Annotated in this window: 51 protein-coding genes and 1 tRNA gene (2 of these 52 cut by a window edge); 20 read left to right on the top strand and 32 right to left on the bottom strand. The window is 31.3% G+C overall.

What is annotated here, in order from left to right:
* Nucleotides 1–585, top strand: the 3' portion of a protein-coding gene (locus tag GQS57_RS08605) for a LacI family DNA-binding transcriptional regulator (protein ID WP_165732446.1). The gene continues 444 nt to the left of window position 1, outside the view; the window shows 585 of its 1,029 coding nt (coding positions 445–1,029); its start codon lies beyond the left edge, outside the window; it ends in the stop codon at nt 583–585.
* Nucleotides 554–1,414 carry an HAD family hydrolase gene (locus tag GQS57_RS08600; RefSeq protein WP_306771830.1) on the top strand — a complete coding sequence of 287 codons (861 nt, stop codon included), beginning with the start codon at nt 554–556 and terminating at the stop codon, nt 1,412–1,414. Before GQS57_RS08605 ends, GQS57_RS08600 begins: the two co-directional genes overlap by 32 nt.
* 11 nt (nt 1,415–1,425) lie before the next feature.
* On the opposite strand, the gene GQS57_RS08595 is transcribed toward GQS57_RS08600, so the two are convergent.
* Together GQS57_RS08595 and GQS57_RS08590 are read right to left on the bottom strand one after the other, a co-directional pair.
* A complete protein-coding gene (locus GQS57_RS08595; protein ID WP_165732443.1) occupies nt 1,426–2,268 on the bottom strand; it encodes a glucosaminidase domain-containing protein in 843 nt (280 codons plus the stop codon).
* Complete coding sequence (locus GQS57_RS08590; RefSeq protein ID WP_165732722.1) at nt 2,265–3,185, bottom strand: pyridoxal-phosphate dependent enzyme; 921 nt, start codon at nt 3,183–3,185, stop codon at nt 2,265–2,267. Before GQS57_RS08590 ends, GQS57_RS08595 begins: the two co-directional genes overlap by 4 nt.
* Before the next feature lie 618 nt (nt 3,186–3,803).
* Between GQS57_RS08590 and GQS57_RS08585 the strand changes: the two genes are divergently transcribed.
* The 6 genes from GQS57_RS08585 to GQS57_RS08560 all read left to right on the top strand — a co-directional run bounded on the left by GQS57_RS08585 (nt 3,804) and on the right by GQS57_RS08560 (nt 10,162).
* A complete protein-coding gene (locus GQS57_RS08585; protein WP_165732441.1) occupies nt 3,804–5,249 on the top strand; it encodes a RimK family protein in 1,446 nt (481 codons plus the stop codon).
* Nucleotide 5,250: 1 nt separating this feature from the next.
* A complete protein-coding gene (locus GQS57_RS08580; protein WP_165732439.1) occupies nt 5,251–6,483 on the top strand; it encodes a glutamate-cysteine ligase family protein in 1,233 nt (410 codons plus the stop codon).
* Between the two features lie 2 nt (nt 6,484–6,485).
* Nucleotides 6,486–7,166 carry an N-formylglutamate amidohydrolase gene (locus GQS57_RS08575; RefSeq protein ID WP_165732437.1) on the top strand — a complete coding sequence of 227 codons (681 nt, stop codon included), beginning with the start codon at nt 6,486–6,488 and terminating at the stop codon, nt 7,164–7,166.
* A gap of 538 nt (nt 7,167–7,704) precedes the next feature.
* On the top strand, nt 7,705–8,973 hold the full coding sequence (locus tag GQS57_RS08570; protein WP_165732435.1) for a DUF2254 domain-containing protein: 1,269 nt from the start codon (nt 7,705–7,707) through the stop codon (nt 8,971–8,973).
* A gap of 677 nt (nt 8,974–9,650) precedes the next feature.
* Nucleotides 9,651–9,878 carry a hypothetical protein gene (locus GQS57_RS08565; RefSeq protein ID WP_165732433.1) on the top strand — a complete coding sequence of 76 codons (228 nt, stop codon included), beginning with the start codon at nt 9,651–9,653 and terminating at the stop codon, nt 9,876–9,878.
* Nucleotides 9,869–10,162, top strand: coding sequence for a type II toxin-antitoxin system RelE/ParE family toxin (locus tag GQS57_RS08560; RefSeq protein WP_165732431.1), 294 nt, complete (start codon nt 9,869–9,871; stop codon nt 10,160–10,162). The genes GQS57_RS08565 and GQS57_RS08560 overlap by 10 nt, the downstream gene beginning before the upstream one ends.
* A gap of 161 nt (nt 10,163–10,323) precedes the next feature.
* Here the strand turns inward: GQS57_RS08560 and GQS57_RS08555 are convergent, their stop codons facing one another.
* Nucleotides 10,324–12,873 carry an adenosylcobalamin-dependent ribonucleoside-diphosphate reductase gene (locus GQS57_RS08555; RefSeq protein WP_165732429.1) on the bottom strand — a complete coding sequence of 850 codons (2,550 nt, stop codon included), beginning with the start codon at nt 12,871–12,873 and terminating at the stop codon, nt 10,324–10,326.
* Between the two features lie 501 nt (nt 12,874–13,374).
* Here GQS57_RS08555 and GQS57_RS08550 point away from each other — a divergent pair.
* From GQS57_RS08550 to GQS57_RS08530, 5 genes are all read left to right on the top strand, one after another.
* Entirely contained in the window at nt 13,375–13,938 is a 564-nt protein-coding gene (locus GQS57_RS08550; RefSeq protein WP_165732427.1) for a TetR/AcrR family transcriptional regulator, read from the top strand.
* 53 nt (nt 13,939–13,991) lie between these two features.
* A complete protein-coding gene (locus GQS57_RS08545; protein ID WP_165732425.1) occupies nt 13,992–14,435 on the top strand; it encodes a cupin domain-containing protein in 444 nt (147 codons plus the stop codon).
* A 23-nt stretch (nt 14,436–14,458) separates the two neighbouring features.
* Nucleotides 14,459–15,205 (top strand): SDR family NAD(P)-dependent oxidoreductase, encoded by a 747-nt coding sequence (locus GQS57_RS08540; RefSeq protein WP_165732423.1) that lies wholly within the window; start codon nt 14,459–14,461, stop codon nt 15,203–15,205.
* A gap of 85 nt (nt 15,206–15,290) precedes the next feature.
* Complete coding sequence (locus GQS57_RS08535) at nt 15,291–16,271, top strand: alpha/beta fold hydrolase (RefSeq protein ID WP_165732421.1); 981 nt, start codon at nt 15,291–15,293, stop codon at nt 16,269–16,271.
* A gap of 9 nt (nt 16,272–16,280) precedes the next feature.
* A complete protein-coding gene (locus GQS57_RS08530) occupies nt 16,281–17,249 on the top strand; it encodes an alpha/beta fold hydrolase (RefSeq protein ID WP_165732419.1) in 969 nt (322 codons plus the stop codon).
* Nucleotides 17,250–17,342: 93 nt separating this feature from the next.
* On the opposite strand, the gene GQS57_RS08525 is transcribed toward GQS57_RS08530, so the two are convergent.
* The 8 genes from GQS57_RS08525 to GQS57_RS08490 form a co-directional block, all read right to left on the bottom strand.
* A complete protein-coding gene (locus GQS57_RS08525; RefSeq protein WP_165732417.1) occupies nt 17,343–18,521 on the bottom strand; it encodes an AIR synthase related protein in 1,179 nt (392 codons plus the stop codon).
* Between the two features lie 110 nt (nt 18,522–18,631).
* A complete protein-coding gene (locus tag GQS57_RS08520) occupies nt 18,632–20,134 on the bottom strand; it encodes a carboxypeptidase regulatory-like domain-containing protein (RefSeq protein ID WP_165732415.1) in 1,503 nt (500 codons plus the stop codon).
* Nucleotides 20,135–20,147: 13 nt separating this feature from the next.
* The gene (locus GQS57_RS08515; RefSeq protein WP_165732413.1) at nt 20,148–21,494 is read right to left on the bottom strand and encodes a CsgG/HfaB family protein; all 1,347 of its coding nucleotides are present in this window, start codon (nt 21,492–21,494) and stop codon (nt 20,148–20,150) included.
* A gap of 9 nt (nt 21,495–21,503) precedes the next feature.
* Nucleotides 21,504–21,917, bottom strand: a complete 414-nt coding sequence (locus GQS57_RS08510) for a curli assembly protein CsgF (protein ID WP_165732412.1) — start codon at nt 21,915–21,917, stop codon at nt 21,504–21,506.
* Between the two features lie 11 nt (nt 21,918–21,928).
* Complete coding sequence (locus GQS57_RS08505; protein ID WP_165732411.1) at nt 21,929–22,651, bottom strand: CsgE family curli-type amyloid fiber assembly protein; 723 nt, start codon at nt 22,649–22,651, stop codon at nt 21,929–21,931.
* Nucleotides 22,652–23,134, bottom strand: coding sequence for a hypothetical protein (locus tag GQS57_RS08500; RefSeq protein ID WP_165732410.1), 483 nt, complete (start codon nt 23,132–23,134; stop codon nt 22,652–22,654). It lies immediately after the preceding gene.
* A 75-nt stretch (nt 23,135–23,209) separates the two neighbouring features.
* Nucleotides 23,210–24,151 (bottom strand): hypothetical protein, encoded by a 942-nt coding sequence (locus GQS57_RS08495; RefSeq protein ID WP_165732409.1) that lies wholly within the window; start codon nt 24,149–24,151, stop codon nt 23,210–23,212.
* A gap of 429 nt (nt 24,152–24,580) precedes the next feature.
* The gene (locus tag GQS57_RS08490; protein ID WP_165732408.1) at nt 24,581–26,764 is read right to left on the bottom strand and encodes a glutamine synthetase III; all 2,184 of its coding nucleotides are present in this window, start codon (nt 26,762–26,764) and stop codon (nt 24,581–24,583) included.
* A gap of 168 nt (nt 26,765–26,932) precedes the next feature.
* Here GQS57_RS08490 and GQS57_RS08485 point away from each other — a divergent pair, with 168 nt between their 5' ends.
* Together GQS57_RS08485 and GQS57_RS08480 are read left to right on the top strand one after the other, a co-directional pair.
* Nucleotides 26,933–27,949 carry a glutamine synthetase beta-grasp domain-containing protein gene (locus GQS57_RS08485; protein ID WP_165732406.1) on the top strand — a complete coding sequence of 339 codons (1,017 nt, stop codon included), beginning with the start codon at nt 26,933–26,935 and terminating at the stop codon, nt 27,947–27,949.
* 231 nt (nt 27,950–28,180) lie between these two features.
* Nucleotides 28,181–28,471, top strand: a complete 291-nt coding sequence (locus GQS57_RS08480) for a SelT/SelW/SelH family protein (RefSeq protein WP_165732404.1) — start codon at nt 28,181–28,183, stop codon at nt 28,469–28,471.
* A gap of 41 nt (nt 28,472–28,512) precedes the next feature.
* Here the strand turns inward: GQS57_RS08480 and GQS57_RS08475 are convergent, their stop codons facing one another.
* Nucleotides 28,513–29,451, bottom strand: a complete 939-nt coding sequence (locus GQS57_RS08475) for a calcium/sodium antiporter (RefSeq protein ID WP_165732402.1) — start codon at nt 29,449–29,451, stop codon at nt 28,513–28,515.
* Between the two features lie 540 nt (nt 29,452–29,991).
* Between GQS57_RS08475 and GQS57_RS08470 the strand changes: the two genes are divergently transcribed.
* From GQS57_RS08470 to GQS57_RS08460, 3 genes are all read left to right on the top strand, one after another.
* On the top strand, nt 29,992–30,144 hold the full coding sequence (locus GQS57_RS08470) for an SsrA-binding protein (RefSeq protein WP_165732401.1): 153 nt from the start codon (nt 29,992–29,994) through the stop codon (nt 30,142–30,144).
* Nucleotides 30,145–30,158: 14 nt separating this feature from the next.
* On the top strand, nt 30,159–30,389 hold the full coding sequence (locus tag GQS57_RS08465; RefSeq protein WP_165732399.1) for a DUF2007 domain-containing protein: 231 nt from the start codon (nt 30,159–30,161) through the stop codon (nt 30,387–30,389).
* Between the two features lie 59 nt (nt 30,390–30,448).
* Nucleotides 30,449–30,522: transfer RNA gene (locus GQS57_RS08460), tRNA-Arg, on the top strand.
* Nucleotides 30,523–31,122: 600 nt separating this feature from the next.
* On the opposite strand, the gene GQS57_RS08455 is transcribed toward GQS57_RS08460, so the two are convergent.
* The gene (locus GQS57_RS08455) at nt 31,123–31,533 is read right to left on the bottom strand and encodes a hypothetical protein (RefSeq protein WP_165732397.1); all 411 of its coding nucleotides are present in this window, start codon (nt 31,531–31,533) and stop codon (nt 31,123–31,125) included.
* A 1,066-nt stretch (nt 31,534–32,599) separates the two neighbouring features.
* On the opposite strand from GQS57_RS08455, the gene GQS57_RS19130 reads away from it, so the two are divergent.
* Entirely contained in the window at nt 32,600–32,731 is a 132-nt protein-coding gene (locus GQS57_RS19130) for a hypothetical protein (protein WP_262887621.1), read from the top strand.
* Nucleotides 32,732–32,933: 202 nt separating this feature from the next.
* Here GQS57_RS19130 and GQS57_RS08450 read toward each other — a convergent pair whose 3' ends face one another.
* The 16 genes from GQS57_RS08450 to GQS57_RS08375 all read right to left on the bottom strand — a co-directional run bounded on the left by GQS57_RS08450 (nt 32,934) and on the right by GQS57_RS08375 (nt 52,246).
* On the bottom strand, nt 32,934–34,961 hold the full coding sequence (locus GQS57_RS08450) for a BspA family leucine-rich repeat surface protein (RefSeq protein WP_205860240.1): 2,028 nt from the start codon (nt 34,959–34,961) through the stop codon (nt 32,934–32,936).
* Nucleotides 34,962–35,159: 198 nt separating this feature from the next.
* On the bottom strand, nt 35,160–38,612 hold the full coding sequence (locus GQS57_RS08445; protein ID WP_165732395.1) for a DEAD/DEAH box helicase family protein: 3,453 nt from the start codon (nt 38,610–38,612) through the stop codon (nt 35,160–35,162).
* A gap of 4 nt (nt 38,613–38,616) precedes the next feature.
* Nucleotides 38,617–39,108, bottom strand: coding sequence for a hypothetical protein (locus tag GQS57_RS08440; RefSeq protein ID WP_165732393.1), 492 nt, complete (start codon nt 39,106–39,108; stop codon nt 38,617–38,619).
* On the bottom strand, nt 39,105–40,295 hold the full coding sequence (locus GQS57_RS08435) for a restriction endonuclease subunit S (RefSeq protein WP_165732391.1): 1,191 nt from the start codon (nt 40,293–40,295) through the stop codon (nt 39,105–39,107). Before GQS57_RS08435 ends, GQS57_RS08440 begins: the two co-directional genes overlap by 4 nt.
* The gene (locus GQS57_RS08430; protein ID WP_165732389.1) at nt 40,292–41,767 is read right to left on the bottom strand and encodes a class I SAM-dependent DNA methyltransferase; all 1,476 of its coding nucleotides are present in this window, start codon (nt 41,765–41,767) and stop codon (nt 40,292–40,294) included. Before GQS57_RS08430 ends, GQS57_RS08435 begins: the two co-directional genes overlap by 4 nt.
* A 160-nt stretch (nt 41,768–41,927) precedes the next feature.
* Nucleotides 41,928–42,518, bottom strand: coding sequence for a DUF1643 domain-containing protein (locus tag GQS57_RS08425; protein ID WP_165732387.1), 591 nt, complete (start codon nt 42,516–42,518; stop codon nt 41,928–41,930).
* 16 nt (nt 42,519–42,534) lie between these two features.
* Nucleotides 42,535–43,758 (bottom strand): hypothetical protein, encoded by a 1,224-nt coding sequence (locus GQS57_RS08420; RefSeq protein WP_165732385.1) that lies wholly within the window; start codon nt 43,756–43,758, stop codon nt 42,535–42,537.
* 3 nt (nt 43,759–43,761) lie between these two features.
* Nucleotides 43,762–44,211, bottom strand: coding sequence for a hypothetical protein (locus tag GQS57_RS08415; protein ID WP_165732383.1), 450 nt, complete (start codon nt 44,209–44,211; stop codon nt 43,762–43,764).
* Nucleotides 44,212–44,216: 5 nt separating this feature from the next.
* Nucleotides 44,217–44,546, bottom strand: a complete 330-nt coding sequence (locus tag GQS57_RS08410) for a helix-turn-helix domain-containing protein (protein WP_165732381.1) — start codon at nt 44,544–44,546, stop codon at nt 44,217–44,219.
* 130 nt (nt 44,547–44,676) lie between these two features.
* Nucleotides 44,677–45,633, bottom strand: a complete 957-nt coding sequence (locus GQS57_RS08405) for a hypothetical protein (protein WP_165732379.1) — start codon at nt 45,631–45,633, stop codon at nt 44,677–44,679.
* Nucleotides 45,634–45,641: 8 nt separating this feature from the next.
* Nucleotides 45,642–46,925: a site-specific integrase gene (locus tag GQS57_RS08400; protein ID WP_165732377.1), complete on the bottom strand. Its 1,284-nt coding sequence runs from the start codon at nt 46,923–46,925 to the stop codon at nt 45,642–45,644.
* A gap of 280 nt (nt 46,926–47,205) precedes the next feature.
* Nucleotides 47,206–47,682, bottom strand: a complete 477-nt coding sequence (locus GQS57_RS08395) for a DUF4625 domain-containing protein (protein WP_165732375.1) — start codon at nt 47,680–47,682, stop codon at nt 47,206–47,208.
* A 58-nt stretch (nt 47,683–47,740) separates the two neighbouring features.
* The gene (locus GQS57_RS08390) at nt 47,741–48,511 is read right to left on the bottom strand and encodes a DUF4625 domain-containing protein (RefSeq protein WP_165732373.1); all 771 of its coding nucleotides are present in this window, start codon (nt 48,509–48,511) and stop codon (nt 47,741–47,743) included.
* 25 nt (nt 48,512–48,536) lie between these two features.
* Complete coding sequence (locus tag GQS57_RS08385) at nt 48,537–49,358, bottom strand: hypothetical protein (protein WP_165732371.1); 822 nt, start codon at nt 49,356–49,358, stop codon at nt 48,537–48,539.
* Between the two features lie 43 nt (nt 49,359–49,401).
* Complete coding sequence (locus GQS57_RS08380; RefSeq protein ID WP_165732368.1) at nt 49,402–51,759, bottom strand: TonB-dependent receptor; 2,358 nt, start codon at nt 51,757–51,759, stop codon at nt 49,402–49,404.
* A 244-nt stretch (nt 51,760–52,003) separates the two neighbouring features.
* Nucleotides 52,004–52,246, bottom strand: coding sequence for a hypothetical protein (locus tag GQS57_RS08375; RefSeq protein WP_165732366.1), 243 nt, complete (start codon nt 52,244–52,246; stop codon nt 52,004–52,006).
* Nucleotides 52,247–52,607: 361 nt separating this feature from the next.
* On the opposite strand from GQS57_RS08375, the gene GQS57_RS08370 reads away from it, so the two are divergent.
* Nucleotides 52,608–53,492, top strand: a complete 885-nt coding sequence (locus GQS57_RS08370) for a ChaN family lipoprotein (RefSeq protein ID WP_165732364.1) — start codon at nt 52,608–52,610, stop codon at nt 53,490–53,492.
* Between the two features lie 89 nt (nt 53,493–53,581).
* Here the strand turns inward: GQS57_RS08370 and GQS57_RS08365 are convergent, their stop codons facing one another.
* The 3 genes in view from GQS57_RS08365 to GQS57_RS08355 are tightly spaced (at most 60 nt apart) and all read right to left on the bottom strand, a layout consistent with a single transcriptional unit that may run on beyond the window.
* Nucleotides 53,582–55,027: a pitrilysin family protein gene (locus GQS57_RS08365; protein WP_165732362.1), complete on the bottom strand. Its 1,446-nt coding sequence runs from the start codon at nt 55,025–55,027 to the stop codon at nt 53,582–53,584.
* Between the two features lie 10 nt (nt 55,028–55,037).
* Nucleotides 55,038–56,354, bottom strand: coding sequence for a pitrilysin family protein (locus GQS57_RS08360; RefSeq protein ID WP_165732361.1), 1,317 nt, complete (start codon nt 56,352–56,354; stop codon nt 55,038–55,040).
* Nucleotides 56,355–56,414: 60 nt separating this feature from the next.
* On the bottom strand, nt 56,415–57,671 hold the 3' portion of the coding sequence (locus GQS57_RS08355) for a DUF6850 family outer membrane beta-barrel protein (RefSeq protein ID WP_165732359.1). The gene runs 327 nt beyond the window's last position; the window shows 1,257 of its 1,584 coding nt (coding positions 328–1,584); its start codon lies beyond the right edge, outside the window; it ends in the stop codon at nt 56,415–56,417.

Below are 57,671 nucleotides of genomic sequence, written 5' to 3'. Positions count from 1 at the left end.
GTTATGTTTGATAGAGTTGCAGAAAAATTAAAGTGCGACAAGGTAGTTACAGATAATTTTGACAGTGCAAGAAGTACCGTCTCTTATTTAGTAAAATCTGGTCATAAAAATATTGCCTTTATTTCTACAATGAATAATTTAGATATTGGAAGAAGAAGACAATTAGGTTATTTAAAAGGTTTGGAAGATTATAATCTTAAAGCCGAAAAAAACCTCATCATAAATATAGATGACAACTATAAAAACTACGAGAATATTTTAACTCCTATTTTTAAAGACAACACCATAGATAGTGTTATTGCTACAGATGAATCTTCTGCTATTGCAGCAATGAAAGTAGCTATAAAACAGGGACATAAAATTCCAGAAAACTTTTCCGTTATTTCCTTTTCTAACGGAATCTTAGCAAGACACTCTAGCCCAAGAATGACTACTGTTAGCCAACATGGAGAGATTATGGGAGCTACAGCTGCAGAAATGCTAATTAACAGATTAGAAGACAAATCTAAGGTTAAGAAAAAACATGAAACTGTTATTGTTAAAACAGATTTAGTTGAAAGAAATTCTACTAAAAACATATTATAATCTCACATCTATTTACAGCACAATGAATTTATCTAAAGTAAAATTAGTAGTTTCTGATATGGATGGAACATTACTAAACTCAAAAGGTGAAGTAAGTACCTTATTCTTTGACTTATTTAAACAACTGAAAGAAAAAAATATTACTTTTTGCGCTGCAAGCGGAAGACAATACAATAGCATTGTCTCTAAACTAGATGCCATTAAAAATAATATTTATGTAATTGCAGAAAATGGTGGAATTGCAAAAAAAAATGATGATTTATTAGTCTTAAATTTACTTTCTGCAGAGAAAATTAAAAAAATTCTTCCGATTTTAAAAAGTATAGAAAACTCTCATGTGGTTTTGTGTGGAAAAAATGGCGCATTTATAGATTCTAAAGATGAAGATTTTATTGATTTGTTTCAAGAATATTATACCAAATACCAAATTGTAGATGATTTATATAGCATTATAGACAACGAGGATTTCTTAAAAGTAGCAATTTATCATTTTACATCTTCAGAAGAATATGTATACCCACTTATAAAAGATTTTGATGAAGATTTATTAATTAAAATCTCAGGCAAAAACTGGCTAGATATTTCTGATAAAAAATCAAATAAAGGAAATGCTTTAAGAGAGGTTCAAAAAATCTTAAATATCACCAAAGAAGAAACGATGGTTTTTGGTGATTACCATAATGATATAGAAATGTTAAGAGAGGCCGATTTTAGTTTTTCTATGAAAAATGCTCATAAAGACATTACCAAAATTGCTAATTACGCTACCGAAAGTAATGATAACTATGGGGTAGAAAAGATATTAGCTCAATTAATAGAAGCTAAATAACAAACTTGCTTTTATCTAGTAAGCAAGTGTTGCCCAATAGATATTGTATTATCTTTTAAGCCGTTAATTTCTTTAAGAACCTCAACACTTATTTTAAATTTTCTAGAAATAGAATACAACGTATCTCCTTTTTTAACTTCATAGTATTTACTAATAGTTTTTTGGAGACCTTTATCCTCTATCACAACTTTTGTATTTTTACGATCAACATTAAAGCCATTGCTTTTTATTTTATCAAATTCATGCAACCTGTAGTCTTCAATAATTTTAATAAGCTTATTAGGGTATTGCCTATCTGTAGCATATCCTGCCCTTCTTAACCCTTTAGCCCAACCTTTATAATCATCACTATGATAATCAAACAAAAAAGCATACCTTCTTCTTTGTGTTAAAAAGGCAGAATGATCATCATAAGAAGATTCTACATACTGGTATTTTCTAAAGCATTCTCCTTTATGATCATCATCATGATAAACGCGTTGTCCTTGCCATTCACTATGACATTTTATACCAAAGTGATTGTTAGATTTTAAAGCCAATTCACTCCTTCCTCTGCCCGATTCTAAAATACCTTGGGCTAACGTAATACTGGCAGGAATTCTATGCAAGTGCATTTCTTTAACTGAAACTGCGGCATATTCTCTAATATAATCTAAAGTTTGTTTATTTAAGTTTGAGTTTTTAGTTATTAAATTTGTAGTTCGTTCTACTTCACTTGATGTAGGAATCTTTACAGGCTTTGGTTCATTTAAAACAACACCAGCATCCCTTTTAGTTCTACTAGCTTTTTTGCTAGACCCACAACTTGATAAAATTAATAAACTCACACAAAATAATACAACTCTTAACTTCATATACTTTTAATTATTGGCTCATTTTTCTTTTCTAACATCTGGTTAAATCCAGCTATCCCCTGAATTCCCCCAGTATGAATTGCTAAAATCTTAGTCCCTTCAGCAAAAAAATCTTTTTTAATTAAATCTATAATACCAAACACCATTTTACCCGTATAAATAGGATCTAATAGAACACCTGTTTTATCTGAAAAATCATTAATAAATGTAATTAATTCTTCACTATGTTTAGCATAACCTCCAAAATGATATCCTTTTTGTAATTTCCAATTATCATTTTTAATGGTATATTTTTTTATTTCTTCGGATAAAAAATTCCCTTTTAACGCTGGAAAACCTAGTACTTTCTGTTTCCTTTTTAATGTTTTTATCAAACCAGCTAACGTACCTCCAGTACCAACTGCTGCACACACATAATTAAATTGAGCGTCTTCTTTTGTTAAAATCTCTTCACAGCCATTCACTGCTAAAAAATTTGTTCCTCCTTCTGGAATTAAATAAAAATCACCCCATTTATTTTTCATTTTCTCTATAAAACCAAAAGACGTTTTTTGTCTGTATAATTCTCTAGAAACAAAATGAAATTTCATGCCATGTTCATGCGCAACCTTTAATGTTGGGTTTTCTTCTAAAGTTTGTTCTAAGTTCTTCCCCAATTCCTCACCTCTAATAATACCAAAGGTTTTTAAGCCTTCCATTTTACCAGCAACTGCAGTTGCAACAATATGATTAGAATACGCACCTCCAAAAGTAAGTACCGCCTTCTTTTTAAGCTTTTTAGCTTCTTCTAAATTGTATTTTAACTTTCTAAATTTATTACCCGAAACAAAAGGGTGAATTAAATCTTCTCTTTTTATAAAAAGTTCTATATTTTTTTCTTCTAAAATAGGAAGAAAAACTTGTTGGTTTTCAGCGATAAAATCACTCTCGAAAAAAGTTTGGTTTGTATTACTCAATGTTAAGAATTTGTTACCGCAAAAATAACAGATATTATTTTGATACCTACATAATCTTCACTTTTTAAAGTTAAAACTGCAACTTAACATACTTTTTAGAAGAAACAGACCCAAAACACCTTTAAATTAAACCCTTACCTAAAAACCTGCCATTAAAAAAGCTTACAAATAGTGGTTAAAGGAAGAAACAATTCTATTTAGATTTTAAAAATAGCTTATAATAACAGAAATAAGCACTTAAGTTTTTGAGAATCTCATATAAAACCGTCAAATATTTCTACATAAAAGGAATAAATCATTGCTTTTCCTACAAGGAAAAGTAAGCTTCTTTATACTTAGAAATAACTAATTATCACTCACAACAAAACCAAATAGTTGGTTCTTTTTAGCAATCATGAAATAAAACGAAATTTTAATCAGCATAAAATACTAAAATAGATAAATATTAAATCCTTTAACTACTGTTATAATGAAAGTTAACAACTAAAAAATAATTTATTATATTTTTTAACTCATGTATTTTCAATCAAAAAAAAGTATAATTTCACTTAAAATACATATCGCGATTATGCACCATAAATGAACAAATACATTGTTGCCAATCAACCAGAAAAATGGCTTTTTTCTATTGATAATATTACCGTAATTTCCTCACAAGAATATCTTACAAATCCCAAATATTCTACCATAAAAAAAGCGAGGATATTTAACCTTTGTAAAAACTACAGCTACCAATCTAAAGGCTACTATGTTTCTCTTTTAGCAGAAGCTAGAGGGCATTTAGCAATACCTACCGTAAAAAATATTGTAGATTTAAAAACATTAAAACTGGTAAAAATAGTTTCTGATGAGTTTGATGACGAAATTCAGCAAAGCTTAAAAAACATTAAATCGAGATCTTTTACTTTAAGTATTTACTTTGGTCAGAATGTTGCTCAAAAATACAAAGGATTAAGCAGCTTGTTTTACAAACATTTTCAAGTACCTTTTTTACGTGTAAATTTCAATTTCAACAATAAGTGGAACATACAAAGTATCAAAGCTATTTCTGAATCTGAAATACCAAATGAACACTTAGAAAGTGTCTATGAATTTGCCAACCAGTATTTTTCTAAAAAACGTTATGACACGCCTAAACTAACCACTTCAGATTTTGATTTGGCCATATTAGTAGACCCAAATGATCCTGCACCACCAAGCAATGCAAAAGCACTAAAAAAGTTTGTAGACATTGCCGAGAAAATGAATATTTATGCAGAAATTATTGAACCAAAAGATTTAAGCAGATTATCGTCTTTTGATGCTTTATTTATCCGCCAAAGTACCGAAGTTAATAATGAAGCCTATGCCTTTGCCCGTAAAGCACAGCAAGAAGGTATTGCAATTATAGATTACCCAGACGCTATTTTAAAATGCTGCAATAAGGTTTTTATGGCAGAAGCTTTAAACAATGCCAATATTGCGACTCCAAAAACAATTATAGTTCATAAAGACAATATGGACGCTGTTATTGATAATGTAGGTTTACCATGTGTGCTAAAGGCGCCAGATTCTACTTTTTCTTTTGGTGTAAAAAAAGCAAAAACAGAAAGTGAGTATTATGATTTAGTAAATGATATGCTTAAAGAATCTGAACTTATCATTGCGCAAGAGTTTTGCCCTTCTGATTACGATTGGAGAATTGGTATTATAGACGATAAACCCTTTTTTGCTTGTAAATATTACATGGCAAAAGGACATTGGCAGATTTACAATTGGAGTGCAAAAAAGAAAAATGAACAAGATGGAGATGCAGATTGTTTGCCAATAGAAAAAGTACCAAAAGTAGTTTTAGACATGGCTTTAAAGTCGGCCAGAATTATGGGAAAAGGACTTTATGGAATAGATATAAAAGTAGTGAATAACAAACCAATGGTCATCGAAATTAACGACAACCCAAATGTAGATTTTGGAGTTGAAGATGCTTTCTATGGTGATTTGGTGTACACCGAAATTTTATCAGCATTAAAAAAACGTTTAGAATAAAATGGCTAAAAAATATAAATTATTTGAAGTGTATGGTATCGAGTTAGAATACATGCTAATTAATGATACTTCTTTTAAAGTTGCACCAATTGTAGATACTTTATTGACCAAAAAAAATGGCGAATTAACATCAGACATCGAAAATGGTGCTATTGCTTGGAGTAACGAGTTGGTGGCACATGTTGTAGAAATTAAAACCAATGGTCCAACAGCTGATCTTACCAATTTAGCGGATGAATTTCATAAAAATATTGTTGAAATTAATGCGCTTTTAAAACCATTAAACACCAAATTATTACCTACGGCGTGCCATCCTTTAATGAATCCTGCACAAGACACACAACTATGGAAACACAGTTATAGTGAGGTTTATGAATTATACAATCGTATTTTTGATTGTAAAGGACACGGTTGGTCTAACGTACAAAGTACCCATATTAATTTACCTTTTTATAATGATACTGAGTTTGAAAAGCTGCATGCTGCAATTCGTGTTATTCTACCATTAATCCCTGGCTTATGCGCTAGTTCTCCTGTTTTAGAAGGTAAACTTACAGGTTTTAAAGACACTCGCTTAGAGTTTTACAAAACCAATCAAAAAGAGATTCCGGAAATGACTGGTAGCGTTATTCCTGAGCAAGTTTTTTCTAAATCGGATTATCATAAAACTATTTTTGATCCTATTAAGACAAAGATTAAAAAACACGACACCAACAATATTTTAGATCATCATTTTCTAAATTCTAGAGGAGCCATTGCTCGTTTTGATAGAAATGCCATAGAAATTAGATTGGTAGACATACAAGAATGCCCTAAGGCAGATGTAGCTATTTGTGTTTTAATTATTGAAGTTTTAAAACAATTGGTAAACGGAAAGTTGTCTAGTTTACAATTGCAAAAGGAATGGAAAGAACAAGACCTATTCAGTATTTTAGACGATGCCATAAAACAAGGTGAAGATTATAAAATTACCAATAAAGAATATTTAGCTCTTTTTAATATTTATAAAAGCAGTACAATTCAAGAAATATGGAAACAACTCTTCGAGTTGGTGAAAGAAGATATCTCTGAAAACTACAAAGAAGCATTGCACATTATCTTTAAACACGGAACATTGGCAACAAGAATTGAAAATAATCTTAGCAATGATCTTTCTGAAGAAAACATTATAAATACCTACAACAAATTAGCAGATTGTTTAGAAACCAACACTCTTTTTATTCCAAATAATTAGGAATGAAACTTATTATAACTTGCGAGCATGGAGGAAATGAAATTCCAAATACCTACAAGACTCTTTTTACTGATAAAGAAATATTAAGCACGCACAGAGGTTATGATTTAGGAGCATTAGATGTTTTTAATTCGCTAAAAACGTTAGCAACCTACACTGATTACAGTAAAACAAGTAGACTGTTAATTGAGCTAAATAGATCTCTTTGGCATAAAAACTTATTCTCTGAATTCACTAAAAAACTATCTTTTATTGAAAAAGAACACCTCATTAAAAGTTATTATGAGGTGTATAGAAATAGGGTAGAAAATAAAATTAAAGCACTTATTACAAAGGAAAAAAAGGTTATACATCTTTCTATACACTCATTTACGCCTATTTTAAATGACGATGTTCGGAATTGTGATATTGGCTTGCTATATGATTCTTCAAATCCGCATGAAAAAAATATTGCCATACAACTTAAAGCTAGCTTGTATACAATAAACCCCAAATGGAATGTCCGTTTTAACTATCCTTATTTAGGAAAAGCAGACGGATTTACAACGTATTTAAGAAAGGCTTTTAGTAAAAAATATGTAGGAATTGAGGTTGAACTCAATCAAAAGTTTTCTAAAAATAACAGTATGAATTTGGAATTGAAAAATGATTTATACCAAGCAATTTGTGAGCTAAAAGATTAAAAACTCACAATGTCATTTCGAAATGAGTCTTTTTAGACGATTGAGAAATCTCATCATAATAAACCTATAAACTCTAAAATTCCTCGTCGTGCCTCACTCGGAATGACACAAATCGACTGAAAACTCACAATGTCATTTCGTAATGAGCCTTTTTAGACGATTGAGAAATCTCATCATAATAAACCTATAAACTCTAAGATTCCTCGTCGTGCCTCACTCGGAATGACACAAATCGACTGAAAACTCATAATGTCATTTCGAAATGAGTGCTTTTGCACGATTGAGAAATCTCTTTATAAGAAAACGTAAGCTTTGAGATTCCTCGTCGTACCTCACTCGGAATGACACAATCCGACTAAAAAACTCACATTGTCATTTCGAAATGAGGCCTTTTGGACGATTGAGAAATCTCATCAGAATAAACCCCAAACTTTAAGCTTCCTTGTCGTACCTAGCTCGGAATGACACAACTTGATTAAAAATTTGAATTTAACCTCTAAAAAAGGTAACTTCATCAAATAAATTAAGGAAAAATCAAATGAAAAAAAAGTTCAGAATTTATTTTAACAGGCTTCGCGAACAATTATGGTTTAGACCACTACTCTTTTGTTTATTCTCCGTTGCAGGTGCTTTGTTTGCGCATCAAGCCGATGGACTTGGAATTAATAATCTTGTTCCTGATATTGATATAGAGTCAATTGAAGGACTTTTAGACACAATTTCTGCAAGTATGTTGGTCATATCCACATTTGCTGTTGCATCAATCATCTCTGCATTCTCCTCCGCAAGCGATACAGCAACTCCAAGATCCTTCAAAATCGTTATCCAAGATGATGTATCTCAGAACGCACTGTCTGTTTTTATAGGAGCATTTATATTTAGTATCGTCGCTACAATTGCACTTGATAATGGCTATTATGGAAAAGCGGGGAGATTTATTCTCTTTTTGTTCACTTTAATATTTTTTACAATTGTAATACTCATCTTTTTAAGATGGGTAGACAGAATTTCGAGATTAGGACGTTTAGAACACACCATACGTCAAGTAGAAACAGTTGCATCCAAATCCTTATCAACATATATAAAACATCCTTATTTAAAAGGGCTTCCAATAAAAGATGAATTTATTGATGGAAAAACAATTTTTGCAAGTTCTACTGGATACGTGCAGCATATCAACATGGAATCTTTACAACTACTAGCTGAAGAAAAAGAGTTTAAAATTCAATTAAACTGTCTTCCGGGTAAGTTTGTCCATAAAAACTTTATTGTTGCATACCTTAAGTCAGAAAACACTTTAGATTTTGATCAAGCGCAAGAAGACATAAACAATTCTATTCATATAGGGCAAACTAGGTTATTTGACGAAGATCCTCGATTTGGGTTAATCTCATTAACTGAAATTGCAAGTAGAGCTTTATCACCTGGTATTAATGACCCTGGAACGGCAATTCAAATTATCGGAAGTCACGAAAGATTATTTTTTTTATGGAACGAAAAAACAAAAAATAGTGATAACAATGATGAAACGGTTCCTTTTGATCGTATTGAAGTCCCTAAAATCCCGATGCAAGATTTCTTTGATGATGCTTTTAGACCAATTGCCAGAGACGGTGCCGATAATATTGAGGTGATGCTAAGATTACAAAAAGCATTAACAGCTATAGAAACCCTTGCCAATCCAGAATTAAAAGAAATAGCAATGCAACATTCTATTAAGTCCTACAATAGAGCTGAATCTGAAATGAAATTTAAAGATGACCTCACTATTTTAAAAACACATTCTTTATTTCATAAAAAACGTTAGAAAAACACTAAAGCAAAACTTTATACTTGTAAAACATAAACTCGAAACGACATGTGCACTTTAACTAACTGTACTTAACTTAATATAAAGTACTTAAGAAATACTTTTACCGAAAATTATCTAAAAATTGAGATTGGACTCAATCAGAAATTATCTAAAACAATCGTATGATTTTGCAACTTAAAGAAGATTTATACCAAGTAATTAGTGAGCTAAAAGAATAAGAGCGTAGAATGTCATTTCGAAATGAGTCTTTTTAGACGATTGAGAAATCTCGATATAAAAACATATACTATGAGATTCCTCGTCGTACCTCGCTCGGAATGACACAAACTGATTAAAAACTCACAATGTCATTTCGAAATGAGACCTTTTTGGACGATTGAGAAATCTCAATAGTTTTAAAAAAAGTATTAAGCTTAATAAAATTTAAAAAACCTCTTAAAACTTTCGAGAAGTCTATATAATTTAGTTTGAATCTAACCTTTAAAAAGGCTAACTTCGTTATCGTCTGATATAACGAATTAAAACTCGACATATCAATAAAGTTGGCTTTAATGCTGGAGAACATAGAAACATCAAACTTTAAGACCAAACTAAAAAATATTTCTATCAAATTAATTCGGAATAAAGTTTGTGGATAAAAAACTATCTTTGTTATAATAAAAGTTAGGATTATGAATATAGAAACCACAAAATTAGAATTAATGCATCTTTTACTTCAAACACAAAAAGAAAGCATTTTAAAAAAACTCAAATCTGTTTTTGAGGAAGAGCAAGTGGATTGGTGGAGTGAAATGTCTAAAAAGGAACAAGAAGAAATCAAGACTGGTTTAGCTCAAGCTGACAAAGGGGAACATAAAGCTAATGAAACAGTAATGAAACGCTTTGATAAATGGCGTTAAAAATTGTTTGGACACCACAAGCTGAAAATGGATTAGATAAGGTTTTAGATTATTTAGAAAAAGAATGGACTATAATGGAAATTCTGAATTTAGAACAAAATCTAAATGACCTGTTAACCCGAATTAGTAAATATCCTAAAATTTGTCCTCAAACTGGAAAGTTTAAAAATGTTCACAAAGGATTAATTGATAAAAACAATTACATAATCTACAGAATTCAACCAAAAGAGAAATTACTTGAAATAATTAACTTTAGAGGAACAAAACAAAAACCGATAAAATAAAAGCACTAAAAGCCAACAGCGTGTATAATTAATTGCTTGGTTCTTGCCTAACCACGCAACTAACCATATACAAACACGATAACGACATCAAAAATTTACAAACAAAAAAAGCGCCAAATACTCAAAGTGTATTTGGCGCTTTTCATTTCATCTAAGTTAGTCTACCCACATTTAGAAGAACCACAATCTTTACAAGTTAAACAACCCTCTTGATAAATTAAATTTGTAGAATTACAATTTTCACAAGTATGTCCTTTTACCTCCGTACCATCTTCTACATAACGTTTTAAAGCACGTTGTACACCATTTTTCCAAGAGCTTATAGATTCTGAATCGAATTGTAAACTTTGTATCAACTCTACAATTTTATCAATTGGCATTCCATGACGTATGGTTCCAGAAATTAGTTTTGCATAGTTCCAAAATTCAGGATTAAATTTATGAGACAATCCTTCAATAGTGGTTTTATACCCTCTCTTATTTTTATATTGAAAATCGTAACGAGTCGTTCCATCTTCATTTTTATTCTTAATAATAAATCCTTTATCTGCCCAACGCGGAATTAAAATTCCGTCTTCATCATCGGCTAATCCTGTAAAAATCTCATAAGGTCTTCCATCAACCAAACCTACAAAAGCAATCCATTTTTCTTTTTGATTTTGAAAACGAACTACATCTGCTTCTAAAACTTGAGGACGTTTTTTAGAAAAATTAGAGGTTGTTATTTTATCTTCTTTCTTTTCATCCGTAGAAATTAAAACTCCAGAACGAGAACCATCTCTATAAACAGTTACTCCTTTACAACCAACTTCCCAAGCTTTTAAATACAACTCACCAACCAATTCTTCTGTTACATCATTTGGTAAATTAACAGTAACACTAATAGAATGATCTACCCATTTCTGGATAGCTCCTTGCATTTCTACTTTGCTATTCCAATCAATATCATTAGACGTTGCTTTGTAATATGGAGATTGTTTTACCAACTCGTCTATTTCTTTTTGCGTAAAATTCTTAGAAGAATCGATGTTATTTACGTCCATCCATTGTTTAAAACGATGATGAAAAACCACATATTCTTCCCAAGAATCGCCAACCTCATCTACAAAGTCAATACGTACATTTTTATCATTAGGATTCACCTTTTTTCTACGCTTATATACAGGCATAAAAACAGGCTCAATTCCAGATGAAGTTTGTGTCATTAAACTGGTAGTTCCTGTAGGCGCAATCGTTAACAAAGCAATATTTCTACGACCATGTTCTAACATTTCATAATACAGTTTACTATCTGCTTCTTTTATTCTTAAAATAAAAGGATTCTCTTTTTCTCTGTCTGCATCAAAAATAGCAAACGCACCTCTTTCTTTTGCTAAATTTACAGAAGCTCTGTACGTTTCTACTCCTAAAACTTTATGTACTTCTGTAGAAAAAACATTTCCCTCTTTACTTCCGTAACGAATACCTAAAGCAGCCAACATATCTCCTTCTGCAGTAATACCAATACCTGTTCTTCTACCTTCTTCTGCTTTGTGTTTAATATTCATCCACAGGTTTCTTTCTGTAGCTTTTACAACTTCTTCTTCTGGATCTGCATCAATCTTAGCTAAAATTCCATCAATTTTTTCTAATTCTAAATCAATGATGTCGTCCATCATTCTTTGAGCAATAACAATATGCTTTTTGAATAATTCAAAGTTAAAAGCAGCCTTTTTTGTAAAAGGATTTTCTACATAAGAAAATAGGTTTATTGCTAATAATCTACAAGAATCATACGGACATAAAGGAATCTCACCACAAGGATTTGTAGAAACTGTTTTGTAACCTAAATCTGCATAACAATCTGGCACAGATTCATTAATAATGGTGTCCCAGAATAAAATTCCTGGTTCTGCAGATTTCCATGCATTGTGTACAATTTTCTTCCAAATTTTAGTTGCTTCTATTTCTTTAGTATACAAAGGATTTTCACTAAACGTTGGATATTTTTGCGTGTATTTACCGTCACTTTTTACAGATTTCATAAACGCATCATCAATTCTTACAGAAACATTTGCTCCGGTAACTTTTCCTTGCTCTAGTTTTGCATCAATAAAATCTTCTGCATCTGGGTGATTGATAGAAACAGACAACATTAAAGCGCCTCTTCTACCATCTTGTGCAACTTCTCTTGTTGAATTAGAATAACGCTCCATAAAAGGAACAATTCCTGTTGATGTTAATGCTGAATTTTTTACAGGAGATCCTTTTGGACGAATGTGAGATAAATCATGACCAACACCACCTCTACGTTTCATTAATTGCACTTGTTCTTGGTCTATCTTCATGATTCCTCCATAAGAATCGGATTCGCCATTATTACCAATTACAAAACAGTTGGACAAAGAAGCTACCTGAAAAGGATTTCCAATTCCTGCCATCGGACTTCCTTGAGGCACTATATATTTAAAATCTTTAATAGCATCAAAGATTTCTGATTCTGTTAATGGATTGCTATATTTTTGCTCTACTCTTGCTATTTCCGAAGCAATTCTTTGATGCATTTCATCAGGAGTGCTTTCGTAAATATTATCAGCAGAATCTTTTAAAGCATATTTATTTAACCACACAGATGCAGCTAATTCATCGCCTTTAAAATAGTTAAGAGCAGCTTTTAAAGCTTCGTCTCTAGAATATGTTTTTGTTGGAGTAAGTATTGTAGAAGATTTCATTGTATTATACAGCAATTAGATTGTTTTTTTGTTTGATAAATATCCCACAAATGTACAACCTAAAAGATGACAATTATCATAAAGTTTACAATAAAAAAACACAATACACTTAAAATCAATTAAATAAAACTTATCAACACAAAAAAGTTAACAAATAATTTTATTTTTATTGAATTCTCATCACTTTAAACAACATTACTTATTATCAGTATTTTAAATTTCACTAAGACCATTTGTATAAAAAATAAAGGACTTTTTGGGCTAAAAATAAACTTAAATAATACCATTTTTATGACTTTTTACTAGACACTATTTGAAAGTACGGAAAACCATAAAACTTTGTATTTTTATAATGATTATAAATAAGGATCATCTTTTATAATACTTACACCTAATTTGAAAAGCAATCTATTTTTTTATAAATAGTAGTAGCAAATTAAGTTATTAAATAAAAAACAGACAGACCTGTCTGTTTTAAATGTTTTTTTATATATTTGCAGTATGAAACATAGTGAAGTGAAAAATAGAATTACTGAAACAGCCTCCTTTTTATTTTATAAGAATGGGTATAATTCTACAGGTATAAACCAGATTATTGCAGAAGCTGGTATTGCTAAAGCTACGCTATACAACCATTTTAAATCTAAAGAAGAGATTTGTTTGGCCTATCTTCAATTTAAGAACATCAATTTTCTTGAAGATTTTGAAAAATTTACAACATCAAAACCAAAAGGAACAGATCAGATATTAGCGATATTCGATTTTCTTCAATTATTTTATCAAGATAAAGATTTTAATGGGTGTTGGTGTATAAAAACGGTTTCAGAAATACCAAAAGACAATGAAATTATTAGACATGAAATTCAGTCTCAAAAAAACGATTTCATTGCACTTATAACAAAACTAATTACAAACAATTTAGAGCAAGTTAAAAGCGAGCAAGTAAATTCATTAGCAAGACAAATCTATTTACTGTACGAAAGTGCGGTGGGAGAAAGCCACTTACACCAAGAAGATTGGCCTATTATAGAGTCTAAAAATTTATGTGAAAAAATAATAACTTAAAAAAATTTAACTAAACAAAGACAGACTTGTCTGTCTTTAAACAACAATTCATAATGAAGGAAAACAAAATATCAAAAGAGTATTCAAAGCTAGAATTAGGTGAATTCTCAAATCTAACTGAAAATGTATTTCAACCAAGTCCAGATTTTAAATTAGATGGTAAAAAATTTGTAAAAGATGAGCTCGGATTAACCTCCTCAGAAATATCGTTTAATACAATGGTACCACACACGGCAATCCCTCTACTTCATAAACACAAAGAGAACGAAGAAATATATATAGCCGTTAAAGGAAAAGGACAATTACTTCTCAATGATAATTATGTAGATCTAAAAGAAGGAACGGTTGTAAGAGTTGCAACAGATACAGAAAGAGCCATCAGAAATAACTCGGATGCACTTTTCTCTTTTATTGTAATACAAGCCAAAGAAAATTCATTCGAAGGAAGCACTGTTTCTGACGGATACTTAATAGAGAAAAAACCAAATTGGAATTAATTAATAATTAAAGAATATATAAAATGAAAGAATTTGCAAACAAAGTAGCCTTAGTAATTGGAGGAACAAGTGGTATTGGTAATGCAACAACAAATGCATTGTTAGAAGGTGGTGCAACGGTACATGTTGTAGGAAGAAATACTGATAAAATTGCCGATGCAGCAAACTTAATTAAACACACAGCAAACATCTCTAACACAACAGAAGTTGATGCTTTAATAGCTAAGATTGACGCTTTAGATAACTTAGATTATTTAGTAAATGCTTCAGGAATTTTTGGTCCTAAACCTTTTTTAGATCATACCATGGAAGATTACAATTCGTATTTAGATTTAAATAGAGGGTTCTTTTTTATCACGCAAAGTGCCGCTAAAAAAATGAAAGCAACCAACGGAGGTGCTATTGTAAATGTAGGTTCTATGTGGGCAAAACAAGCTGTAAAAGCAACGCCTTCTACGGCATATTCTATGCAAAAAGCAGGTTTACATTCATTAACTCAACACTTGGCTATGGAATTAGCAGACGATAACATTCGTGTGAATGCGGTCTCTCCTGCCCTAGTAAACACACCTGTTTATCATGGTGTTTTTGGAGGTGAAGAAGCTGCTAAAGAAGCATTGGTTGGTTTCAATGGTTTTCATCCAATAGGTCGTTTTGGTGAATCGGAAGATATTGCTAATAGTATCATCTTCTTATTATCAGATAAAGCTGCTTGGGTAACAGGTGCTATTTGGGATACTGATGGTGGTGTTATGGCTGGTAGAAACTAAAAAACACAAAGAAAAAAGTCATAACCTATACATATATTAGGTTATGACTTTTCAACTTTTCTCAAATTAATTTGAGATTTAAATTATGAAAAACTTAGTCTTAACCTTAAGTATCTTTTTACTTTTTATCTCTTGTAAAGAGCAGGTAATATCAGAAACGAAAAAAGGCTCTAACACTTCACTGGTGATTAGTGAAAGTAAAAAATCAACTATAAAATATAAAACATTAGAAGTTAATGGCATTAACATTGCCTACAGAGAAACTGGTAATGTTAATAACCCAACCATTGTTTTACTGCATGGTTTTCCAGCATCATCGTATCAATACAGAAAAGTATTAGCGCAATTATCTAACGAGTATCATTTAATTGCTCCAGATTATCCTGGTTTTGGTAACAGTGATTTTCCAGATTCAGAGACATTTAAATATACGTTTGATAATATAGCAACAATTGTAGACTCCTTTTTAGAGCAAAAAAAGATTGATTCTTATGCGATTATGATTCAAGATTATGGTGCTCCTATTGGTTTTAGATTAGCCACAGCGCATCCCGAAAGAATTACCGCCATCATAAACCAAAACGGAAATGCTTATGAAGAAGGTTTAGGTGAAGCTTGGGCTGGAATAAGAGCACTTTGGAAAAATAGAACTAAAGAAAACGAAGACGCTATATTACCTGCTTTTTCTTTAGAAGGTTTAAAATGGCAATACACACATGGTGTTAGAGATACTAAAACTGTAGACCCTGATACTTATAATTTAGATTTCTTGCGTTTGTCTAGACCAAACGCACATGCCGTAAATTTAGATTTATTTTATGATTATCAGAATAATATAAAATTATATCAAAAATGGCAACAGTATTTAAGAGATAATCAGCCACCATTACTAATTGTTTGGGGTAAAAATGATGCTTTTTTTCCTGAAAGTGGTGCGGCAGCTTTTAAAAGAGATGTAAAAAACATAGATTACAACATTTACGATACAGGTCATTTCGCTTTAGAGGAAGATGGTGATGCTATTATTACAAAAATGAGAGTTTTTATGAGAAACCTAAATAAATAGACATATAAAATGAAACAATTTACACTAGTTTTAATAATTATAGCCTCTTTATTTGGCTGTAAGAATACAACTGAAAAGAATGAAAAACAGTTCTTTTTACCGCCAGCTACAACGTATAATTATGCAGAAATTGATAGTGTAAAACTATTTTATAGAGAAGCAGGAGATAAAAGTAATCCGACAATTGTGTTGCTACATGGTTATCCTTCTTCTTCACATAGTTATAGAAATTTAATTCCTATGTTGGCAACGCATTATCATGTTATTGCACCAGATAATTTAGGCTCGGGTTATAGCACACATTTAGATCCAGCAACTACAACGTACACGTTTGATTTGTTGGCAGCTTATACAGAGAAGTTAATCGATACGCTTCAAATTAAAAATTATGTGATGTACATGCAAGATTTTGGAGCTCCAATCGGTTATCGACTGATGATGAAAAATCCAAAACGAATAGAAGCTTTAATTATCCAGAACGCCAATGCTTATTTAGAGGGTTTAACACCCAAGCGACAAGATTTTTTTAGAACAGCACAAACAGATACCTCGCAAGAAAAACATGATTTTTTATATAGTTTAACAAGTGAAAATGCTATAATAAACAAGCAGTATTTATTTGATTTAGATAGCACAAATATCAATATTCAAAGTCCAGATGCTTGGACACACGATTTGGCATTTTTAAGATCTAAAAAAGACAGAGAAATTCAGGTACAATTATTTAAAGATTATAACACCAATTTAATTCGATACCCTAAATGGCAAAAAATGTTGAAAGAAAATCAACCAAAAACATTAATTAATTGGGGAAAAAAGGATTTGAAATTTAATGCCAATGGTGCAAGAGCTTACTTAAAGGATTTACCCAATGCAGAGTTGCATTTATTGGATGCAGGTCATTTTGCTGCAGAAGAAAAAACGAGAGAAGTAGCAAAACTTATTCTGGAGTTTTTATCTAAAAGTGAAATAGAATAATTAACTACAAAAAAATATTAGTTAACACTAAAAACTCCAACTACTTTTAAAAGTAGTTGGAGTTTTAATATAATTTAATAATGACTTGGTTTTTTAATATTCAAAAACACCATACTCACTTGTAATTGTTAATTTTTTAGTTTCAGAAGCTTCTACTCTACCAATAATTTTTGCATCTACATTAAAAGATTTAGAAATAGCGATGATATCTTCTGCAATTTCTGGAGTTACATAAATTTCCATTCTATGACCACAGTTAAAAACCTGATACATTTCTTTCCAATCTGTTTTAGATTGCTCTTGTATCAATTTGAATAATGGTGGAATTGGAAACATGTTATCTTTTACAATGTGTAAATTATCTACAAAGTGTAATATTTTAGTTTGAGCTCCTCCAGAACAATGAATCATTCCGTGAACTGTATCCGAAGAAAAATTAGATAGTATTTTTTTAATGATTGGCGCATACGTTCTTGTTGGAGACAATACCAATTTACCAGCATCAATAGGAGAATCGGCTACTGCGTCAGTCAATTTTGTATTTCCAGAATATACTAATTCTTCAGGAACCGCAGCATCAAAGCTTTCTGGGTATTTTTCTGCTAAATATTTATGAAACACATCGTGTCTTGCAGAAGTTAACCCGTTAGACCCCATTCCTCCATTATATTCAGTCTCGTAACTTGCTTGTCCAAAAGACTCTAAACCAACAATTACATCACCTGCTTTTATGTTTGCGTTATCAACAACATCTGTACGTTTCATACGTGCAGTTACAGTAGAATCTACAATAATTGTACGAACTAAATCGCCTACATCTGCAGTTTCTCCACCGGTGGAATGAATGGTAACTCCAAAACCTTTTAGATCTTCGATTAACTCTTCTGTACCGTTTATAATTGCTGATAAAACTTCTCCAGGAATTTTACTTTTATTTCTACCGATTGTAGATGACAACATAATGTTATCTGTTGCTCCAACACACAAAAGATCATCAATATTCATAATTAAAGCATCTTGAGCAATACCTTTCCATACAGAAATATCGCCAGTTTCTTTCCAATACATATATGCTAAAGAAGATTTAGTACCTGCTCCATCTGCATGCATGATTAAACAATAATCATCATCATTTGTTAAATAATCTGGAACAATTTTACAGAATGCCTTCGGAAATAAACCTTTATCTATATTCTTAATTGCATTGTGTACATCTTCTTTTGATGCCGAAACACCTCTTTGTGCGTATCTTTTAGAAACCTCTTGACTCATGTTGTTGTGTTGTTGTTGGGTGCAAATTTAACTTTCTTTTATGTGGCATCATAAAAAAACCAAATGATTTTTGATCATTTGGTTCTTTCTTATTAATATTTCAGTTTTAATTACTCCCAATCTGGCATAATTGCTCCTGTAAAAATTTCCTCTCTACTATTATCTCCATCAATTGGGGAGGTAAATATTTTCTTTTCTGAAATACCATCGTTAGATGTATTTACATAAATTATTTCGGCCTCATTAGGTGAGAATCTTGGATCTAAATCATTCGTTCCTGATGCTTTTGAAAGAATCATTTCTGTTTCTGTCATTGTTGAAAAATTATATTTAAAAACTTTATTATTCAATCTTCTATAATTTGATGATTGAAAATCACTTACATCTTTAGTGTAAATTAATAAGTTACCATCTACAGACAAATTTAAACCGCCTAAAGCACCAACATTTGCAGAAACAACTGTATTTAATACATTTCCACTCATATCAATAGTATAAATAGCACCATCATAACCATCAGAATTATTTGTTCTCAACACTATTTTAGTACCGTCATTACTCCAATCACATTCGGTAATTAAGTGTCCATTTGCTGTTTTATATATCATTTGAAGACCACTACCATCTTTATTAATCATATATAACTTATCAAAACTTGGATAAATAAGTTGATCACCCGTTGTAGACCAAGAGAAGTCCACTTCATTCAAATCAAAAGTATTAACAGGGATATCAGAAGTTACTCTTTTTACATCCGCCCCATTTGGTTTCATGGTAAAAATATGGGCCTCATTATTATACAATCTTAAAAAAGCAATTAAATTTACAGTGTTATTTTTTCTAGGTCTCCAAGAATTTGTGCTAGATTCTGTTAATTTAACAGTATTAATTTCATCAAGCCCCTCATCTAAACTAGATGAATAAATTACATTATTACCTCCTTCAACCCTAACGTAAGTATACCTATTCTCTGGATCACCCTTTACTGTAAATGAATTTGAAGTACTTAGCACTTCAGAATTTATATTATCTGTTACTGCTACTTGCCAAAAATACTTACCACCAAATTTTAAATTAGGAACCACATAAGTTGTATCACTAAGATTTTGAACTTGAATTATATTATTATCAAAATCATTTTTAATCTCTAATCTATACGTTAACTCATCATCATCTACACTAGAAGAAGACCAAACCAACTCTACTGAACTATCAATGTCTAAAGCACCATCCATTGGCATTAACAATACAGGCGTTGTTGGCGGAACATTAAATGCTGTTTCCACCTGCATTTCAAAAACAACATTTATTGTTGCCCCTATTTCTACAGAAACTGGCTCAAAACTATTTAGAAAACCTTCTTTAGAAGCCTCTATAGAGTATTCATTTACCGGAACCTCTTCATAAGAAAACTCTCCATTCGCATCTGTAAATGTAGTATTATTTGTTGGAGACAAAGTTACTTTAGCATTCTCAATAGGCTCAAAATCACTTTTTCCCACAACCTTTCCTGTGATTACCCCAAATTCTACACTATCAATAGTAACTTCTTCTCCGCAACTAAAAAACAAGCATATAGTTATGAGTATTAATATTTTTTGTAAGGTTTTCATACTAATTTATTTTTTAAAAATAGAAATTAATTCCTGCTCTAACATTCCAAATCTTATCATTTTTATCTCCCCTAACCAAACCATCTAAATTGTCTGTTGATATAATATTTTGCTCACCTCTTAAGATAAACCCCAATTTATCAGTAATAAGATACTCTAAACCAATACCATATTGATACTTAAAATAGTTATCACTTAAGTTTTTAGTAGAAATAGAACCAACACCAACATAAGCATAAGGAGTCATCCTGTCATTAGGCAATAGATAGTATTCAAAATTCACATTAGAATCATAAATCCTTTTTTCAAATATGTTTTTATTAGAAAGCGTGCTAGAACCTAATCCTAAAGAAAATGCAAATCTAGATTTATTTAGCATGAATTTAAGTAGCATATCTGTCCCAAGACCAAACTCTGCATCAGAATAATCACCAACAATTTTAGATACTCCACTCACAGCCCCAACACTAATCTTACCCCTTCTAAATTCTTGCTTTCTATTAAATAATTCTGTTAACTCCGCCTCTTCTTGTTCTTTCTTATAGTTCTTTTTCACAAAATCTACAACTTCCTGTCCACCACTAGGCTCCCATATACCATCTATAATACCTTCTGTAATTAATAATTCTACAGCTTTATCAATAGCTTCTTTAACAGCTAATTGAGCTGGCTCATTTTTTGTAATACCTGTTTCTGCCTCTAATAACCTTCTTAAAGATACATACTTAAACAAATTAGCAGAAAGACCTTGTGACAAAATAGTTTTAGACACATACACATTTTTAAGAATTTGACCCGTGGATGTAGAAACAACTCTTAAATATACCGTTATTCTGTCTTGTCTATATTCTCCAGAAGCACCAACTCCAAAGTAACGCAAACCAGTACCCCCCGTAATAATATTAGAATCGTAAGACACAACACCACCTTCTACAATGTAATTTGCAAATAATAATGGTGGCATTTTAATAGGTTTATTATCTCCTGCATATTCTTGACGAGTATTTCTAATTATCTGTCTTTCATTTAATAAATTTCCTATATTCTCTCTTTCAATTGGCTTAAACCAATTAGATTCTTCTAATGATTTTAATAGTATAGAAGTACCTCCTTGTGTAACAGCTGTACTAAAAGTAGAACCATTTTCTACTGGTTTATATTGACCAGTATGATCCCTAAACTTATAAACCCCCACTACCGTTTTTTCTTTTGGAGAAAAACTTTTTATAGACATTTCAGGAGATGAATTTTCTCCAATTCTAGCTCTTGATTGATCTAAAGGTTGGTTAAAATAAGTTCCACAACTCGAAAAAAACATTGCTATTAGGAAATAGCATAAAATAAAGTACTTCCTTTTCATAGATTTCAATTAATTGTTTGGAATAGTTATTTGAGTTTGTTCTCCTGTTGATGTGTTTAAAATACTTACGCTTAAACCGCCAACACCCGGACTAATCTCTACAACCAAAGAACCATAAACATAAGTTCCTTCTGACAATCCTTGACTGCCAATTTGTTCCTGAAATAAGCCCTGTGAGAGTGAATTTAGTAATTGCCTATTTAAGTTATCTGTAAAATTATCTATCTCTGAAGATTGCGTAAATGGATTTGTATTTTCCTCTTGAAAATCATTTTGAGCATTCGCTGAAGCTAACAACTGCTGGTATGCAAATGAATCTCCCCCTCCAAAAAACGGGTTTATCGACTTATAAACCAATTGCTGTGAAAATGAAAAACTAGAAAAACAAACAAATAACACGAATAATAGTACTTTTTCTTTCATAACAATTTTATTTACATTTTACTTTTCTTTCTTAATTCTTCTCTTTGTTTTGCATAAAAGTACAATCGCTCTAATGCAACTCCTACATTCGATTTTAAAAACTCTTCATCTGGTCTAGAAAAAAACTCATGTATTTTAATTTCTTCTACCTCTACGAGAATAATACTCGTTCTACCCATACCTGGTTTTTCTTTTATTTTTATAATAAAAGGATACTTTATACCAGATAATAAATACGATTGATAAAAAAGATCATGGTAATCTTTACCTAATTTAGTTATAGCCTCATCTACGACTATGCCTTTAAGAAAAAAATCTTTCTCGTCTGTTTTCTCAGCAACTTCCTGCTGTATATTTTTAGGTAATATCCAAAGTGAATCTTTAGATATTAATTTTTCATTTTTTTTAATGAATAAATAAACTTTTAATTCTTCGTCTCCATTTAAGTTAACTTTTATGGTGGAAACCTCCATGTTTTTATTCGGTTGTATCGAAAACTCACCTGACTGTCTATTGTTAGAGTAATTACCTCCCTTTCCTTTTTTTAAGGCAATTAAATTATAAAACAACTTATCTATATGCAACAAACCATCATTATTTACCTCTGCTTTTAAAGTAATAAAATTATCTTTTTTATCAACATTAATCTTGCCGTAAACATCATTTTCAGATTGACTAAAACCAATGCTACAACTTAAACATAAAATAAAAAAAACAATTTTAGAAAAATGCATTTAGTAGTTTTTAATAATAAGTGCCTGATTATTGCTGTTTTGAATTATAGCAGCTCCGTTCATCATTGAATTTGTACCGTAAATTTGTAACGAATTAGAGTTTCCTTGTTGATGAACACCAAAGTTGATAGGGTTACTATTATAGTAATTAATAAAACTATAATAATTTTCATTTCCTATTTGATTTACATTTTGAGAAGTCTGATTTGAACTCTTTATGTCCGCATTATTCTCAAAACCTACCTGGTTAAGTACTACACTATTTATGTTTCCTGATTGCTGTTGAAATAAGCTATTTTGACTATTCTCATTTGTCAACAAACTATTACTATCTACTAGTAAGGAAGTGTTATATGGACTTAACTGAGAGAAATTATTAGAAAAATACGTAGGTAGTTTTTCTTGTTGTGCAGAAACCTCAGTAACGTATAAACTACACAATAAAAAGACAAGAAAACACCATATGTTTTTATTTTTTTTCATGATAGAAAGTGTTTGAAAAATAAGTAAGGAGGAAGAACCCCTCCTTACTTATAAATTAAGTTAATAATTTATTTTTTAGTTACCAATTTGCTCAACACAAGCTTGATTAGCACCTCCACTTTGCATAATAGTACTCATATTACTAGATAAATTAGCTGTTTGAGTAACAACTGCAGTGTTTCCTGGTGTCCAACCATAAACACCCGCTAAATTAGTCTGTGTAATTGAACTAGTATTATTTCCTCCAACTGAATTTTGAGTTACACAAGCTAAATTACCTGTACCAGTAGTCCATAAAAGAAAATCTTGATTCACTGTAGAAGTATTAGAAAAAGCACCTCCAGCAACAGATGTTTGGTCTTCAGAAGATGTATTGTCAAATCCATTTTGAGTAGAAGACGCATTATTATTACTTCCCATTTGCGCTTGTTTCGCTTCATTATCTGTACCACTTTGGTTTATCTGAGCAACACTACCCGCAACACCATTAGCACCACTATTTTGATCTTGTTCTGCGTAATTACTTACACCAACCTGCATTACTGTTGCCGAGTTGTTATCAAAACGTTGCTTTTGGAACGAAGTATTTAAAAGTCCGTTTTGATTAGCACTAGCATCATTATTTTCCGCTTGTCCAACCCCTACATCTTGCTTAGCATAATTAAGAGTTCCTCTTTGCTCTACTACACCAGAGTTATTATCTCCATCTTGCTTAATATCTGAATGGTTTCTCCAACCACTTTGATAAATTAAAGCTTCATTACTACTCCCTCCATTACCAGCTCCTAAAGTGTTATCACCGTCTTGGCTAACTATAGAGTAGTTTCCTGTTCCTATTTGATAAGCATTCGCATCATTTAAGATACCTTTTTGAGTGATATCACTCGTATTGTCAACTGCTCCTCTAATTCCAGAAGTCATTTGAGTAAAAGAACAATCATCACAACTTGCTTGTGGAGTTTGTGCGAAAAGCGCACCTGTAGCTAAACACATAGCCATAATTACTAATTTTTTCATGATAAATAATTTAAATACGTTAGTTAAAAATTAAGCATATCAAAATCTATCCGATATAAATTGAATATGATATACTACAATAAATTTTTAGGGGTAATTAAAATTATTAGGGATAAAATGTTAAGTTATTAAGGATAACTTTTCATTTTCAGTCAACTCTTAAAGTAAAGAGTTGTTGTAAACTATATAGCTTGATCGATTCTGTGTTTAAACAAGTCAAATATAGAAATTTATTTGTCTAATTCCAAAAAAAATAAAAAACACAAATAAAATAAAAACACAAATAACTTAAAATCAAACACTTACACGTATTAAACATAAATAAAATAAACAAAAACAGGGGAAAACACCTATAAAAAAAAAGGTTAAAAATGAATAATTATCATTTTTAGCCCTTACTTTTTAAGATATTACCAATTTACCTATCATTTAATTAATAAATAACAACTCCCTATACTTAGCTAATGGCCATAAATTATCATCTACCAAGGTTTCTAATTGGTCACAATGATATCTTATATCTACAAAAAAAGGTTTTATTTTGTTACTGTATTGTTCTGCTAATTTAAAACCAAAATGTTTATTAGCTTTCACTTTTTCTGCTTCCATTTTTACTACCAAAGCATTAATTTTAGTAATATGTTTAGAAATTAACATAACTAGCTCAATTTGCTCTTTGGCTATATTTTTATATTCATCACCAAAAATTTCTTTTAAGTTCTTAGTATTCTCCAATAAAGTATTCTGATAAATTATTGCAGTAGGCACTACTTGATTTCTTGCAATATCAGCCAAAACACGTCCTTCTATTTGCACCTTTTTAGCGTACGATTCTAAATCAATTTCATAACGAGCTTCTAATTCTACTTTACTCATTACTTCCATTTCTTCAAACAAAGAAATTGTTTTCTCAGAAACTTTTGCGTTTAAAGCTTCTGGAGTTGTTTTATAATTAGTTAAGCCTCTTTTTTTAGCTTCCTTTTCCCAAGCTTCTCCATAACTATCTCCATCAAAACGAATTGCCTTAGAGTCTTTTATATATTCTCTTAGTATATTAAAAACAGCTTCATCTTTTTTAAGATCCTTTTCCTCTATTAGAGCATCTACTTCAATCTTAAATTCTTTTAATTGCTTTGCAACAATAGTATTTAAAACAGTCATTGGTATTGCACAATTTGCTAAAGAACCAACAGCTCTAAACTCAAATTTATTTCCTGTGAATGCAAACGGAGAAGTTCTATTCCTATCTGTATTATCCAATAAAATTTCAGGAATTTTACCTATAATATTTAACTTTAAATCAGTTTTTTCTTGCGGTGAAAGCTTTCCTTTAGTTACATTTTCTAACTCATCTAAAACTGCTGATAGTTGACTACCTATAAACACAGAAATAATTGCAGGTGGTGCTTCATTAGCGCCTAATCGATATTCATTACTTGCAGACGCAATAGAAGCTCTTAACAACTCTTCGTATTGATACACCGCTTTAATAGTATTGATAAAAAAGGTAAGAAATTGCAAGTTCTTCATTGGGGTTTTACCCGGACTTAGCAAATTAGTTCCGTTACCGGTAGACAAAGACCAATTGTTGTGCTTCCCAGACCCGTTAATACCTGCAAATGGTTTTTCATGCAGCAAGACTTTAAAATGATGTCTTCTTGATATTTTTTGCATCACATCCATTATTAATGAATTATGATCTACCGCTAAATTAGCTTCTTCATAAATTGGTGCAATCTCAAACTGATTGGGAGCAACCTCATTATGTCTGGTTTTTACAGGAATACCCAACAACATACACTCTTGCTCTAAATCTTGCATAAAACTCATAGCCCTTGCAGGAATGGTTCCAAAATAATGATCATCAAGTTGTTGTCCTTTAGCCGGCGAATGCCCTAATAAAGTTCTACCTGTAAATTGTATATCATGTCTTGCGAGCACTAAAGCTTCGTCAATTAAAAAGAATTCTTGTTCCCAACCAAGTGTTGCACTTACTTTATTTGCATTCTTATCAAAATATTTACAAACAGCAGTAGCATGTGTATCTATAGCTTGTAATGCCCTTAACAAAGGCGTTTTATTATCTAAAGCTTCCCCAGTATAAGCAACAAAAATTGTTGGAATACAAAGTGTTGTTTCATAAATAAAAGCAGGAGAAGTTGGGTCCCAAGCCGTATAACCACGAGCTTCAAACATATTTCTAATTCCTCCATTAGGAAAACTAGATGCATCTGGCTCTTGTTGAACCAATTGTTCTCCATCAAATTTTTCCATTGCAAGACTGCCATTTATAGACTCAAAAAAAGCATCATGTTTTTCTGCAGTAGCACCTGTAAGTGGCTGAAACCAATGTGTATAATGAGTAGCCCCTTTAGACATTGCCCAATCTTTCATACTTACCGCAACCTGATCTGCAATTTTTCTATCAATTTTAGTTCCATGATCAATTGCATTCATCACACTTTCGTATGCAGTGCGTGTAAGATACTGTTGCATAGCGTATTTATTAAACACATTCCGACCAAAAAGTGCTGATCTTTTTTCATTCTGAACTACTTTTATAGGACTTCTACGTAGTGTTTCTTGCAATGCATTAAATCTAATCCTTGACATATTAGTAATATTTTCTACTTATTTTTAACTTTATACAAATATACCCTTTCAAATTTAGGGATAAAATTATTTTTTAGCTATTTTAAATATTTTACCCCTAATTTTTTTGATATCTAATGAAAATATTTGATTTTTGTAGGACGAACATCACATAAACACATATATATTATGGCAAAAATTAAATTAGAATACATTTGGTTAGATGGTTATTATCCAACTCAGAACATGAGAAGTAAAACCAAAGTTGAGGAGCATGAAGATTTTAAAGGAACAGTTGAAGAATTGGGACTTTGGTCTTTTGACGGTTCTTCTACAAAACAAGCTTCTGGAGGAGCATCTGACTGTATTTTAAAACCTGTTGCTATTTATCCAGATCCAAATCGTATTAACGGTTATTTGGTAATGAATGAAGTAATGAATGCAGACGGAACTCCACACGAATCTAATGCACGTGCTACTATTGAAGATGATGATAACGATTTCTGGTTCGGTTTTGAACAAGAATACTTTATTATGAATACAAGTACAGGATTGCCTTTAGGATTTCCAAGAGGTGGTTACCCTGCTCCACAAGGACAGTACTACTGTTCTGTAGGAGGTTTATATACACATGGTCGTGATATCGTTGAAGAGCATGCTGATTTATGTATTGATGCTGGTTTAAACTTCGAAGGAATTAACCAAGAGGTTGCTTCTGGACAATGGGAATACCAATTATTTGCAAAAGGAGCAAAAAAAGCTGGAGATGAAATCTGGATATCTAGATATTTATTAGATCGTTTAACTGAAGGAAAAGGGATGTACATTGAGTACCACCCAAAACCATTAGGAGATACTGATTGGAATGGTTCTGGAATGCACGCTAACTTCTCTAACTCTATCTTAAGAGAATGTGGTTCTAAAGAAAAATACATCGAAATTTGTGAAGCTTTCCGCCCAGTAGTAAAAGAACACATTGAAATTTATGGTGAGTTTAACGACCAACGTTTAACCGGTAAGCATGAAACTGCTGCAATTACTGACTTCTCTTGGGGAGTTTCAGATAGAGGTGCATCAATTCGTATTCCAATTATCGTTGTAGAAAAAGGATACAAAGGATGGTTAGAAGACCGTCGTCCATCTTCAAACGCAGATCCATATAAAGTAGCTGCTAGAATTATTAAAACTGTTAAACCAGTTAAATAATTACGAATAGTATAAAATCTTAAAAAGCACTTACAGCAATGTAGGTGCTTTTTTTATATAATTATTTTGGGCGTTACCAAAGGTCGGGCTATCCGTTATATCTTTTAAATTTTCAGCTTTCGCCAAAATTAAAAAAGGATACCACTTCTATCCCTAACGCAAAAAAAGCAACCTTAATAACAAAAAGTTCAGTACTTTTAAAAGACCATTTTAAACAATTACATTTAATATATGGAAAACACTATAAAAATAGAATACTGCACACAATGCGGTTGGCTATTACGCGCCTCTTGGATGAGTCAAGAACTATTAACCACTTTTACCGAAGAAATTACAGAGCTGACCTTAAAACCGGGTACCGGAGGTATTTTTAACATTACAGCAAACAACCAATTGGTTTGGTCTAGAAAAGAGGAAAATGGATTTCCAGAAATTACAGAATTAAAACGACGTATTAGAGACGTTATCGCTCCAGAAAGAAACCTAGGACATATCGACAGAAAAAAAACGCCAACAAATTAATGTTAGCGTTTTTTTTATATCTAATTTTACATGCCTTCTATTTAAAGAACTAAATAAATAAACAATATATACCCTAAAAATAAAAAGGCTCCTTTAAACCTGTTTAAAACAAATTTCTTAGGTAAAAATACTAACAATAATAAAACAGCAGCAAACCCTAACATCCAAAAAATATCTCTAGATAAAATCTGGGCTTCCGTAACAGGTATTTCTTTAATAATAGCTGTTAAACCTAGCACAGAAGCTATATTAAAAATATTAGAACCAATTAGATTCCCTAAAGAAATTGCTTTCTCACCCTTCATAGCGGCAATAACAGAAGCAGCTAACTCAGGCACACTAGTTCCAATAGCAATCATTGTAATAGAAATAACACCTTCACTAATCCCCATATTCTGAGCAATATCTTTTGCACCGTTCACTAAAAATTCCGATCCAAAATAAAGCGCAACACCACCTATTATTAACCATCCAAATATTTTACCATAACCTATAGAAGCCAAAGCATCATCTACCTCTTCTACATCCACATCTTCTTTTCTTGCACTTCTTATCAATACAAATAGAAAAACAGCCAACCCAACTAAAAGAATAACACCTTCTAACTGTGTTAAAACACTGTCGTTCCATAAAAAGTAATACAAAACTAAAGAGAAAAGCATCATTACAGGCCAATTAAGCTTATAAAAGTCTTTACTAACCGCAATAGGACCAATTAAAGCTGTAATACCTAAAACCAACCCAATATTAGCAATATTAGAACCTATAACATTGTTTAAGGCAATAGCTGGCGATCCATCTAAGGCAGCTTGTAAACTAACTAATAATTCTGGTGCAGAAGTAGCAAAAGAAACCACCGTCATACCAATTACCATTTTAGATATACTTAACTTAAAAGATAAACCGATAGACGATCTTACCAAGAACTCACCACCAACAACTAATAAGATTAATCCAATAATAACATAAAAAATACTCATCAATTTTATTTTTTGCGAAGATACATTTTTATCACTTTAAGAAGAAAATAAAAAATGAAAAGCCAAAAAGTATTCATTTTAAAAATAGTTTTCCCTTTACTTTTAAAAAAAGCACAAATCTCTCCCTTTAAAACCTAACACTTTTTAATAATAAAAACATATTACAATTACAATAAACAACAAAAAATAAACAATACTAATTACACATTATTACATATAACACGATTTTAGTTGTAAATAAAAAATCAATTTGATTAATAAGTAATAGTTCTCTTGGAAACAAGCCTACAGTGGTTATATATTGATAAAACAATTTCGAAATTGACCTAAATTACTAACCTTAAAACCCAAACTATTATGATTCTTATTATAACTAAATTTATTAAAGACCTGTCTGATATTATATTTCTGATTTTATTATAACAAAAAAATAACAGAACTAGATTATGAAGAGAGAAAAAAGTAGCTTATCTTTAAACAACTCAATCTTTAAACACTGAGTTGTTTATTTTAGTAAATTTGAAAGCTAATTTACAACTCATGAAAAAACAAGTTTTTAAAACACTTGCAAAGATTAATAAATTAATTTTACCTTCCTTTACAAAAAAAGGATTGGATATTTCTAAAGCATCTAAACTTCAATTAGCTATTATTGGATGGAGAGCTTTTATAACTAAAAATTCATTAACCTAAAAAAAAACAATATTATGTCAGAAGATTATACAAAAGTATTTACTGATAATTCTATATTAGTAAACAGATTAAAACACTTATTAGACGAAGCAAATATCGAATCTAAAATCATTGATCGTGTGGAGTCTGGAAGATTGGCTGGTTTTGGAGTACCTACAAACTCCGTAGAATTATTTGTACTAAATAACGACCTAGAAAAAGCGCAATCTATTGTCGATTTATTTAAAACTGAAATAAATTCATAAAAAAACTAGAATTATCTTTCTAATTTAAAAAAAGGATACTATATTTGCACCCGCTTAACGGCCATGTGGCGCAACTGAATAGCGCACTTGATTACGGCTCAAGAGGTTGCTGGTTTGAATCCAGCCATGGTCACTTGAAAACCAGCACTTTACATCACATTTGTAAAGGCTGGTTTTTTTATTTGCAGAAAATTTGCAGAAAAAATAAAAGTTATACACCCCCACTTATTCACTCTTTATGATCAAAAAACTCATATTGCACAGCTAAGCAATACAATCACTCACCATGCAAATAACTAAATATTAAAACAATCTTATTAAGAACTAAACATTCCACAAAGTATATTCACCCTCTCTACCCCAAAATTTAAAATCACTTAAAACAACACTACACCCGTGATTCTCTAATTTTTGTTTTTCCCCCAATTTCGATCGGGGGTGATCTATATAGTGAGGGTTACTGTGACTGAACTGTTGAAAAAGTGAAGTTTTATACTTAAAATAACCTTTTTTAAAGACACCTGAGAAGTAACTACTATACTACATACATGAACACGTAAAGATGGACAAATAGGCTTAAAAACAAGTCTCAACAAGTACCCTACTGCCTTCATATATCACTTATTAATTTACTACATAATTTAGGGTGGGGCTTTATATGACAAAAACCTATCAGAAACAAGCATAAAGAAACTACTTGCGAATTAACACAAGTAGTTTATATTTCCACCTATTAAGCTCTTAAGAAAGCTAACTTTAACTGACCAATTGTTTTAAGTTGTTTCTTTAAATTCTCTTCATAGACAGTAATCTTCTTAAGTTTCTCTACTCGCAGCGCCCATTGTTCTTGTTTATAGTTTCTCAAGGCCAAATCAAGCACTTTTCTACTATCATCTATTCTAATAAAAGGAATAACACTCCCAACTAAATAGTAGCTAAAATAGCTACCTATTTGCAGCGAAAAACATAGATAATACAAAGTCTCTCTCTGTTCCACTGTTTGCATAGTTACTACGAAACAATTAGGACAAGGTTCCGACATTGGCCTTCCACTATTCAATCCTTTGTTTAGAATATAGAAATGCGGTAAATCATAAGTTCTCCCAAGTTTATGGGTTGCAATACTGTAATTAACGTCAATCATTCTGTATAAATTTTATGACTTGATGTTTTCTCAAGCCGAATTAGTAAAGAATGACGACGATAGCTGCGAGGCTTTAATGTCAAGGTTTATGCTATAAATACTAGCGCTCTAAAATTATATTTATATGACGAATTTAAGTCCGCTGGAGATTTATAGCATCACCGAAGGCTTGACCTTTACATTAAAATTGTGGCTGGTGTAGGGAGGAGATTAAATTTGCATTCGTTCTCATTTGGTCTGAAATTTAATTTAAGAATACCTAATAGCATCGCATTAGAACTCATTAAGGATATCTACATTATTTTAAAATATAACTACACTTCTTTATTGCAATTGTTATATACCTATCAAAATTATATTGTTATATCTATTCTAGCTTACTCTCCTGCGAAGCCGCCGCGAGCGGAACGAAGATGTCGTGGCAAGAGCACGTTGAAGTATGAATAAGTGCGTGCCAAGGCTACGTGAAACGCTGATGGCGCTGTTTTTGACTATTATTAATAACTAAATTATATACAACCTATCTAAGTGGCGGCTGGAAGGCAAGGGGAATACAATAAGTAAAATGTAACGATTCGATTCTATTAGTGGAAGCAAGCATTGATTTACAAGTTCCTTTCCGACAACTTCATAGATATTAACAAAATAAAATAGCCTTTAACAATAGCTATTAAGTAAACCATCGTAACTGTAAACAATGCGCGCTGAAACGGTGTTCATTAATAATCACTAATAAAATAGCTTCTATAAAGTAAATTAAAAATACGAATCTAAGTGAAATGGAATGTTTGTCTTCCTCTTGTGCGCGTTGGAAGAATCTTGTGCGATTTTTCTGAGCACGTGATTTCTCCAAATGGATTAGTTAAACAAAACTTCATTAAATTATCTATAAAAACTGTGCCATCAAATAGTCTGAGAGACAGAGCGGGCTCGCATAACTCGGAATAGCGTTTTTCTCTTAATAAAATGCTTGCGCAGCATACCCTTTAAAAGATTTTAAGATAAAAGGAAGCTATGGGTATCCGACAAAAGGAACGTATGTAGTAGAGCAAATGAGAGAGCTGCAATGAGTACCTACTGGAACGGAAATTGTAGTGAAGCGAATGGTAAGTACAAATTAGACGTAGGAGAATTTTTAATTATGCTGTACGAAATTAAGTGGAGTGCCAAAGGGACACCTTATTACCCAACTCATTAAAGTCTTGTTCTATAGTATCTTACAGAGACGTATTTATACTTTTATACATGAAACATACCTTTATATATATTCACTAAAAATATAATAGCATCTCATAAAAAAAAGGGCAACAATTAAGTTACCCTTTACTTGAAAATTAAAACTAAATATTACTATGGCTAAAAATGAACCTCATCCACTTTTGAGGTTATGAATTACCAACTTACTTAAAATTAGGTTTTGGCAACGACCAATAAGGAGTATTATCACTAAACCCTTTATAATCAGCTACATTATTCACATTCCAAGAACTAAGATCTCTATTAAACCTAATAGCACCATTAAACATCAACCCCATACTAGTTACACTACTAACATCCCAAGAACTTATATCTTGATCAAAAAACTCATTATTTTCAAACAATGAGGACATCACTCTTACATTACTTACATCCCAAGAACTTATATCTTGATTAAATGGTGTATGAGAAAACATACCTGTCATATCAGTTACATTACTTACATCCCAAGAACTTATATCTTGATTAAATGGTGTTTTATGAAACATCGCCCAAAAAGTTGTTACATTACTTACATCCCAAGAACTAATATCTTGATTAAAAGAAGACATAGGAAACATTGCCATCATATTGCGCGCATTACTCACATCCCAAGAACCTATATCTTGATTAAAAGAAGTGGCACCCTGAAACATAAAATCAAATTGAACAACACTACTAACATCCCAAGAACTTATATCCTGATTAAAATTAGCATTAGAATTAAATAAACTTCCCATTTCTGTAATACCAGTCGTAACAGCTTTACTCACATCTTTACCTTCGGAAATCATAACTCTTAAACTCGCATTATTTACTAACACATAGGTCGCCCCGTTTAATTCATATGTATCACCAACCACAGCTTCGTTAGTTGCCTTAATAGTCACTCCATTTTCCGCTAAATAAAATAGAGGCATCTGTGAAGTGAATATTTTTTCTTCTCCGTAAGATACTCCGACTTCATTTACAGCATAAGCTCTTAAGTAATATACGTTACCCGCTGTTAGTCCTGTTATATTGCTAGTAAAAGTACCTAAACCCGAGCCGTTTTCAGTCTTACTATCAGTTGTCGTTGGATTCATATTTGTGCTCCAACATACTCCACGAGAGGTTATTTCAGAGCCTCCATTATTTGTAATATCTATACTTACATTAGCTGAAGTAAACTCTATATCTTTAATAGGGTTAGTTGTAAAAACAATTTCTCCATCCTTTGTCGTGAATATTTTTTCTTCTCCGTAAGATACTCCGACTTCATTTACAGCATAAGCTCTTAAGTAATATACGTTACCCGCTGTTAGTCCTGTTATATTGCTAGTAAAAGTACCTAAACCCGAGCCGTTTTCAGTCTTACTATCAGTTGTCGTTGGATTCATATTTGTGCTCCAACAAACACCTCTTTTAGTAATTGAGGAACCTCCATCATCCTTGATTTCAATACTTATATTTGCAGTTGTTACTGTTATATCCTTAACAGTATTAGTTGTAAACTCAGCAACACCATCTCTAGTCGTAAAAGTTTGTTCTTCACCATAAGTAACTCCAGTTTCATTTATCGAATATACTCTTACATAATAAAGAGTGCTGTGTGTTAATCCTGTTAAATTACTTGTAAAAGAGCCAATACCTGTTCCATCCTCGGTTTTACTATCAGAAGTAGTTGGGTTTGAATTTGTACTCCAACAAACACCTCTTTTAGTAATTGAAGAACCTCCATCACTTTCTATGCGACTACTTAATTTAGCGGAAAATGCGGTAATTTCTGTTATATTACCAAGGTTAGAGGAAGAGTCCCCTATTTCTGTAGTAAATGATCTTTGCTCGCTGTAATAAGTATCAGTTTTATTAGTAAAGTAAATACGATAGTAATAAGTAGTGTTTTGCTTCAAATAAGCTATTTCTTTTGATAGATTTTCGCCACCTACTTCAACAAACATATCAGTAATTTTAGGTATTTCTCCTTCCGAATAAACAAAACCTTGTGAAATAAAGCTCGGGTCACACGTTGGTAATTCAATGGTTCCAGCAAGTTTAGCAGAGGTATCTGTCAAACCCGTAGCAGAACCAATTGTTAAAGAAGGAACAGTGATGCAATCTTCCTCTGTATCTGAAGAACAAGAGACAATAGCTAAAACCACTAAACTAAAAACAACTAAGAAGCCTTTGTGGTAATTGATTTTCTTTTTCATATTTTATTTTTTTAATACTTAATTCTGCAATTTAAATAGGTTTTTTATATTATCTTATGATATATTACAATCTAGATTAGATTTACATAAGAGTTAAAGCATTAGTAACACCTAACAATAGTATAAAACATAATCAAACATTACTTACGGGAATCCGTAAAGCAGACGTGTTTAATATATATTCTCTATTTCCTCAATCTACCCAACCTCAGCATTTCCATTAATTAGGTCAATAATTCTCACAACCTTTATTACGTCTGAGTCATTGTCAAAAACACCACTTAAACCTTGATCGTTAAGATCTGTAAAAGGTGATTCATAGAGCATTGACTTGTCAATGGTGCCGTTTTTAGACAGATAGGAAATGATCGTTTTTATAAACGTCATTTGATCTGCTTTTAGGTTCCCTACTTGTAGGAACTCTGCAAAAGCCTCATTTAATGTTGCTTGCTCTACTCCTGTAATACTTCGGATAAAAGCACCTAAAGGTCTTTCTCCGTATTCTGCAACGAACTCTTCTTTGGTTCCTGCAACTCCTTCTGCAAAGAGTATTTTTTCTAACTCGTCTAACTCTCCTTTTGTAATCGGTAAATTGGTAGAAAGTTTATGGATTGTTAAATGATTTTTATTCTTTCTGATGTAGCTTTCTACACGGTCTTTATAAGACTGTAAGCTCACATAAGCCGTTACAGGCTCTCTAGTTGTAATACCATCGTAATCTAGTTCATCTTGAAAATTAGTATAGACAGGGTCTTGTGTAATAGCATCTAAATATTTAATCAAATCTCTTAGAGCAACTCTAAGTTCTTCTAACTTCTTTACATTAATAGTTTCCCAATAATGATCCGTTTGCAGCTCTTTTATTAATGGTAAATGTATAGATACCTGTGGAATATTGTCTTTCTTCTCTAATGCAACTGCTGTACTAAATATTTTACGCATATATTTAGCCGTATTACTAGAACCAGTAAGTAAAACAATCTGATAAACAAGCACTAACATATCAAATCTTCTTGCTAATTCATCATCACCTTTTGCTGCAGGTTGTAAGTGTGATAAATGCGTATTTATTTCCTGTACATCACTTTTAGATAAGTTTAACCACTTACTCTTATTGCTAAATTCTTTTACATATCGTAACTCTTTTCTAACAATAAATCTAGTTTCATCTAAATTTATGACTGCTTTATGTAGTTCTGTTAGATAGCTATCTTTAATCTCTACCTCATCAGGTGTTTTGTCTGGTAAATGTGTGATTAGTTGAGAAACTTTTAACTTGGCTTCAAAAATCTGCTGTAACAACGGCTTCATATTATTAGCAGTTGCTCCGTCTGGATGTTCATCAAAATATTCGAAATTCTGACAGTAATCAAAAATTAAGAATTCTTTTTTATCTTCTCCTGGTGCAAATAAATCTGGACACAATCGTGTACCTCTACCAATCATCTGCCAAAATTTAGAGGAACTTTTTACAATTTTAAAGAATACTAAATTGACTACTCTTGGTGCATCTACTCCTGTATCCATCATGTCTACAGAAACTGCAATTTGTGGTTCTTGTTCTTCAAAAGGATCTGCAAACTTTTCTAGTAAATCTTGTGCTTTGGTTTCGTAATTATCTATAACTCTTAGAAATTTACCCGCATACTCTGGATAATTCTTATTAAAGCGTTTCTCTATAAAAACAGCGTGATCATGGTTCTTTGCAAAAACAATAGTTTTACCTAATTTGTCACCTCCGCTCACTTTTATACCATCATTCATTAAATGTGCTAATACTTTATCTACCGTATCGGTATTAAATAGCCATTTGTTTAATGCGGCGCTTCCTATTTCTTCTGGAGCTTCCTCATTCGTAGGGTCTCCAAACTTCTCTTCGTATTCTTCTTTTTCTGCATCTGATAATTCTGCATATTTAATGCCTTCTCGTTGAAATTTTAACGGGACACTTATCGCCTTTGGCGGAACTAAAAATCCTTGTGCAACGGCTGCATCTAATTCATAAGCAAAGGTTGGATTATCATCTTCGATACCAAAAAGTCCGTAGGTATTTCTATCTATTTCTTTTTTAGGTGTTGCGGTTAAACCAATAATCATCGCATCAAAATAATCGAAAATAGCGCGATACTTTTGATACACAGACCTGTGTGCTTCATCAATAATAATGACATCGAAATGACCAACACCATAAAACCGAGCATCATCGGTTTTTACTTTGTCTATTTTGTTGATAATAGTTGGATAGGTAGAAAACACTAATCTCGTGCTATTATCTTGTTTCTCCTTGGTTAAATCGATACAAGATAACTCTGGTAAATGTTCTTTAAACGCATTTTTAGCCTGTGTAACTAAGGCGTTTCTATCTGCTAAGAACAACACTCGTTTTGCCCAATTGCACTTGGTTAACATGTCTACAATTGCAGCGGCTGTTCTTGTTTTTCCGCTACCTGTTGCCATTACTAAAAGGCTTTCTCTTTTTGCACCTCTTAAACTGCCATCTTTAGCGGTTACTACTAAATTTTCTGAAATTCTTTTAATGGCTTCTAACTGATAATCTCTACCAGCAATATTTGCATTTACCTTAAATTTTCGAAGGTCTTTTCTTGTGGTTCTTCTATCAATAAGTAATTGTAATTCGTCTTGGGTATAAAAACCTTGTATTTCTCTATCGGTATAAAAAGTATCATCCCAAAGAAAAGTTTCGAAACCATTGGTGTAGAAAATAACAGGACGTTGTGCGTGCATTTTCTCTAGACAATCTGCATACAATTCTGCTTGATGCCTTCCTTTTCTAGCATCTGCCATGGTTCTTTTGGCTTCTACCACCGCTAAAGGTTTGCCATCTTTACCCCAAAGTACATAATCTACATAACCAATACCTGACGGATTTGTGCTCTTTGGCATGCCTTTTACTTCGTATTCTAACTCTCTGCCTTCTGTTAGGTTTACCCAACCTGCATCTTTTAGTAATACATCTATATAGAGTTTTCTAGTTACAGATTCTGGAATAAGAATGGGTATTACCTTTTCTACATCTTTGGTCTTTTCCCTTTCTATTCTTCGCTCTGTACTTTCTTTTTGTTGTGCTTTTAATTGCTTTTGTAACAGTTCTATTTGCGCTGCTTGTGCGAGTAATTTAGTACGTTCTTCTTTGTCTTTTTCTCTTCTATGATCTAATTGCTGCTCTAGCTGTTGCAGTGTTTTTAAGGTCTCCTTTTGCTCATTTCCGTCTGGAATTAGCGTCATAGTAAAGGCAGGAATAGTTACCTCAACTTCTCCGTAATAAACACTTAAAAAGCTTAGAAATCTGAATAGATTTTTAATGCTTGCAATAGATTGATCTTGCTTAATTGCGGTACCATGCGCACCTGCATTACCATTTAAACGAATTAGATTTATCTCTCTAAACATAGAGGGCTTAATAACCTCTCTAAAACATTGTTCGTGAATTAAACTAGATAACTTAGTATCATAAGGCCATTCTAATTCTACATCATTTTGATATAACCATTGTACGGCTTTTTCTAGCGTACTTCTAGCAATCATTGCACTTGCCTTTGGTGAAACTAAAGTAAGCTGTTCTGCTTCTTTTGCTTCTTTATAAATGGCAGGCCACTCTTTAAGTAGGAATTTAAAATTGCTTATTCGCATATTCTTATAGATTTCTTTTAATCCTCTTTAATGGCAATTCTGTATTCTCAACAACGTTTTCAAAATCGTTGTCATGAATTAACCTAAATGTAGCATCAATAGAAGGTGTATTGTCAGTAGATACCCAAACTTCTACAAACTTAGGGTCTAAATCTTTCAAATAATATTCTATAACTGAACTATTACAAATACTTACTAAGTTTAATATTATATTTTCTCCTTCTATGGTTGAATTAAGCACCTCAACTAACTTATTGTAACCTATTGCTTCTGTAATATTCAAACACCTAGTAAAACAAGCTGGGTCTGGTAGTCCATGTGAATTTATAGAAACAAACCTAACCTCTTCTAAGTTCTTGTTTGTTAAATAATCAATTAGATCATTTTTATTGTCATACTCTCTTAATTCATCAACACTTGTAGCTAATTGTTTAGCCTTAATATAATCACTTCTATTTCGATCATTATCAGGTAAATAATCTATATATATATTCATACCAACTCTCCTTTAAAAGCTTTTTGTAATAAGCTATTAAACAAATTTTCTGCTTGCACTAAACTTTCTTCTGCTTGTGATTTCTGAATTTCTATAGCTTTAATTCTTTCTGCGAATTGGCTTTGAAGCACTAAAGGTGGTGAAATAATAGGTATTTCTCTAACTGCATCTTTTCTAATCGTTTTAGTTACTGCTCCTTTTACTCTTTTTTGAATTTCTCTTTCCCCGTATTTAGAAATCAATTGAAAATATAAAAACACTTGGTTTACATTTTCATTAAACCTTAATAAAAAAGCATTCATCCCAAGAGAAACAGGTCTATTAAGATGAGGCATTCTGTATACTTTTCCAGCACTACCAATTTTATTAATAATGATTTCTCCTCCAAATACTTTAGATTTCTTTAAATGATCATAAGCATGTTCATCTATGTATTTAACATCATCTTCAAAATTATTCTTTTCTAAATCTGTTGTTCTTACCATTAAAGCAAAATCTGGCTCGTTTTTTAAACTTACATGCTCACTTAACGTTTTATAACTGCCATTAGCGTGATAATCTGTTAAAACTGAAATTAAGTCTCCAAAAGCAACCTTCTCCCACCCTTTAGGATTCTTAACAGGATCTCCAAACATATTTAGAAACAAACTTTGTGTCAATTCATCATACTTTGCAATTACTGCTTTTGTTTTTTGTCTGTAACTATCTGCTGCATCTAAAATGGCTGCTATCTTTTTTTGTTGGTCTAGTGGTGGTAGTGGAATTTTAACAGTACTTAAAGTCTTGTTATTAAGAATAGGAACAACTGCATTGTTAGCATATGATTCAAGAACTTTTTTATTCCCTTTAAACCAATAATATAAATAGTTTACATCAGTATCTTTATTAGGAAAAACCCCTGTTAATTGCTGATTTGAACTACATTCATTAGTTGTAATTCCAATCTTTCCTATATCTCCAATACAACCTATCAACAAGGTACCAGTCTTGTGAGTAATTGCTTTCTTATCCTTTAAAGCTAATTCTGTTAATGTTCTCCTTGATACCCCTAATTTTTTAGTTAAATCTAAATCTCCTGGTGTATACCAATTTACATCTCCATGAAAATATTTTAATTCCTTTGAAGGTGGTGTTTTACCTGTTCTTATTACTTCTGAAATCTGACCAATAGTTTTAAATACCATCATCCTAACAACTCTTTTAAAGCTGCCAAGGCTTGGTTTCTATCTTTATCTAAAGTTTCAATATCTTTTATAATCGCTGCAGGCTCTGCATATTCAATTTCTTCGTAGATAATTTCTTTGTATCGGTTTATAGATAAATCCCAATCGTTGTTTTTTATTTCATCAAAAGGCACTAAGAAACTTTTATCAGTTCTTGCTCTATCTTTTTCTTCTGCTAAATTGTGGTATCTGTTTAGAAGATCTGGTATGTCATTGTCTTTAATTTCGTTACGTTTATCATCTAAACTATAACCATCTGCAGTCATGTCATAAAACCAAACTTTGTCTGTACCACCTGTTCCTGTTTTGGTAAAGAATAATACCGCAGTACTAACCCCTGCATACGGTTTAAAGACACCACTTGGCATAGAAATAACAGCATCTAACTTGTGCTTTTCTATAATTTCTTTTCGTATTTGTTTGTGTGCATTAGAGCTTCCAAAAAGTACGCCGTCTGGTACAATTACCGCAGTTCTACCACCTGTTTTTAGCATTCTTAACATTAAAGCCAAAAATAGTAATTCTGTTTTTTTAGATTTTACGGTTTTCAGTAAAGAGTTTTCTACAGCATCATAATCTAAGCTTCCTTTAAAAGGAGGATTGGCTAGGATTAGCGAATATTTACTTCTAATAGCGCCTGCACTTTCACTTAGCGCATCGTTTTTTATAAGGTTTGGGCTCTCAATACCATGTAGTTGCAAATTCATGGCACCAATACGAATCATGGTATCGTCTATCTCAACTCCGTTAAACATTTCGTTATTAAAATGATCTCTAAAATCTTTATCTAAAAACCAATCTTTATGATTTTCTTGGTAATACTCACCTGCTGCTACTAAAAATCCTGCGGTTCCAGAAGATGGATCGCAGATCACATCGTCCTTTTTAGGCTGTGTCATGTCCACCATCATTTTAATGATGTGTCTTGGGGTCCTAAACTGCCCATTGGTTCCTGCGGATGCTATTTTAGAGAGCATGTACTCGTACAAATCTCCTTTGGTATCTCTATCGTTCATATTGATTTTATCAATCAACTGAACTACTTGGTCTAACAATCTTGGTGTTGCAATAATAAAGTTTGCTTTGCTCATAAACTCTGCAAAAACTCCTGCAGAAGTCCCTACTTGTTTCATGTGATCGAAAACCGTCATTTCATCTACCAATGGTTTGGTAAAGAGGTCGAACATGCTTTGCGGATCTTTATTCTTAAAAGAGCTCCATCTTAGTTCTTTTTGTGCTGCTGTAAAAATGATATTTTTAACAGGAATCCCCACCATATTGGCTTTCTTTTCTTCTAGTAACTGACGTTCGTCTAATCTTCTGATGAAAAGTAGGTATGTAAACTGCTCTATAACAGATAAAGGGTTTGATATTCCGCCTGTCCAAAAGGCATCCCAAATTTTATCTACTTGTGATTTTAATTCTCCTGTAATCATTAATTTTTATGTGGTTTTATACCTCTTTATACCTTATTCATCCGTAGTAAATTTGGATTTATCTTTTAAGTATATAGAAGTCTAACAATTTTTGATAAATGTAACAAAAAAGGAGTGATTTTTCAACCACTCCTGTTTAAATTATTATAATTACAAAACCCTAACTGGTTAGTTGCACTGTAAGTTCCTTTACCCATTCTAACTGCTTACCAGAAGTACGAGGTAATGGATGATAATAAGCAGACTCTTTCCCTAGCTTTAAAATACCGTAGGTGTTTGAACCGCTGCTAGCAGCAATAGCCTTTAAAGCCAAAGGTTTTAAATGATAATTTACACCCCAACCATAAATGACAGGCACATTTTTTACCCAAAGTTGATCAAAATCGAATTGACGGTTTTCATCAAAAATAGAGTGTGGAATTCCTTTAGAATCTAGCTCTGGAATTTGTTTATAAAATGTACTACTCTTTGGCTCTCTTAAATCTGATAGGTTTAATACTCTAGCAAATCCAAAACCACAATTTAGCATTACCTGCATTATTTGATCTTGCGTTCTGTCAGGCACAGCCAATGTATCTATGCATCCATTATCTACACCATCTATAGGTTTAGAACCTCCAGGATTCATCATTATCACCATTAAATCAGGTGTTGTAAGGCTTGAACCTATGTTTTTTATATCTAAGTACTTACGGAACTTAAATTCTTGTTCTGTATAGTAGAACCCTGTTATTTTGAATTGTTTTTTCATAATTAATATATTCAATCTAATAATATCTTTTCATGTGTGGTTCGTAATTTTCAGAAAACTCCTTAACCCCAACAAAAATATTACCAAACCTTGCCTTTAACTTACCTTTTTTTATTCTTAAACAATTCTTTCTTATTTTTTCACAAAGATCATTATATAAATGCTCATAACGTTCTTCATTTAAATCAACCATACACTCAAGATTTTCTTCTAGCTCGTCTTTATTTTGAGATTTTAAATACTCCATTTCCTCATCTCGCTCCTCTATATCTTCATCTTCAAGTTTAAACATTGGGTTATTAACGATAGCTTCATAAATTAACAACCCGTCTTCAGAAGACATCCTAAAACCATTAAATTCTTCCTTTAAAACTACATTGACTATAAAATCGAAAAAGCATTCTACACTTTTAAATCCTCTTCGAGTTTCAAATATCATATCATAAAGTAAGTTAGTATCAAAATCATCATCTTTTGACTCATCACAATTATATATATTTACCTCACCATACTTCTCATGGTTAACCATCCTGTCTAATTCTTCTTCAGAAAAATCATTCTCAACTGCATTATCACCTTCTTCTTTGGTTAGTTTTTTCTTTTTCTTCTCGTTCTTAGTTTTCCTGTTCTTAGTTATAGGTGTTTTCTGCAATTTCGAAGCTGCTTTTCTTATAGTCTCCGTACTGTTATTTTGCAGTTTCTTACTATCACTGAGATTAAGACTCTTTTGCCCCTCTAAACCGTACTCTTTTAAAAAATTATCAATTTCTCCACCTCGTTCTTTATCCTGTTCTATTTTCTTAGATTTCATAACCTCACCTTCAATCCTTCTTTTTTCTTTTAAATTCGTTAAAGAATCCTCAAATGCTTTTATAATATTTTCAAAAAATAGAACATAATAAATTACACGCTTAAGATTATTCCATTCATGGTATCGTTTTATTAATTTAGCTTTTTCTAATATCTCTAAAGGGTTATTACCACTCTTTCTATTTAATTTACTCATACTCACAATCTCGCCATTCTCGCTTAAATCCTTATATGTTATATAAAAAGCTTTGTATTTACCATAATTCTTAAATTCACCTTTTTCTTCCACCCAATAATCATACTTATCTATTAATAAGTTAAGAACTAAAGCTGCATCCATTCCCATATTTATTGCAAAAGGCTTATTGTATGTCCCAAAACTACCTATATCTAATATTTTTTGTTTTTCAGTTTTCCCCCTACCCTTCATCTTTTAAAGCTTGGAAGCATTCTCTTTTTCTTCAATCAAAGCACCTAATTCTTCTCTAATTTTTTCTGCATATAAAAAATAGACAGGCAGCATACCTAGTAATATCGATTCATTCTTTAAATATTTAGAATATTCTCTATTACACACATCAATATTGTACTTAATATTTTGTTTACATATTTTATGAAAGTAAACCCTTGCTTTTTCCCCATATTCATATGACAACGAAAGGCCAATGATTGGTATACAGGTATAATCTTGTGTTATATCCATCGACTTAGCTTCAATGCGTTTCATAGCTCCAAGAAAAAAACTACCAAAAGGCTCCTCTATTATTTTTTTTCTAGCTTTGGTATATGTAGCATTTTCAGAAAACTTCAAGAACTCTTTTATAAAATATTCTTTAGAAGTAAAGTCTGGCAAAACAAAATCACCCTCTTCTCTATTTTTCATAACTTTTATTTTTTAGAGTTAGATAAAAAACTGTCTACATCATCTTCTACTTCCTTCTCAGACAAAACCTTGCCTAATTTGACGTAATTGATAAGCTCTCCTTTAGAAAAATAAAGTCTATTACCTCGTTTCATATAAGGGATATCTCTCCTGCTAACTTTACCATATAAGGTAGCTACGGAAAGGTTTAAGAATTTAGCTGCTTCTCCTATAACCATAATATCATTTTGTTGATTTTCTGGCTTAGTTGATTGAACTAATATTGTAAGGTTATCTATTTTAGAGTTTAACTCCTGTACTACTTGTGGTAGTAAATCAAATGATATCTTATTCATTTTATTATAATTTTGATTATATCAAATACTTCGCGTACTTAATCTGTTTGCAAAATTATAATGTAAATGAGGCTAAATCTAACGGGAACGAGCACGTGTTTACGGGAATTAAACACGTGTTTACGGGAATTTATTTTCTAGGTAATTCCCCCACTACTTCTTCATAATTAGTAGGACGTTTTGATTTCGAAATATTAGAAATTTCATCATTTCGATATTGATAGAAACATGCTTTTATTAAGTTATAAAAACTATCTGGCTTAGACTTGTATTTTTCTGGACATAATTCTAAAAACAAATCTTTAAAAACCTGAAAAACATTCCCTTTAGACGTATTAACCTGTTTTATAGGCTCTGTAATTTTAGGCAAAGTAAAATCTTCCTCATAGTATTCTGTAACCCAACTCACTAACTTATCATAATCTTGTTGAGATAGTATTTGCTTATCTTTACGAAAATCTTTACTTAAAGTAAACCGAAAAGCTTTACTAACTTTTGCACGAACAGAAGAATCATCAGTATCCTGTTGAGGTAAATCTATAGAGTCTTCATCTAGCTCATTGATATCATTGACTCTGCTTGCACGTATAGCTTCGGTTTTTAAGAACTCTAATTTTGATTTTCTTAAAACTAATGCTTTAACCTGAATTTCTTTATTTGGTGTAATTATAGCTATTGGATCATTTAACACTACATACTCAGAATTAATAGCCTTCAATAATTTAACAGCATCATTACATTTTTCCCAATCTGGAATACTTATACTTAAACCAATAGATACCATATCATGATAATACATAGAATAACCTTCTAAATATTCATCCTTCTTCCTTTGCAGATCCCTAAGATACTCATCCTTCTCATCCCAAGGCATATTAGATAAATCTGGCTCTTTAGCCTTATAAATTGTCCCCTCAATTAATTTATCTATGTATAAAATTAACTCTCTAAAAAATTGATTCTGACCAAATATAATTTTAGCGCTTGAACCTTGTCTTACTTGATAATATTCTTGATAAAAATACAATGCAATATTATTATCATTTTCAATAGAAGCCTTTGTAACTATATCTTTATATCTGTTCATACTTTTATTTAAAAATCCAACAATTTGTTTGCAAAGTCTTTTTTAGTTTCATCTTCAAAACCTGCAAAGTAACTTTTGGTTACACTTAAATCACTATGATTTAAAGCTTCACTAATAAACTCCATAGAAGCACCCTTACGTATCGAATTAGTAGCAAATGAATGTCTAGCCCAATAGGTCGAAATACCGTTAGGTAAATCGTTTGCTTTAGCTATTCTTTTGATATGGTCGTTAATGTACCGTGTAAAATTTTTAATTTTCTTGTGTTGAGTTTCAATATCATCTTTTTCATCTACAATATTAAAAACAAATCCACTCTTCTTCTTATTACCATATTTTCTTATAACCTCTTTTGTAAAATCCGTTAAGTAAATAGAGATTTTTGTTTTCTCTGCTAACTTAGCATGAGTCTTAGCTCTATAGTAACTAAATTTATCTCCTTTAACATCTGAATATTTAAGCAGAATAGTATCTTTCATATTCATACCGTTGCATCCATAGCTGAAAAAGAAAAAATCCTTAGCCTTCTGCTCATTAGCATTTGAAACCTCTGCATTAAACAGAGTTTTAAGTTCTGCATTACTTAACGCTTTCTTTACATTTTTCGTTCGTGGTATCTTATATCCATTTTTTCCAAATGGATAAATATCTATCGCAATATCATTAGCTTCTATGGCCTTATTAAATACCGCTCTTAAAGTTCTAAGATAGATAGCAATTGTATTATAACTTCTATCTTTATCAATCATAAACTTCTCATATCCTTTTAGCCAATCAACCGAAATTTCAGTAAAAGATAATTTGTCTATATCTCGTTTCTTCTTATTTAAACTAAAATCGGCTAGTGAATTAAGTGTGTATTTATAACTCTCAGCTGTACCAATCTTTTCATTTGCAATATGCTTGTCAATAATTAAATCAAAATAATATTTTACATTATTTTTATGTGAAGATTTACGAAATAGCTTTGTTTCGAATTTAGCAAAATCAAAAACAGTCATCGCCTCAGCCTCACGCTCTGCTCTAGCTTCTATCGTTCTTAACCTCAACTCTAATTCACGTTTACTTCCCCTAAATGTTTTTCGACCTGGATTATGCCAAAGTTCATCAAACTCCTCTTCGGACAATTCAATTCCTAATGAATACCATTTTTCTTTTGTAGTAACTTTTCCATAAACTCTTAACTTAATAGGATATTTGCCTGTAACCTTTTTTCTCCTATTATCTAACCTTATAGATATGTTATATTCTTTAACCGTTTTCTTCTCCTTCACAATAATTATTTTCTGCAAATATAGATAGTTTGCAGAAAATTTGCAGAAAAAATAACGAAATAAACAGATAACAACAATAAACAAGCATTAACCAAAACCTATTAAAACCAAGCATAGTAAAGAAAAACACGTATAAACACACAACAACGATATAACCCACATTTTGATTACGGCTCAAGAGGTTCTAGGTTTGAATCCTAGCATGGTCACCAATAAAACCAGTACTTTACAACGATTTGTAAATTACTGGTTTTTTTATTTGCAGAAAATTTGCCTACTTTTCTATAATTAAGACTCTTTAAATAATCTTTATATCTACAGAAATTCTACTTTGCCAACCAGTTACATCTGTTACAGAATACGCACAGTGATAATCTCCTGGGTCTATATCATTAGGAATTGTAATTGAAATATTAATTTCATGAGTCGTTACTCCGTCTTCGACCGAATAGTTTTCCATAAATATTAATGGATTTACAGCTGTTTTTATAGCTTCTAAATCACATTGCACTCCTTGGTCGTCATGTGTATGGTGATCAAAATTATGGTGAATATCAATACTGTAAGAAGCTAATTCTTTATTATCTGTAACCTGAGCTCTAAAATTATAAGCTTCCCCTCTTGAGAGTTCTGTACAGCCCTGAGAAAACCCTTCATTATAATTAATAGTAATTGTTGGTTTATCTAAGTCCTTATCAATACTGTTATCATCTGAACATGCAGCAATGCATATTATAAATGATAAAAAACAAATATATTTTAGTGTAAATTTCATTTTTATAGAATTAAAACCGCACAGCAACATTTAATGCTATGCGGTAATTTTATTTTAATTAAGCCGTAACGTCAATATGTGTTTCATATTCTTTCGTATTTCCATCTTCATCTTCTACTGTAAAAATGATATGATACTCACCAACTGGAGCAGTTGCAGGAACATCTATATGTTCATGAAACTCAATAGAAGTTTCTTCATGGTATTTCTCTAAAAACTCTTGTTCAAAATTCCATTCTACCTCTCCATCAGCAACAGTAAGTCCATGAGCATGTGCATCAACAGAAACACTGTGAATACCATTTACAGCATCTATTAAAAATTCTGCATGAAAATCACTTCCTCTAGCAACCGTTTCATCTATAGAAACTTCACTTAATGTAATAGAATCTAAAATTTGTATATGTCCCTCTACTTCTGTACTATTCCCTAACTCATCTGTAACTGTTAACTCTACATGATATTCTCCTGCAGGAATATTTGAAGGAACATCTATATGTTCATGAAAAGTTGGATTAATTACCAAGTACTTTGTATCCGTAAATACTTGCTCAAACTCCCATTGAACCTCATCCTCTCCTAAAACCAAATCATGAGCATGGATAGAAAGCGTAATACTACTTACAATAGCTTCTGCATTAATTTCTGCTTCTAAATGAATATCCGATCCTTTATAAGCTACTTGATCTGTAGTATGCTCACTCCCTTTTCCGTACTCAAAACCTGATATTATTGGAGCATTTAAGTCCAAGGCTTCATCACTACTACAAGAATGTAGTGTAAATCCGATAAAAGCGATTACTGCTAAAAATTTAAAATTTGTTTTCATGGTGTTTATTTAATTTAGTTTATAATTATTCTACGATGCTTAATGGAACAGATAGTTTTACTGCTTCCTCTCCTTGTTCTTGCACATATATATTTAACCAATAATCTCCAAGTGGAAAACCTGAATCTATTGCCATGTGATAATGAATATGTGGATTACTCTGATTCTCATAAAGATTTTCTGGAAGTGTAATTACTATTGTATCCCACTCACCTACAGCTACATTTTGCCCTTCTCTCCATTCTTCGAACCATAATTCATACTTTATCTCACTTATCGTATTGCTACCTGCGTTATAATAAAATTCGGTATCGATCTCATCACTTCCTGCAATAACCTTATTATCTACCCCTACTTCTACCTCTGAGAACTTTTTTATTATTTCAAATTCTTTAGTGATATAACTTTCTGAATTATCTTCTTCTATTACCGTAATCTTTAAATTATAAACACCTTCCGAAGGCCTTACCGTTGGAAAAGTTTCGTTTGAAGAATCAAAAAGAATATGATAATGTATATGTGGATTTAATTGATTTAAGTAATAACTTTCTGGCACTAAATAATCTAATACCTCCCAGTTTACTTTGTCCGTACTTGGCTCACTTACATTTACAGGATTAATATCAAAATAGATCTTTTTAACTTTGGTTTTCCCTGTATAATCAAATTCTATATGTAAGTCTGGATTAAACTGTGGGACTTTAAAATCGGTATTTCCAATTTCAAGACCTTCAAACCTTTCGGAATTTTGATCTATGCTATTTTCTAAATCCTCATCATTTTCACAAGACTGCAAGGAAAACCCTACAAAAGCGATAATTGCTAAAAATTTTAAATTCGATTTCATTCTTTTCATTTGTTTTAATTTAATTATTGGTTATTGATTAATTTTAAAAAGGTACCGTTACAGATAAGGATAGATTTCTACCTGCTTCTGGCACATCTATCAATCTGTAAAAACTAGTATGATTGTAATATTTTGTATCGAATACGTTATTTAGTTTTAAACGCATATGTACAGGATCATCATTTTTAAATAGATTTACCTCAGCTAAAAAAGACATATTTAACACCTGATAACCTGCCGTTTTTTCTTCTGGAGGTACAATTTCATCCTGAGACGAAGTCATTCTAAAATCTGCTACTAATTGTGGTTTCTTAAAAAAGAGCATTTTTTTAAATTGATAATTAGCAGACAGCAAGCCCGATAATGGCGGAGAAAAAGGTAGTGTAAACCCTTCTTTTGGTCCGCTAGTTTGTCTAGAATACACATACTCTATAGAAGCATCTAATTGCAAGTTTTTAGATATTGTGGTATTTGCTCTAAACTCTCCTCCTACTCTAAAAACTTTGGCTTGTGTGTATTCATAAATCTGCAAAGTTTCGTAATAATTAGAAGTAGGATTTAAATAAATATAGTTTTGAAATATATTTACAAACGGACTCACACCAACACTAAACGATTTTCTAGTATGATCGATATCAACATCTAATTGATAGGATATTTCTGGGTCTAAATCTAAATTCCCTCTTTCATAACAATACATGTGATAGTTCACTCCGTCTGATGCCAATTCATTAGCCAAAGGCATTCTAAAACTTCTACCCACATTTACTTTATACGTAGTATTATTGTTAATATAACTAACACCTAAAGAAGCACTTAAACTACCAAAATTCAATGTTTTATCTTGCGCTCTCTGTAAATACTTATAAGAAGTAGAACCGTCTTCATTATTAATCGTTGACAGAAACCAATCTTTATACGATTTGGTATCTACCAATCCAAAATCATAACGAACACCTGCTAAAATGTGTAGGTTAGGTTTGATTTGAAAATGATCATAACCAAAAACACCTGCTGTAAAACGGTTATATTCCGGAATTAAAAATCCCCAACCACCAATATTATTATCTTGATATTCCGCATTAACACCTAAAACCATATCGTGTTGATCATTTGGTTTAAACGCATCTTTTATATTTAAAGAATAGGTGCTTTTATTAAAGACCCGTTCTTTTGTGTCTGAAGGTTTTGGCATATAACCATGCGGAACTGGTTCTGAGTGTTCTTCTCTACGATTGTTCTGGTAACCAAGATCAAAATGTATTTTATGGCTATTTGTGTTTATAGTAGTATTGTTGGTAATTTTAAAGTGATTTACTTTATGAAAAGGCAAATCGATATCTCTATTAGAACGATCATAATCGATAGTAGAAGTTCTCACCTCTAAACCATGTGCATTTGCAAAAAATCCGTTTTTAGCATTTACATTACTAAATGTAGTTTCTGATGTAATTTTATCAGAAACATAACCAATACTTACACTTGCATCTGCTTCATTACCCGCAGTATTTCTTAAATTATTATCATGTAAATCGAAAATGTAATTTTCATAATTAATTTTATCCGTAGGCACCTTATAATCTCCGTAATCTCTATACGTTAATCTACTTCTGTAAAACCAATTCTCTTTTCTAGATTCAATCCCTGCAGAAATTCCTAATAAATCATTATTGCTTTCTCCCAAAATATTTACCTCTCCACCGAAAGAATTCGCCAACGGAATTTTATTAGGCTGAATATCTATAACACCTGCAATAGCATCAGATCCATATAACAAAGAAGCAGGACCTTTTATAATTTGAATATTCTCTATACCTTGTTGGTCTATTTCTAAACCATGATCATTTCCCCATTGTTGCGCTTCGTGCTTTATACCATTTTGCACCACAGCAACTCTATTAAAACCTAAGCCTCTAATTGTAGGTTTCGATTGCCCAGAACCAATACTAATTGTACTAACTCCTGGTATTTTACTTAAAGTTTGCATCAAACTATTTTCTCTATTATTGTCTAAAAACTCTTTAGAAACAACATGAGAAACAATCGGATTCTCTTTTAGCACTCTTTTTTTTGATTTTCCAAAAACCTTAATTTCATCTAAAGACGTAGACGATTCTCTTAAGAAAACGGGCATGGTAACTATTTTAGATTTTACAGTGACTGTAACCGTTTTAGCTTCGAAACCAACATGAGAAATCTTGAAAGTATAAACACCTTCTTCCTTAAGATCTATTGTAAACTCTCCTGTTTTAGATGAAATTGAAAATGAATGTTCTCCTACAACATTAACACCTTCTATAGGCTGTAAGTTGTTATCATTTAACACAGACCCTTTTATTTGATAAGAATCTTGCGCAAACGCACTAGAGCACAGGCTAAAATATAGCCATATACTCAACATATTTTTAAACATAATTGTATACTATAAGATTTGAACACTTGTTCTTAAAAAAGAACCACGACAAAATCTATACATACATAAAGACTAACCAATAGCTTGTTTTATAAAACTGACAAATAGTAGCAATTAAGGTGTTTAAAACATCCATAAAAAAATGAATTGAATAAACCACTCAAAAGAAATCAATTGAATAAACACAGAACTAATTACTTATAGAATTCATAAATAATATGCATAGAAAAACTTATACTAAAAAAGGTGGAGGTCGAGAAAAGAGTTCTCTTGGAAAAGTATTCTTAGAAATAATACTTTTATAGTTTGTTATTACTTCTTTCTGAATAAAAAATTCAATATTTTTAAATTCGAGATCAGGTCCATCCGAACTAATTATTGGAGTTAGATTGTTTACAATCGCATTATCACATACTGCACAATATAGTGCATGCTCTTTATCATCTGTATGAGACAAAGCATGTAAACCTGCCATTTTCATTGATAGAAAAAGAACAAGAAACAAATAAGTGATACTATTTTTTAAGCGACTGAATTTCATTAAGACATTAAATAATGATTTAATTATTTTATCTACAAATACTTTTTACAATTAAATATAAAAAGACCTTACTACTACTAAAGCAATCAAGTTGCGTTAATGCAATTGCAAACATATTCTATTTTTAATATTATTGCAACTAAATTGCATTAAAATAATAAAAAGAAAAACTCATTAGATAAACTACCTAAAATAGCGTGAAAAACAATAATTAAAAAGCTATTTATATTTAACAATCCTTTAACTACAACCTTTTATATCATCCTCTAATTTCGCAAACCTAAACTAACAAAACATGAAATATTTAATACTTACAAGCCTTTTATTAATATCCATAATAAGCACGACCAAAGCACAGGATAAACCTGCCTATCAATTATTTAAAAATAATGGAAAGACTGCTAATTACAACAAAATGATTAAAGATCTTGCTGATAGCGATATGGTGTTTTTTGGCGAATATCATTACAATCCAATTTCACATTGGATGCAATTAGAAGTTAGTAAAAGCTTGTTTGAAATAAAAGGAAACTCATTATTCTTTGGAGCAGAAATGTTAGAAATCGGAAATCAATTGGTTTTAAATGAGTATTTATCTGGATTGTATCCAGAAAGTAAGATGATTCCTGAAATGACACAAATGTGGAATAATTACAGCACAGATTATAGACCTTTGGTTGAATTTGCTAAAGAGAATAAGCTGCGTTTTATTGCTACAAACATCCCTAGAAGATATGCTTCTTTAATTAGTAAAAAAGGAATAAGTGCTTTAAAAGATTTAAGCCCGGAAGCACTTGCTTTAATTGGTCCTGATTTAGAAACATATTTTGATCCTACTGTAAAAGCATATGCAGAAATGGCGGATAATATGGGAGGACACGTACCTCCAAACATGTTAAATATACAAACAGCACAAGCTGCTAAAGACGCTACTATGGCACATTTTTCTCTTAAAAACTTTAAAAAAGGAGATTTACTACTTCACATAGAAGGCTCTTACCACTCAAATTACGAACAAGGTATTATTTGGTGGGTTCATAAAATTAAACCAGGGTTAACATTAAAATCAATTACAACCGTAACAGCATCTGAGTGGAATAAATTAACCAAAGAGCAAAAAGCAACCATAGCCAATTATATCATTGTTGTTGCAGATAATATGACACAAACAGAAAACTAATTGTTTAAATTTAGTATTTCTTTTTAATATAAAAATCCCAGAATAATTTCTGGGATTTTTAGTATCAATAAAAAAAGGGGACAATAAGCTTATTCTATTGTATTTCCTTTTTCATCAAAGTATATTACATCTCCAAATTTTTCTAGCGTCCCTTTTAGTTCAGAAACTTTACCTTTAATATAAATAACCGATTTAAAAGGATCTATATATTTTTGAGACATTGCCATAATATCATCTACATTTACCTCATAATATTTTTCTACTTTGCTTTGTAAATAATCATCAGGTAAATTATAATCATCTTTTTGCATGGCAAACGTAATATACGGAATTGGGGCAATTGCATTTAAAGATCGTGTATAACTACCAATTAAACTGTTTTTAGCAATTTTTAAATCTGACGCACTTACTTTTCCGTTTCTTAATCGCAACATTTCTAAAATAATGTTTTCTATAGCATACGCCGTTTGATCATTACGTACACTTGTACTTACACTTCCACTACCACCAACCGCAGAAGCACCAACAGAGGATCTTATAAAATAACAAAGCCCTTTATCTTCTCTTAAATTTTTATATAAATATGACAACTGACTTGCTCCAAAAATTTCATTTAACACCTGTAACTTAATATCATCTTTAAAATAAGTATATGCATCCCCTAAATGCCATCTAAAAGAAATATCAGACTGAACTGCATTTGGCGCATCTACAACCACTATTTTCCTTTTTTTAATAATAGAAGTTTTTTTATTTATAGGGCTATTCTTAACATAAGGTTCTCCAGATTTCCAAGCACCAAAATAACGCATCATTAATTCTTTACATTCTTTTTCTGTAAAATCTCCAACAACTACTATTAAAGAATTATTAGATACAATTCTATCATTTTTAAAGTTTTCAATATCAGAAACTGTTAAACCATTATAATTAGCTTTCACTTTTTCTTGAGTTTCAATAACTTTCTTCTCATTGCCAAATAACAAGGAATCTATAATTTTTTCTATCGAAAACGGCCTTTTAGGTGTATTTACTTTTGATATTTTCTTCTTATCTTTTTCAACCTGTTCTTCTTGTCTTTTTTGAATGTACGCATCCGTAATAACAGGATGTAATAATGCATCTACATACACATCTAACAAAAGGTTTACGTCTTGTTTCATCCCTTTAATTGTACCACCATACATACTCGCATTTAACAAAGCGCCGTAGTAATTAGATATAGAATCAATTTCTCCTTTAGGGTATTTCTCTGATAGTTTATTTGAATACGCTGAATTTAAAATTTTCTTTTCTGCTAATCTTTCTTCCTCATCATAACCCGGTAATTCTATATTTACCGATATTGTAAATTTTGGATACTCTTTTACCGGAGCTAAATAAATACGAAGTCCGTTGTCTAATTGTATCGGAATTAATTTACCTACATTTAATTTTACAGGCTCATCTGCTTCTGGAGGCATAGAACGATCTACTTGTGCAATAGCCTTAAAGCTAAAACAAATAGCAAATATTAATATATAAATATTTTTCATTTTTAATAAATTATTCTGGGTGGTAAACAATTACTACTCGATTCTTTTTATCTAAATATTTTTTAGCAACTCGCTGAATGTCATCCGCTGTTACCTTATTAAAATCATCTATAAGATTTCTAATGTCTGATGTTTTATTATATAAGTGATAATAATTAGTTACCTTATCTGCAAATGTTTCTGCATGATAAAAGTAATCTACATGAGCAGATTCGAATTGCTTTTTTACTTGTTGCAATACAACAGCGTCTACAGGCTCATTTTTTAAAAGCATTATTTGTTCCTCTAATTTTTCTAGTAAATAAGGTTCACTATTTCTACTCTCAACATTTGCAGTAATACGCAATGTTCCTTCCTTTTCCCAAAAATCAACTGAAGATTTAATACGTTTAATAATGGTATCTTTCTTTAAATTTAGATGATTTTCAAAATAGGAATAATTACTACTACCAGATAAAATAGCATTTATTATTTGCATTGCAGGAGCATCTGCATCACTTTGTGACATTAACGGATATCCTACTAATATAGATTCTCCTTTTAGGCCTTTTACAGTTCTTTCTGTATGCTTTTCGAGTCCAGATATTCTATCAAACTTTATAGGTCTTTTTATCTTTTTCCCTTTCGGAATATCTTTAAAATAAAGCTTTATCCATTTTTTAGTTTCTTTAATATCAATATTACCAGAAACTACTAAACAGGCATTATTAGGAGTGTAATACGTTTTTAAAAATGCATCAAAATCTTCTTTAGAAGCAACATTAAGGTCTTCCATAGAACCAATCATATTATGTCCGTAAGTTTCATCAGAAAATAGTTTAGACATCATTTCAAAGTAAGAATTACCCAATGGTTTACTATCATAACGCATTCTCTTTTCTTCTTTTACAATCTCTCTTTCTCGATTAATACCTTCTGATGTAATTACTGGATGTAACATTCTCTCTGATTCTGCCCAAAGACCTAATTTAAATTTGTGTGCAGGCAATAATTGATAATAATAAGTTACATCATAATTAGTATAAGCGTTGCAATACCCACCAGCATCTAAAATAATACTTTCAAATTTTCCTTGCGGAATATTTTTTGTTCCATGGAATAAAAGGTGCTCGTAAAAATGTGCATATCCTGTTTTCCCTATCTCTTCATTTTTAGAACCTACATGGTATTTAGTACCAACAATTACATTGGGTTCGTTTACATCTTTATGAAGAATAACATGCAATCCGTTTGCTAAATCATATTCCTCAAAATGAACATTGTCCATCTTTTGTCCACAAATAACCAGCGGAATAAACAAGATGAACACTTTAAATAATGACTTCATTTTTTTAATTTAAATTTTATAATAACAAGAACTCTTTACAGCAAAAAGCTTGCGTATCCATTAAAAATACAATTTAAGCCCAACCACTAAACTTAGATAATCATCGCTTTTTGAAACGTAATTAATTGTTTCGTTAGATAAGCTTGTCGCTTTCCAATAATCACCAGTAAGAGAACATTCTAAGGTATTTTCGTTTTTAAGTTTTATATTAAAACCTAATTTGGTATTAAAATTAAAAGAACTGGTTCCGGTATAATCTGCAACACTATTACCAATCCAATCTACATAAATATTGTTGGCTGCATAAGGGTTGTGTTGCATATCTAAAACATGATGGTACAAACCAGAAATATTTGTAAAAAATGATGTTTTAGTAGAAACATCTTTATGTAAGCCAAAAGCTACTTTAGGTTCTAAAAACTGATAATCGAATTGATATGCATAGTTTAAATCTAATTGCTCTACATTAGAATAATTCACTCCTAAGCTCACTTTATTCAATAACTTTTTATAGAATAAAATGTTTGCCTCAGTTTTAAAATTATAGTTTGTAGCATTAAAGTTTTTAGCATAGTAAATACCTACTTCTTGCCAAACTTCCCCTTTCCCTTTTAAATATTCGGCATTTAAATTAACAGACAGTAGACTGTTTTTTTTATACTGATTAAACACAACATTAAATTGTTGATTTAAAAAACTATACTTCGTTAATTCACCATTCTCTTCTACTCTTACAATGTTTTTATCTATCCATCTTTCTGCACCGTATTTGGTTGCACTTTCTACAGATAAATCCCAATTATTTTGTTTAAAAAGCCAATGCAATTGTAATTGAGGTATTACTCTTTTGGTTTGAAAGCCGTTGTCTATATTTTTTATATAAGACCCTAAACCCGTGTTTAAGTAATAGTTTGCAGTAACCTCTGTATTATTTTCTGGAAACTTATTTCCTAATTCAGAATCTGTTTTAAAAAATTCTGTACTTAAAGCTAAACTCAATAAATGTTTTTCGTTAAACTGATAACTTGCTGAAATCTTTCCATTAATTTTTAAAGCCGTTAGCTCATTTCTAGTGTCTGTTTTTCTAAAATAAAAATTGGTGTCATAATTTAAATAACCACCTAAACTCAGTTTAGAATTTACTTTATGAGCCGCACTTATTTCAAAATTATAATTCTGATGATTCCATATACCTGTTGTTTTCTGAAAAAAGTAGTATGGAGAATTATACTCTGAAATTCCGTATGTTAAATTATTTTCTACATCTTCAATTCTAGTATTTAAATATTCTAAACTACCATAAAAAGTCCAATTGGT

This window comes from Polaribacter sp. 20A6, from assembly GCF_011378915.1.
Classification (GTDB): Bacteria; Bacteroidota; Bacteroidia; order Flavobacteriales; family Flavobacteriaceae; genus Polaribacter; species Polaribacter sejongensis.
This window is presented reverse-complemented; position numbering and strand designations above follow the sequence as displayed.

Bases quoted from the DNA above. Each gene is read 5' to 3' on its own strand.
- GQS57_RS08510 (WP_165732412.1), bottom strand. From the start codon at position 21,917: ATGAAAGAAAAAGTACTATTATTCGTGTTATTTGTTTGTTTTTCTAGT.
- GQS57_RS08470 (WP_165732401.1), top strand. From the start codon at position 29,992: ATGAAAAAACAAGTTTTTAAAACACTTGCAAAGATTAATAAATTAATT.
- GQS57_RS08415 (WP_165732383.1), bottom strand. From the start codon at position 44,211: ATGAAAAATAGAGAAGAGGGTGATTTTGTTTTGCCAGACTTTACTTCT.
- GQS57_RS08550 (WP_165732427.1), top strand. From the start codon at position 13,375: ATGAAACATAGTGAAGTGAAAAATAGAATTACTGAAACAGCCTCCTTT.
- GQS57_RS08530 (WP_165732419.1), top strand. From the start codon at position 16,281: ATGAAACAATTTACACTAGTTTTAATAATTATAGCCTCTTTATTTGGC.
- GQS57_RS08585 (WP_165732441.1), top strand. From the start codon at position 3,804: ATGAACAAATACATTGTTGCCAATCAACCAGAAAAATGGCTTTTTTCT.
- GQS57_RS08475 (WP_165732402.1), bottom strand. From the start codon at position 29,451: ATGAGTATTTTTTATGTTATTATTGGATTAATCTTATTAGTTGTTGGT.
- GQS57_RS08480 (WP_165732404.1), top strand. From the start codon at position 28,181: ATGGAAAACACTATAAAAATAGAATACTGCACACAATGCGGTTGGCTA.
- GQS57_RS08425 (WP_165732387.1), bottom strand. From the start codon at position 42,518: ATGAAAAAACAATTCAAAATAACAGGGTTCTACTATACAGAACAAGAA.
- GQS57_RS08515 (WP_165732413.1), bottom strand. From the start codon at position 21,494: ATGAAAAGGAAGTACTTTATTTTATGCTATTTCCTAATAGCAATGTTT.
- GQS57_RS08505 (WP_165732411.1), bottom strand. From the start codon at position 22,651: ATGCATTTTTCTAAAATTGTTTTTTTTATTTTATGTTTAAGTTGTAGC.
- GQS57_RS08570 (WP_165732435.1), top strand. From the start codon at position 7,705: ATGAAAAAAAAGTTCAGAATTTATTTTAACAGGCTTCGCGAACAATTA.
- GQS57_RS08500 (WP_165732410.1), bottom strand. From the start codon at position 23,134: ATGAAAAAAAATAAAAACATATGGTGTTTTCTTGTCTTTTTATTGTGT.
- GQS57_RS08385 (WP_165732371.1), bottom strand. From the start codon at position 49,358: ATGAAATCGAATTTAAAATTTTTAGCAATTATCGCTTTTGTAGGGTTT.
- GQS57_RS08440 (WP_165732393.1), bottom strand. From the start codon at position 39,108: ATGAATATATATATAGATTATTTACCTGATAATGATCGAAATAGAAGT.
- GQS57_RS08520 (WP_165732415.1), bottom strand. From the start codon at position 20,134: ATGAAAACCTTACAAAAAATATTAATACTCATAACTATATGCTTGTTT.
- GQS57_RS08485 (WP_165732406.1), top strand. From the start codon at position 26,933: ATGGCAAAAATTAAATTAGAATACATTTGGTTAGATGGTTATTATCCA.
- GQS57_RS08420 (WP_165732385.1), bottom strand. From the start codon at position 43,758: ATGAAGGGTAGGGGGAAAACTGAAAAACAAAAAATATTAGATATAGGT.
- GQS57_RS08525 (WP_165732417.1), bottom strand. From the start codon at position 18,521: ATGAGTCAAGAGGTTTCTAAAAGATACGCACAAAGAGGTGTTTCGGCA.
- GQS57_RS08565 (WP_165732433.1), top strand. From the start codon at position 9,651: ATGAATATAGAAACCACAAAATTAGAATTAATGCATCTTTTACTTCAA.
- GQS57_RS08370 (WP_165732364.1), top strand. From the start codon at position 52,608: ATGAAATATTTAATACTTACAAGCCTTTTATTAATATCCATAATAAGC.
- GQS57_RS08375 (WP_165732366.1), bottom strand. From the start codon at position 52,246: ATGGCAGGTTTACATGCTTTGTCTCATACAGATGATAAAGAGCATGCA.
- GQS57_RS08560 (WP_165732431.1), top strand. From the start codon at position 9,869: ATGGCGTTAAAAATTGTTTGGACACCACAAGCTGAAAATGGATTAGAT.
- GQS57_RS08430 (WP_165732389.1), bottom strand. From the start codon at position 41,767: ATGATTACAGGAGAATTAAAATCACAAGTAGATAAAATTTGGGATGCC.
- GQS57_RS08580 (WP_165732439.1), top strand. From the start codon at position 5,251: ATGGCTAAAAAATATAAATTATTTGAAGTGTATGGTATCGAGTTAGAA.
- GQS57_RS08535 (WP_165732421.1), top strand. From the start codon at position 15,291: ATGAAAAACTTAGTCTTAACCTTAAGTATCTTTTTACTTTTTATCTCT.
- GQS57_RS08395 (WP_165732375.1), bottom strand. From the start codon at position 47,682: ATGAAATTTACACTAAAATATATTTGTTTTTTATCATTTATAATATGC.
- GQS57_RS08555 (WP_165732429.1), bottom strand. From the start codon at position 12,873: ATGAAATCTTCTACAATACTTACTCCAACAAAAACATATTCTAGAGAC.
- GQS57_RS08445 (WP_165732395.1), bottom strand. From the start codon at position 38,612: ATGCGAATAAGCAATTTTAAATTCCTACTTAAAGAGTGGCCTGCCATT.
- GQS57_RS08455 (WP_165732397.1), bottom strand. From the start codon at position 31,533: ATGATTGACGTTAATTACAGTATTGCAACCCATAAACTTGGGAGAACT.
- GQS57_RS08490 (WP_165732408.1), bottom strand. From the start codon at position 26,764: ATGTCAAGGATTAGATTTAATGCATTGCAAGAAACACTACGTAGAAGT.
- GQS57_RS08410 (WP_165732381.1), bottom strand. From the start codon at position 44,546: ATGAATAAGATATCATTTGATTTACTACCACAAGTAGTACAGGAGTTA.
- GQS57_RS08435 (WP_165732391.1), bottom strand. From the start codon at position 40,295: ATGATGGTATTTAAAACTATTGGTCAGATTTCAGAAGTAATAAGAACA.
- GQS57_RS08380 (WP_165732368.1), bottom strand. From the start codon at position 51,759: ATGTTGAGTATATGGCTATATTTTAGCCTGTGCTCTAGTGCGTTTGCG.
- GQS57_RS08450 (WP_205860240.1), bottom strand. From the start codon at position 34,961: ATGAAAAAGAAAATCAATTACCACAAAGGCTTCTTAGTTGTTTTTAGT.
- GQS57_RS08390 (WP_165732373.1), bottom strand. From the start codon at position 48,511: ATGAAAACAAATTTTAAATTTTTAGCAGTAATCGCTTTTATCGGATTT.
- GQS57_RS08545 (WP_165732425.1), top strand. From the start codon at position 13,992: ATGAAGGAAAACAAAATATCAAAAGAGTATTCAAAGCTAGAATTAGGT.
- GQS57_RS08365 (WP_165732362.1), bottom strand. From the start codon at position 55,027: ATGAAAAATATTTATATATTAATATTTGCTATTTGTTTTAGCTTTAAG.
- GQS57_RS08405 (WP_165732379.1), bottom strand. From the start codon at position 45,633: ATGAACAGATATAAAGATATAGTTACAAAGGCTTCTATTGAAAATGAT.
- GQS57_RS08575 (WP_165732437.1), top strand. From the start codon at position 6,486: ATGAAACTTATTATAACTTGCGAGCATGGAGGAAATGAAATTCCAAAT.
- GQS57_RS08360 (WP_165732361.1), bottom strand. From the start codon at position 56,354: ATGAAGTCATTATTTAAAGTGTTCATCTTGTTTATTCCGCTGGTTATT.
- GQS57_RS08465 (WP_165732399.1), top strand. From the start codon at position 30,159: ATGTCAGAAGATTATACAAAAGTATTTACTGATAATTCTATATTAGTA.
- GQS57_RS08595 (WP_165732443.1), bottom strand. From the start codon at position 2,268: ATGAAGTTAAGAGTTGTATTATTTTGTGTGAGTTTATTAATTTTATCA.
- GQS57_RS19130 (WP_262887621.1), top strand. From the start codon at position 32,600: ATGAGTACCTACTGGAACGGAAATTGTAGTGAAGCGAATGGTAAGTAC.
- GQS57_RS08540 (WP_165732423.1), top strand. From the start codon at position 14,459: ATGAAAGAATTTGCAAACAAAGTAGCCTTAGTAATTGGAGGAACAAGT.
- GQS57_RS08495 (WP_165732409.1), bottom strand. From the start codon at position 24,151: ATGAAAAAATTAGTAATTATGGCTATGTGTTTAGCTACAGGTGCGCTT.